The following is a 54,784-nucleotide window of genomic DNA, read 5'->3' as shown; positions in this document are numbered from 1 at the left end:
CCCTGATCGTGCCGGAAGTCAGCACCGCACCGGGCGGCATCACTCCGCGCATGCAGCGGCTGAACGTGGTCGGTGTGTTCAAGGTCGGCGCCGAGCTGGACGGCTCGATGGCGCTGATCCACATGGCGGATGCCGCGCAAATGCAGCACTGGCAACCGAATCAGGTGCAGAGCGTGCGTCTGGCGGTGAAGGATTTGTACGCGGCGCCTAAAGTGTCGAACGACATCGCCACCGCCCTCGGCGCGGGTTACAAGGCTGACGACTGGACCCACACCCAGGGCAGCCTGTTCAGCGCAATGAAAATGGAAAAAACCATGATCGGCCTGCTGTTGCTGATGATCGTCGCGGTGGCGGCGTTCAACATCATCGCAACCTTGATCATGGTGGTGAACGACAAAGGCGCGGACATCGCGATCCTGCGGACCATCGGCGCCACGCCACGTCAGATCATGGCGATTTTCATGGTGCAGGGCACGGTGATCGGGGTTGTCGGCACGTTGATCGGCGGCATTCTGGGTGTGATTGCGGCGTTGAACGTCAGTGAAATGGTGGGTTGGCTGGAACGCGTCAGCGGGCAGCATATCTTCAGTTCGGATGTGTATTTCGTCAGCAACTTGCCGTCCGAGTTGCAGGGCGGGGATGTGTTGTTGATCTGCTCCGCCGGGTTCATCTTGAGCTTTTTGGCGACGGTTTACCCGGCGTGGCGTGCGGCGAAGATCGAGCCGGCTCACGCGTTGCGGTATTCGTAACTCCTGATACCGCCTTCGCGAGCAAGCCCGCTCCCACATTAGATCTGAGTCAGCTCGATCAAATGTGGGAGCGGGCTTGCTCGCGAAGAGGCCGGCGCTGCCGGCCTCAATCCCCCTTCGGTAACTCAATCACAAACCTGGTCCACCCACTCTCCGATTTGCAACGAATCTGCCCGCCATGGGCACGGATGATCGACTGGGTGATCGCCAATCCCAATCCTGCATGTTCACTGCTGCCTTCCTGGCGCGCCGGGTCGGCCCGGTAGAAACGGTCGAACAAGCGCGGCAGCAGATCTTCCGAAATCCCGTCCCCGCTGTTCTCAACCGTCAGGCTCAAACCCTTGGGCTGATCGACAATCCGCAGCCGAACCTCGCCGTTGGCAGGCGTAAACCGCAATGCGTTATCCAGCAGGTTGGAAAGCGCCCGGCGCAACATGTTGCGGTCGCCCTCGATGTGCCCGCTGCCATCGCGGGTCAGCGTTACTTGCGCGTCCTCGGCCAGCGGCGCGAAGAACTCCAACAACAGATCTGCTTCCTCCGCCAACTCCAGAGGTTCGCGCTTGGGCATCAGCAAACCGTGGTCAGCCTTGGCCAGGTACAACATGTCATTGACCAGTTGCGCCATCCATTGCAGTTCTTCGAGGTTGCTGTGCAGCGCTTCGCGGTAATCCTCAAGCTCGCGCGGGCGGGTGAGGGTGACCTGGGTATGGGTCAGCAGGTTCGACAGTGGCGTGCGCAGTTCATGGGCAATGTCGGCGGAGAAGGCCGAGAGCCGTTGAAAAGAGTCGTCGAGACGTCCGAGCATTGCGTTGAAGTTGTGGGCCATTTCCGCAAGTTCTTGCGGCATGTTCTCTTCCGGCAACCGCGCATTCAGCGATTGCGCAGAAACGCCGCTGGCCACTGCACTCATGCGCCGCAACGGACGTAGACCGCTGCGTGCCGCCCAGGCCCCGAGCAGCGCGGTGGCCAGGGCCGAGAGGCCAACGGTCAGCCAGATCAGATGCTGCATGCGTTGCAGAAAGTGCTGGTGATGGGTGATGTCCAGCAGCAGGGTCAGTTGCGGTGAGTCGGGTTTGTCCAGGTACAACGGCGCATTCAGGACGCGATAGTCAGTGCCGTCGTCGTTCACGGTCGACAAGCCCGGTTTTTGCGGGAGTTCCTTGGGCAAATTCGAGGTGCTGTCGTACCAGCGCTGGCCATCACTGCCAGTAATACGCAGCGACAGATCGGCCTGTCGGCTCAGTTCATCCGCAAGCTTTGCCTTGCTTTCACTGGACTGAATGTCGTGTAGCGCCCGGCGCAAACCGATCAACTTGCCGTCCAGCAACTGCTGATCGAGTTCGATGAAGTGGGCTTCGCTGGCGCGGCTGAACAACACCCCGGCGAATAACGAAACCACCGCCGTGCAGGCCGCAAACAGCAGCGCAAGGCGATTACTCAAGGACAGTCGGCGCATCAGGCGTCGCGCTCTTCAAGGACGTAACCCATACCGCGCACGGTGTGGATCAGCTTGTTGGGGAATTCGTCGTCGATCTTCAGGCGCAGCCGTCGGATCGCCACTTCGATGACATTGGTGTCACTGTCGAAATTCATGTCCCACACCTGGGAAGCGATCAACGATTTGGGCAGCACTTCACCTTGCCGGCGCAGGAGCATTTCAAGCAGGGCGAATTCCTTGGCGGTCAGGTCGATGCGCTGGCCGCTGCGTTCGACCCGGCGGCGGATCAGGTCCAGACGCAGGTCGGCCAGTTGCAGGCAGGTCTCCTGAGGCGTGGTGCTGCCACGGCGCAACAGGCTGCGGACTCGGGCCAGCAGTTCGGAGAAGGCGAAAGGTTTGACCAAGTAGTCGTCGGCGCCGAGTTCCAGGCCGTGAACCCTGTCCTCCACCGCGTCTCGCGCCGTCAGAAACAGTACCGGCGTGTCGAGACCCGCACTGCGCACCGCTTGCAAGATTTGCCAGCCATCACGGCCGGGCAGCATCACATCGAGGATCAACAAGGCGTAATCGCCGGTCAGCGCCAATTGCTGGCCGGTACTGCCGTCGGCCACCAGTTCGGTATTGAAGCCAGCCTCGGTAAGGCCCTGGCGTAAATAATGGCCGGTTTTGGCCTGGTCTTCGACGATCAGCAGTTTCATGGGTAACTCTGGGTAAATGGAACGAAAGCTTTATACCGTGGGCGGCCGCAAGGCAGGCCAACCTGACAAAGTTGTAATCTGGCTGTCAGGTTGCGGGCAGGCGTGTCAGTTTAGAGTTTTCCACAGGCTGAACCTTATCTTGTTGGAGTACGACTATGTTTTTGCGCAATCGTCTGGTGTTGGCCGCGTGTTTGCTGGTACTGGGTTCGCCGGTATGGGCCTCGCCCGCGCAGACTTACGACTTCGGTCAACCGGCCGCGGCGGCCAAAGCCAGCCGCAGCGTGGAAGTGGTGATGGGCGATATGTCGTTCGATCCGAAGACCATCGAGGTCAAGGCTGGTGAGACCATTCGTTTTGTGTTGGTGAATAAAGGCCAGTTGCTGCACGAATTCAACCTCGGCGATGCGGCGATGCATGCCGCACACCAGCAGGAAATGTTGAAGATGCAGCAGAACGGAATGCTGACTCCTACAGCGATGAAGGAAATGGACCACGGTTCGATGTCCGGTATGGATCACGGCTCGGCGGATCACGGCATGAAGCACGACGACCCCAACAGTGTTTTGGTGCCGCCGGGCAAAACCGCCGAGCTGACCTGGACCTTCACCAAGGCGACCAACCTGGAATTTGCCTGCAATATCCCTGGCCACTATCAGGCTGGCATGGTCGGCAAACTGACAGTCAGTCAGTAAGCACTCAAAGGCGGACGCAAAGGCTGATAGAATCCGCTGATTCTTCAGTCAGGTTTCCGCCATGCATCCCGCAGCCGAACATTCGCCGCTGGGCAAATCCAGCGAATACATCGCCACCTACACGCCGTCCTTACTGTTCCCGATCCCGCGCACCGCGAAATGGGCCGAGTTGGGGCTGACAGCGGACACGCTGCCGTATAAAGGCGTGGACTTCTGGAACTGCTTCGAGCTGTCGTGGCTGTTGCCGTCGGGCAAGCCCGTGGTGGCGATCGGTGAATTCAGCATCCCGGCGGATTCGCCGAACATCATCGAATCCAAGTCGTTCAAGCTGTACCTCAATTCCCTGAACCAGACGCCGTTTGCCGACACTGCGAGCCTTGAAGCCGTGTTGGTGAAAGACCTGTCGGCGGCTGCCGGTAAACCGGTCGGCGTGCGGATTCGCAGCCTCAAGGACGTTGAGGCGGAAGGCGTCGTGGCGTTGCCGGGCGTTTGCATTGATGACCTGGACATCAGCGTCAGCAACTACGAACACCCGCGTCCGGAACTGCTGCGTTGCGATGATTCGCGCATTGTCGAAGAGAGCGTGCACAGCCATTTGCTCAAGTCCAATTGCCCGGTCACCAGCCAGCCGGATTGGGGCAGTGTGGCGGTCGAGTACCGTGGCGCGGCACTGGATCACGCGAGTTTGCTGGAGTACATCGTGAGCTTCCGTCAGCACTCGGACTTCCATGAGCAATGCGTGGAGCGGATCTTCCTCGACCTGCAGCGGTTGCTGAAACCGGAGAAATTGACGGTGTATGCGCGGTATGTGCGGCGTGGTGGGTTGGATATCAACCCGTATCGCAGTACTGAAACGGTCCAACTGCCGAACCACCGTCTGGTCCGCCAGTAAGATCAAGATCAAAAGATCGCTGAAAACGAAAAAGCCCCGCTATCACTGGCAGGGCTTTTTTGTATCTGGCGGGTTCAGATCCCGATGTTGCCCAGGGTCTGCACAATGTTGCGTAAGGTGCCGGCAATGGCCGGGTGTTCCAGTTCGAAGCGTTCGACAGCCAGGTTCACGCCATCGGCGAGGTTGGAGTCCTTGGTCTTGGTTTCCAGTTCAATCTCAAGTTCGATCTGTTGCATCAGCGCGTGCAGGTCATCGCGCTCGGCTTCGGACAGCGGCGGATTCTGTTCCAATTGCTCGCGCAGGGTATTGAGCTGTTCTTGCAGTTCGCGGGCAGGCATGGCGTTCTTCCTTTTATCGATAGGCACTGGCATAGACCGCAGCAGCACGCCAAAGGTCTATGGCTGGTCTTTAGATTAATCCACTCCCGGGCAACCTGCATGATCTCTGTCAGGGCTTTTCGCCCTTGAGTCGGCGCAGGCTGATGTCCGCCAGGCAGGTATCGAGTTCACCGAGGTGATCAATCACCGAATGTACCCCTAAACCAAACAGCTGCATCGTCGCCTTGCCCCGCAGGTGTTCGCGGTCCTTTTGGCTCAAGGCTTGCCATTCGTTCGGCGCCAGCCCGCACAGCGAACCGCAGGACGCCAAGCCAATGGTCCACAACCCGGCATTGAGCCCGGCCTGCAGCAATCGCGGTTCGCCGCTGACCAGCACGCAGCCGTCCAGTCGCTCGACATTCAGCGCCATTAACGCTTGCCAGCAGGCGTTTGGAGCCGGCCATGGATTGATTGTTGCTGGATGTTGCGAAGGTTTGATCCACGCTGGCAGGGCGGCAGCAAGGGCTTGGCTGAGGGCAGGGGAGAGTTCATCCAGCCAGGCGCAGGGGATTTTCTGACGCTGCAAGCTGTGCAGGCTATCCAGGGCACCGGGGGTGACCTCGGCGTGTTCGGCGCAGGGCGCGCCCGGCTGGCGCGTACGGGCGCCAAAATCCACCAGGCAACCACTGAGTCCGAACAGTACGGCAGTCAGGCTGAGTGCGGCGTCAGGCAAGGCTTCGGCATGCGACATATCAACGTCCCTGAAATAGCGACAAGACTATGGGAGGACGGTGACAGTTGAGTGACATTGATGTGAATTGCTCTCAGTCATTTTGCAACATCCGCAAGCCGACTCATGCGACGCTGACTAAACTCGCTTTTCCGTCTTATACTAGCCGTCTTAACGCTTGGGCCGCGCGCCCGCGCCAGTACAATCCAAGGAGTTTTTCTATGCGCTGGAGCAATCAACTCGCTCAGCTTTGTGTGTGTGCCAGCGTGTTGCTGGTTCCGTTTGCCGCTCAGGCAGCTTCGGAAGACGATCCTTGGGAAAGTGTCAACCGCCCGATTTACCAGTTCAACGACTTTGTCGACACCTACGCGCTGAAGCCGATTGCTCAGGGCTACGACTACGTGACGCCGCAATTCCTGGAAGATGGTATCCACAACATGTTCCGCAACGTCGGTGACGTGACCAATCTGTTCAACAACGTGTTGCAAGCCAAGCCACATGCTGCTGGCGTCGATACCGCACGTATCCTGCTCAATACCACCTTTGGTCTGGCAGGCTTCTTCGATGTAGGCACCAAAATGGGCCTGAACCGCAGCGACGAAGACTTCGGTCAGACCCTCGGTCATTGGGGCGTTGGCAGTGGTCCGTACGTGATGCTGCCATTGCTCGGCCCAAGCACCCTGCGAGACGCACCGTCCAAGATTGTCGATGGCTACACCGGCCCGTACCCGTACATCAACGATATTCCGGTGCGTAATTCGGTATTCGGCCTGAACATCGTCGACACCCGTGCCAGCTTGCTGTCGGCCGAGAAGCTGATCAACGGCGACAAGTACATCTTCATCCGCAACGCTTACCTGCAGAACCGCGAATTCAAAGTCAAAGACGGCCACGTCGTAGACGATTTTTGATTTAAAGCGGTAAAACGAAGAAGGCGGCCATTGGCCGCCTTCTTTCGTTGTGGATTGGTGGTTATTTCATTTTCAAGATTGTAAGCCCGAGTTTCTGACTTTCGCCGTCCTGTTCCTTCACCCACACCACTTCGGTGTCGGCTTCAAGGCCCTTGAGGGCGGTGTGATCGGAATCGATCCGTACGCTCAGCCGGTCCCCGACCTTGAACAAGCGTGGTGCCTCAACCTGCATGCCACTGCTGGAAAGGTCGATGCAGACGGCTGGCACCTCATCGCCTTCGTGAATCAGCGACACATCGGCATCGACCCGCATGCGGATGAAATCGCGCTTTTCGCTGTAGTCCCGATCGGTTTGACTCATGGGCTTCATCCTTCCATTGGGTTACGGTTTTGCCTGTTCTTATAACTCCCGGTGATTTGACAAGTAAAGACGTCAAGCGACCATCGGCGTGAGCTTGAAACGCCCCGCGGATGGGAGTACCGTCTGCGCCTTAGAAGGGCACCTTTGGTGGACCTGTGTGTAGGGCAAACGCTCGAAAACAGTGCAACAGAGAGGCTAGAAAGCGAATCCAGTAGTACGAGCCGGGATAAAACCCTTGCCTGCTACGCCAACCTAATTCTGGCGCCGTTTGCCCACATGCCAAAAACCAGTGCCACGCTGCTGATAATCGATGATGACGAAGTAGTGCGCGCGAGCCTCGCCGCCTATTTGGAAGACAGTGGTTTCAGTGTCCTGCAAGCCAGCAATGGCCAGCAGGGTCTTCAGGTATTCGAGCAAGACAAGCCCGACTTGGTCATCTGCGATCTGCGCATGCCGCAGATGGGCGGACTCGAACTCATTCGCCAGGTCACCGAGCTGTCGCCTCAAACCCCGGTTATCGTGGTATCGGGTGCCGGCGTGATGAACGATGCGGTCGAGGCCCTGCGCCTGGGCGCGGCGGACTACCTGATCAAGCCTCTCGAAGATCTGGCTGTGCTCGAGCACTCTGTGCGCCGGGCCCTGGATCGTGCGCGCCTGCTGCTGGAAAACCAGCGCTACCGCGACAAGCTCGAAAAGGCTAACCGCGAGCTCGAAGCCAGCCTGAACCTGCTCCAGGAAGACCAGAACGCCGGTCGCCAGGTGCAGATGAACATGCTGCCGGTCAGTCCCTGGACCATAGATGAGTTTCAGTTTGCTCACCAGATCATCCCGTCGCTGTACCTATCGGGTGATTTCGTCGACTACTTTCGGGTCGACGAACGTCGGGTAGCCTTCTACCTGGCGGACGTTTCCGGTCATGGCGCCTCTTCAGCCTTCGTTACTGTGCTGCTGAAATTCATGACCACGCGCTTGCTGTTCGAATCCAAGCGCAATGGCACATTGCCGGAATTCCAACCTTCAGAGGTCCTTGGTCATATCAACCGAGGCCTGATCAGTTGTAAGCTGGGTAAACACGTCACAATGGTCGGTGGTGTCATCGACGAGGAGACAGGTTTGTTGACCTATAGCATCGGCGGTCATTTGCCCTTGCCTGTGTTGTACACGCCAGACAGTGTTCGTTATCTGGAAGGGCGTGGTCTGCCGGTGGGCCTCTTTAACGAAGCCACCTACGAAGATCACGTGATGGAGTTGCCACCGACGTTCAGCTTGACGCTGATGTCTGATGGCATCCTGGACCTTTTGCCAGAACCTACACTCAAAGAGAAAGAAGCGGCGTTGCCCCAACGGGTCAAGGCTGCGGGCGGCACCCTGGATGGGCTGCGGCAGGTTTTTGGATTGGCCACGCTAGGGGAGATGCCGGATGATATCGCCCTATTGGTGTTGAGCAGGAATCTTTAATGAGTACCGGTAGAATCCAGTTCGCCGAGCAGGATGGCACCTTCGTCCTTAAGTTCGTCGGTGAAGTTCGCCTGACCCTGTGTTCGGCGTTGGATGCGACTATTGAGCGGATCTTCACGGCGTTGAACTTCAACGCGATCGTGATCGACCTGACCGAAACCCGCAGCATCGACAGCACCACGTTGGGCCTGTTGGCCAAACTGTCGATCCTGTCGCGGCAGAAGGTCGGCCTGCTGCCGACCGTCGTCACCACCCACGAAGACATCACCCGTCTGCTGCAGTCCATGGGCTTCGAGCAGGTGTTCAACATCGTTGACCGCCCTATCCCGTGCCCTGAGTGCTTGACCGACCTGCCAGACCAGGATCAGTCCGAAGAAATCGTACGGATCAAAGTGCTTGAAGCACACAAGATCCTCATGGGCCTCAACGACTCCAATCGTGAAGCGTTCCATGATCTGGTGAATGCTTTAGAGCGTCATTGATCCCCGGCCATCCGCTGGCCTGTGGCGAGGGAGCTTGCTCCCGCTGGGCTGCGAAGCGGTCTTAAAACCATTCACCTCGTTACGTCAGTCAAATCCCAGTTAGCCGGATTACGAATGCTGCGCAGTCGAGCGGGAGCAAGCTCCCTCGCCACAGGTCCTCATTTGCCTCAACGCCGCACAAACACCAGCGCATAAAAAAGGGCGAACCTGTGAGGGTTCGCCCTTTTTGCATTGCCTCGAACTAGATCACAGCTTGGCTTGCAGCAGCGCCTCAAGCTTCTCTTGATCCCGAGCAAACTGACGAATCCCCTCAGCCAGTTTCTCGGTCGCCATAGCGTCTTCGTTGGACAACCAACGGAACTGCGCTTCATTCAAGTTCAAACGCGCTTCCCCGGCATGCCCTGGCGCTAATTTGCGCTCCAGCTTGCCGTTATCCGCTGCCAGTTTCTCCAGCAGGTCCGGGCTGATGGTCAGGCGATCGCAACCGGCCAACTGCTCGATCTGATTCAGATTACGGAAGCTCGCGCCCATCACTACGGTTTTGTAGTCATTGGCCTTGTAGTAGTTGTAGATGCGCGTCACCGACTGCACACCCGGATCATCCGCGCCGGTGTAGTCGTTGCCGTTGGCCTTCTTGTACCAGTCGTAGATGCGACCCACGAACGGCGAAATCAGGAACACACCCGCATCAGCACACGCCGCAGCCTGAGCGAAGGAGAACAGCAGGGTCAGGTTGGTCTGAATGCCTTCCTTTTCCAGAATCTCGGCGGCACGGATGCCTTCCCAGGTGGAAGCGATCTTGATCAGTACGCGGTCGCGGCCGATGCCGGCTTTGTCGTACAGCTCGATCAGACGGTGCGCGCGCTTCAATACGGCGTCAGTGTCGAACGAAAGGCGCGCGTCCACTTCAGTGGAAATGCGGCCAGGGACCACTTTCAGAATTTCTTGACCTACCGCAACGCCAAAACGGTCGCTCGCCAGGCCCACATCGCCCTTGCAGTCGTGAACGCAAGCGTTCAGCAACTCGGCATAACCGGGAATGGCGGCCGCTTTGAGCAGCAGGGAAGGGTTGGTGGTAGCGTCCACGGGTTTTACGCGAGCGATTGCTTCGAAGTCGCCGGTGTCGGCAACGACGGTAGTGATTTGTTTGAGTTGTTCCAGCTTGGAAGTCATGGGCGTGCTCTGTCCTATGGGTCTGATGACATTACCCGAGCGCTGACAGCCACTCAAGGGCGTGTGTGCGTATCAATGGCCCCAGCGGCAACATCCGCGAAACGGGTGTTTGAATGGCGGGGCGCGGTATCGGTAAATACGATGCCAAATCAGACCACAGGTTCAACGCCGCTGACGGTTAGCGGGAATTAGACTTGCAAGTCGTAAAGGAGTAGACGCCGTAAGCCATGCGGGTTGGAAATCGTTTACCCGTTCGGCACCTGCGTGGGGGATCAGTAGTGCTTAGGGGATCAGCATATTCGAAAGGGGCTCTCCTATATTGCGCTCAGCATCTGTCGTCACGAACGCGCTTTCATCCATGAGCATCATCCATCGTCTCAATGCTTTTGTTTTGAAAGGATGGCGGAGCTGGCTTCAAAGTCTAGCTCCAGACGCTATCGCCAGTGCCAAGCGCTTCAAAATGTACCGGCCTTGCATGCAAGGTCGGTAATGACTTCAAACAGCTTCTTCAATTTCTTCCTGGGCTTCAAGTTCAAGCTGGTGTCGGGTCCATTGCTGCTCAATAACCGGATTTTCTCGGATTTGTTGCTCGATCCGGATGGTCTCGCGGTACTCGTGGGCTTCAGCAGTCATGGTCCATAGTGTTTCAACGCCCAGACTTTCCAGCTCAGTACGGATTTCGGCAAGCTCCAGACGGAAGAACTCTTTACGCGGGTTAACCTTGTTCATCTGGCGACGAAGGAAATGCCTATGCAAGGTCTTTTCGAGGCCCGGTGCATCATCGCTGAAAATCATTGCATGCACATCAAACTCAAACGGAACACTGGCGTCGCCTAGTTCGCGGATTCGATCTTTCGGTTCCAGGCGGCGAGTCATGCCGATCTTGAATACCTCTTCCCCGAACGATCCGACGTTGGAAATGACGTATACGTGACCTGCTCGCGTTTGCTGAGCCATGGAAAGTGCTCGCTGATTCTTCTCCTCGGCTACCTGAAGCTTATATTCCAGTTCTCGGAGTTTGGCTTCGTATTCGGCGCGTTGTGCATCATTGGCCGTAGCGACTTGTTGCAGCACTTTATCCATCGCTTTCTTGATGGTTTCTTCTTCCTTGGCTGCGTCTTTTATTGCACGTTCGAATTCTCGGCGAGCTTTTTCCTCTTCGCGAATTTGTTCGCGCAATTGGCGTTGTTCCTCGCGTTCCTGTTCTTTCAGCGCTCGAGTGGTGGCGGCCCATTTAAGCTCTTCGAGGCGAGATGCCAGGTATTCTTCGGTAATTCGGGCGTTTCTGAAGGCGGTGCCGTTGTGATTGACCATCGCAAATGCATCCCGGATTTCTTGCTCGAGTTTTCCGTGATTGTCAGCCTTGTTTCTTGAAAGGATCGAATCGACTTTGCCATTGAAAGCATCGATCACAAAGCGGATGGCCGTGCCTTTGCGGTTGGCTTCTGCATAATCGCAGGCAGCCGCTCTGCCAGCCTTGACCATGCCTCGACTCGCATCGCGTGCGGCTTTGAGTTTTTGTCCTGCTTCGGTAAATGAGAATTCCTCGGCGAGGTCATCGAGTAGGTTGTAGGTAGGAACGATGTAGGCATCGCCGTAACCTTCGATGATGTTCTTCATTGCTCGAGCGGTATCCGCAAATTCCTTCGCTCGGCTCATGGCGGTGTAAGCATCGCCAGCAATTTCTTCAGCACGTTTATTTGCTTGCTCAATGATTCTGTCGGCTGTCGCGCGAGCCTCTTCCAGATTTCGTTCGGATTGCGCAATTCTGGCCTTTGCAGCCTGATTCGCGTCCTGGCGCTCTCGGGAGGCATCCTGTTTAGCGTTAGCCAATTCGGCTTCTGCTTCCGCAATGAGTTTTTTCGCCCATCCTTCAGCGTCAATAATGTTTTGATACTTTGATAAAGCCGTGATTCGATTCAAGAGTTCGGTTTTTTCTTGGTTTTGACCAAAAATAACCTCGTCTCGCTGTCGAAGCTCTACTGTCAGCTTGGCTATAGTTCTTGCCGCTTTGAACCGAAAAATCAAAAGGGTAAGAATGCAAACAGCAGAAATGATGAGCAATAGCTCCATGTGATCCCTCACAGATGGTTCGATTGTGGTTGGGGTCGGACGCTATCCTTAAGCCATCACTCTGTCCACCTTCATTCTGATGCCATATTTTTCCATAGCGATTAGCGCGGCAGCTGACTGCCGCTTAACGCTACCACGGTCAAATTATTCAGCACTGTCTCAGCCATTTCGAGTCTGAATCGATTCAACGCTGAGGTGAAATGAACCTCTTCAAACATGTCGTCGCTGGCGATCAACGCCCCTCAAGCAACTCCGCCGCCTGATCCAGCAATGCCAAAGGCTCTTTAGCCTTGTGAATATCCACCGACAACAACTGCCGAAACTTGCGCGCCCCCGGAAAACCGGTGCCCAGCCCGAGCACATGCCGAGTGATATGGTGCATCGAACCGCCTGCATCGATGTGCGCGGCTATATAAGGTCGCAACTGCGCCAGTGCCTCGGCCCGGGTGATCACTGGCGCCGTACTGCCGAACAACTGCTGATCCACCTCAGCCATCACATAAGGATTGTGATACGCCTCACGGCCCAGCATCACGCCGTCAAACGTCTGCAAATGCTCGTGACAGGCCTCCAGCGTCTTGATCCCGCCGTTGAGAATAATCTCCAACTCCGGGAAATCCTTCTTCAACTGCGCCGCCACGTCATAGCGCAGCGGCGGAATGTCCCGATTCTCCTTCGGCGATAACCCCTCCAGAATCGCAATCCGCGCATGCACCGTAAAACTCGTGCACCCGGCATCCCGAACCGTGCCGACGAAATCACACAACTGCTCGTAACTGTCCCGCCCATTAATCCCGATCCGATGCTTCACCGTCACCGGAATCGACACCGCATCGCGCATCGCCTTCACACAATCGGCCACCAACTGCGGATGCGCCATCAACACCGCGCCAATCATGTTGTTCTGCACCCGATCACTCGGGCAGCCGACATTCAGGTTTACCTCGTCGTAGCCGTGGTCCTGAGCCATGCGTGCGCAAGCGGCCAGGTCGAGGGGGACGCTGCCGCCGAGTTGCAGGGCTAACGGGTGTTCGGCTTCGTTGTGGCGTAGGAAACGGTCGTGATCGCCGTTGAGCAGCGCGCCGGTGGTGACCATCTCGGTGTAGAGAAGAGCGTGTTTGGATAGTAGGCGTAGGAAGAAGCGGCAATGTCTATCGGTCCAATCCATCATCGGTGCGACGGAGAAGCGGCGGGAGAGCGGGGTGGGTGCGGCGGCGATTGGGGGCATTAGGGGTCTGAAGTGGGTAGGGCTGAAAGGCGGGAGTTTATCAGGATTGGGGTTGTGGGGCTCAAGCGAGTTTTGGGTGCTGAAGAACATGGCGTAAATAAATCTGTCCCGGTTTTTTGGATGGTTTTAGATGGATTGGGATATTCCGAGGGGCGCCAGTGTTTTAGGTCTCCGGGACAGGAACTCGGCACGACGTTATACCCATTTACACGGCTGGGGTGACCACTACTCAATGGCTTTGGCTGGAGAAGATTGTTGAGGTACCAGGTCGAAAGAGCAATGCATCCCGAATGAGTTGTCGGTGATCCTGAAGAAATTCGGATCGAATTTGAACGCCTGGTACCCGGTCAGTTGCCTGGCGTTCATTGCGTCGTAATCACATGGCTGCGTGGAAAATCTCCTCGATTTGCGCCTGTTCTGCGGGTCGAGGGTTAGTGAAGCCGCACGCGTCTTTCATGGCATTGGCCGCCAGTGTTGGAATGTCATCTGCCTTGACTCCCAATTCAGCCAAACCACTCGGAATGCCGACATCCGAAGACAATTTACGGATGGCGGCGATGGCCACCGCAGCGCCTTGTTCGTGGTCAAGATGTTGGGTATCAAGCCCCATCGCCTTTGCTACGTCGTTCAGGCGAGCCGGGCAAACGCTGGCGTTGAAGCTCTCGACGTGAGGCAGCAATATCGCGTTGCAGACACCGTGCGGCAGGTCATAGAACCCACCCAGTTGGTGTGCCATGGCGTGCACGTAGCCAAGGGAGGCATTGTTGAACGCCATCCCGGCCAAAAACTGTGCGTAGGCCATGTTTTCCCGCGCCTGCATGTTGCTGCCGTCGGTGACCGCGTTGCGCAGATTGGCAGAGATCAATTCCACGGCCTTGAGTGCGCAGGCATCGGTAATTGGCGTGGCCGCGGTTGAAACGTAGGCTTCGATGGCGTGTGTCAAGGCGTCCATGCCGGTGGCGGCGGTCAGGCCTTTAGGCATGCCGGCCATCAATGAGGGATCGTTAACCGACAACAGTGGTGTCACGTTACGGTCGACGATGGCCATTTTCACGTGGCGGGTTTCGTCGGTGATGATACAAAAGCGGGTCATCTCACTGGCTGTGCCCGCCGTGGTATTGATGGCAATCAGTGGCATTTGTGGCTTGGCAGATTGATCGACACCTTCGTAGTCACTGATATGTCCGCCATTGGTGGCGCACAAGGCAATGCCCTTGGCACAGTCATGGGGAGAGCCCCCACCCAGGGAAATGATGAAGTCTGCGCGGCTGAGCTTGAGTTGCTCCAGACCTTTTTCGACGTTGCCAACAGTCGGATTTGGCTTGGCACCATCGAATATGGTTGCGTTGATGTCCTGAGCTGAAAGCAGTTTGGCGACGTTGTCCGCGATCCCGGCTTTTGCCAGCCCGGCGTCGGTTACGATTAGTGCATGACGAAAGCCATATTTGCGAATAGCGTCCATGGCTTCATCAAGACTGCCTATGCCCATCATGTTTACGGATGGGATGAAGAACGTGCTGCTCATAATTAGCCCTCACTTTAGTGGTTACTGGCCTGGGCGACCGGTGGTGCACTTATCAATAGGGATTCATCCTAGGAGTGAAGGCGTGAGGGTTAAATAGTCCTTTAGGCCGGGCAGAGGGGGTCATTGGTTGTAATGGCTCGATAGGGTGCGACTCTGATCGAATTCTGTAGCGGACGGAGCGAGCAGTGAGTGCAAAGGTTGTGTGGCGTTTACAAACGCAGCACAGAAAATTCATTTTTTACTGCACATATCCACATCATTCTGAGTCTTCAGATCCGTCTCGATCCCCAACCGATATTTGCAGTAGTCAATAATCCACCTCCGTTGCTCTTCCGTCAGGCGTTCCACTTTTCGAATTTCGCCATCATTGGCGTGGATGTTGTAGAACTTGATTTGCAAAGTGGGGTGTTTCTTTATGAAGGGGATGGTTTCTACGTCTCCGTCTTCAAGGGCGTTGTAGTACCCGATGTTCAATATGCCTGACAAAATCAGCAGGGCAACAGCGATCAGTTTTTTCATCCTTGAGCCCATGTAGGGGTAGTTTCCGGCAAGGTAATTGCCCGTGCGGTCATACGTGTTTCAGAATTTCCTTCCAGATGTACCCATAGCTATACCGCAACCAAGCTACCTTCAATTTATCGACAGCACGACGAACCCGACTCGCCGCTCGGGCATTCAGCGCTTGGTCGATCTCACTCAGCAGCGAGTCATCCTCAAACCCCGTCCAGACAGGTGGAACGGGAGTTTCCAGGTTCCAGAAGCACACCGGTGCTACTTCTGAATACAGGATGTTTTCCACAATCTTTAAGTCGTAAGGCCGAATGCGCTCGGCGATGTAGGCATAGTCGACGTGGTTGTCTACAAACGCATCTGCCAACGCTATCCGTACGTTGGTTTTCTCTTCCGGGGTCAAGGCCGATGCTCCTCTGGTTCGCTTCCAGCATATCTATAGCACGAGTCATGAAACACGATTAGTCGGCCAACTCCGGACTCAACGTCCCCAACCAAGCCACCAACCCCGCAATCAATACTGCCCTTGAGTGTGTTCCTGACCCGCAGCTTGGACACAGGGAAGAGCACTTGACGGGGAGGCTAGCGAGCGCTGCCTTTCAGCAGGCTGAGGCGGGGATTACGGTTTTGTTAGTTTGCCGGGTTCAGGCATGGAGGAGGGCGAGCCAATGCGGTCGCCCATTTTTATGTGCGGTTACGGTTTGGAGACATCCGCCACCGTCGCACCACCGCAATTCACAATTGCTGACTTCGTCAGCCAGCGTTGATCCGGGTAATACGAAAACAACAACTGCCCATCCTTCATCGAATCGATCAGCCGATGCGCAATCGCCGGCCGCACCGCCGGGCATCCCAGGCTGCGACCGATCCGGCCATTGATACGCGCAAGTTTAGGGCTGACATACGGAGCGCCATGAATCACGATTGCCCGGTCAAACGCATTGTCGTTAAACCCGGGCTCCAATCCTTCCATTCGTAACGAATAGCCGTTGTGCCCCAGATAACTCGATTGAGTCCGATACAAGCCAAGGCTGGAGGCGTTGCTTTCATTCTGATTGGAGAACTCGCTGGCCATGTTTTCGCCGCTGTTGCGACCGTGTGCCACCAGTTCATGAAACAGCAACTTTCGCTTCTTTAAATCGAACACCCAGAGGCGTTGTTCGGTCGAAGGCAATGAGTAGTCGATAACGGCGAGTCGTTGAGCCGGGGCTGCACCTTTGGCAATGCGGCATTGCGTGGCACGTACGGCCAGGTTTATGACGTTGGCGTTAGCGCCAGGAGCCGCTTTGGCGAGGGCGGCGGCAAGAGAATCGGCGTACGCTGCTGGTATTGACGTTACCGCCAACAGCAGGGCCGAGCATAGAAAGCCAAAGCGGGTTAGCGCCATAGAGATGTCTCATCAAGTTATTTCGAGTTTAGCAGCGCTTTCGCCAAGTGCTTAATGCAGGAGATTAAGGATTATCCATGGGGCAACTTTCAAGGTTATTCGTCATAAGCCATGCCTTTATTATGGTCTTTCTGATCAGCGGCGGGGCGTTCGCTGAAACTTCGCCGATTGCGCCGGAAACTGCACCGATCAGCATGATCGAGGCGATACCCGACGACAACGTCGCCCAAGAGATTCACGCGGTGCTGGAACCGATGATCACGGCCTTCCCGCCGCTGATGACTCGCCCGCGGCATCAACGGATAGACGTTAATCGTGTGGTCCTGGATTTTTACACCCATCGTCAATTTCGGGCAGCCTGGACCAACCCGGATGATGTTGCCCAATTGTTGAAAAGCCTCAACGACACGCAGATCGATGGGCTGGAGCCTGCGGATTTCCGTATCGATGATTTGGCCATGGCTCAGGCGTCGATGCAGAACACGGCGCCAACGCCTGCACAGCAAGCTGCCTTCGACCTCGCGGCGACCCGCACTTACATCACCGCACTGCTGCAATTGCGCCGGGGCAAAGTCGATCCTTCTCGGTTGGACATGCATTGGAACTTTGACCTTGCCGGCGTCGACCCCCGGGCCGACGTGAATAACTTCTTCATCGCACTGGACACCCATGATGTCGCCCGCGCCTTCGCGCAGGCACCGCCGCAAGAGGCGGTGTATGGCGGTTTACGTGAGGCGTTGGCGCAGTTGCGCAAAGTCCGTGACAGAGGCGGCTGGCCGAAGGTTGCCGCCGGGCAGAAGCTTACGCCGGGGATGGACGATCCTGCCGTCGGGCAGTTGCGTGCCCGCTTGGTGGCAGGTGGTTATCTGGAACCGCAAAAAGGCAAACGCACCGATTACGATGGTGCTGTGATCGCGGCGGTGAAGAAGTATCAAACCGAGCAATACCTGGGGGCGGACGGCGTGGCCGGGGCGACGACCCTCGCCGCGTTGAACGTGCCGGTACAGGCGCGTATCGACCAGGTGCGGGTCAACATGGAGCGGGCGCGCTGGCTGCTTTATAAGCTGCAAGGTACGTTCGTGATTGTCGATATTGCTGGCTATAAGGTGGCGCTGTACCGCGACGGCCAGCCGATCTGGCGATCCCGAGTGCAGGTCGGCAAACCGTTTCGCAGCACGCCGATCTTTCAGGCCGAGATTACCTACGTCACGTTCAACCCCACCTGGACCGTGCCGCCGACGATTCTGAAAGAAGACGTCTTGCCGAAGATTTTGAGCAACCCCAACTACCTCAGCGCCAACCGTATTCGTCCGTATGATCGGGAAGGGAAGATGCTCGATCCGTCGACCATCGACTGGAGCAACCCGCGTGGCATCACCTTGCGCCAGGATGCAGGGCCGGAAAACTCATTGGGCCAGGTGGTCATCCGCTTCCCCAATGACTATGCGATTTACCTGCATGACACACCGCACCGTGATCTGTTTGCCAAGAATGTCCGCGCCACCAGTTCGGGCTGTATTCGAGTGGAGAATCCGTTGCAACTGGTGGAGTTGTTGTTCAACGATCCAGTGCGCTGGAACAGCGCCGGGATTCAAAAGCAACTGGCCAACGGGAAGACCGAGAACATCCGGCTGCCGGTGAAAGTGCCGGTGCTGTTGGCGTATTGGACGGTGGACATGGGCAACAATGGACGGGTGGCGTTTAAGCCGGACGTGTATGGCTACGATGATCCGGTATTGAAGGCGCTGAATTTTCCTGCGAAGTTGCCGGCGCTGGATTTGCAGGCGGCGAACGGGCAAGCCAAGCCATAAATCCCGAGCTGCCGAAGGCTGCGATCTTTTGATTTTGGTTTTTAAGATCAAGATCAAAAGATCGCAGCCTTCGGCAGCTCCTACGCGGGCGACGTCAACAGTTCCTTCAGGCTCCCTTTCTGAGCAACTGGCCGAGTGTTTCCAACTCACCTTTCTCCACATCCGACACCATCACAAACCGCATGTGATTCTCCTGCCAGGACACGACATTGAAGCCGCGAATAGATTGGGTTATCGGCGGTTTGTCGCTCTCAGTCGTCGGCAAGATGAAGACATTGATGATGTGCTTCGCCCGGCCATAACTCAGCGCTGCCGTGGTCTGGTGTTGCAGATAGTCCAGCCGCCCACCCAGCAATGGAAACCCCTGCGCCGAGTAGTCGAGCACCGGTGGCGAGAAATCGAGTTTGCCGGTGAACCAGGGCTTCACGGTGTGGCGGTCGGAAGACACCACATCGTTCAAATGCTCACCCATCAATGACCGCACATGGCTGGAGACGGCTTCGTCCATCAACGGTTGTTCGCTGCCAGGCGTTGCCACATAAAGCACCAGCGCCAAGGCCAGCGCCGCTGCTGAAAAGGCTGGCGCGAACCAATTTCGCCAGCGTTCGACGGTGCTGGTCCGTGGCACTACAGGAGCAAACACGCTGGCGGTCAATGACGCCGGTGCCGAGTAATACGGTGCATGCCGTTTCACACTGACCGTCAACAACCTCGCCTGATCATGCAACCGCGTGCACTCGGCACACTCGGCCAAATGCCCGGCTACTTTCGCAGTCGTTGTCGGATCCAGTTCCTTGTCCAGGTAGCCATGGATCAGCACCTGGCAAGCCGTGCAGTTGAGGTCAGTCATGGCTATGCAACTTCAATAGTTCAAGTTTGAGCATGGCGCGGGCGCGAGCCAGTCTCGACATGACAGTGCCGATGGGGATGTCGACCACCAGGGCGATGTCCTTGTAGGGCATGTCTTCGAGCTCCTTCAGAACAATGACCTCGCGAAAAATCGCTGGCAAAGCGCACAGGGCTTGCTGGACCAGTGCCGCGTTCTCCATATGAATGGCCAGCAGCTCCGGGGTCTGGCTGTGGCTCAACGCCGCGTCGTCTTCGGGGAGCTCATCGCCGATGGCGACCCAACGGTGGCCGGCGGAGGCTTTGAGCCAGGTGTAGCTTTCGTTACGCACGATGGTCAGGAACCAGGCCTTGGAATTGCCGTCGGCGAAGCGATGCAAGAACCTGAAAGCGCGCAGGGCACTTTCCTGCACGACATCGCGCGCGGCGCTGTCGTTGCCGGTGAGCCAGCGCGCGAGGTTGTAGGCGGCGTCCATGTGGGGCGCAAACAGTTCCTCAAATCGCTTCATAGTGGTTTCCGAACCGTCCTCCCCCCTTAACTGTATTGCGTGGCGATTTATTCCCGGAAAAAAACTTATTTTCCGACACGGAATAAAGACTCGCCTTGCTCGGTTGTATCTCCTGTCAGCTACATCACTGTAGTCCGCCAGCGAGGGCATACCGATGGACATTCACTCAAAATACGAACGGCGCACCGACGGTCCGCTCAACCCCGACCGCAGGACGCTGCTCAAGTGCTCCGCGTGGGCCGGCGCCGGCGTGATCTGGGCCTTGAGCGGCGGCATTCCGCGGGCCTTTGCGCTGGACGAGGCCGGCAACGCCTCCGACCCCAAAGCGCTGGCCGCGAGCACGTTCCACTTTGTGCAGATCAGCGACTCGCACATCGGCTTCAACAAAGAGGCGAACCCGGAACCGCTGAAAACCCTGCAGGTGGCCATAGACAAGGTCATTGCGCTGCCGAAACGGCCGTCGCTGATCCTGCACACCGGCGACATCACCCACCTGTCGAAACCGGAAGAGTTCGATACCGCCGCGCAACTGCTCAAGGGCTTGCCGTCCACGATTCACTACGTGCCGGGCGAGCACGACACCCTCGACGAGGGCGGCGGCAAGCTCTACCTCGAGCGCTACGGCAAGGGCACCAAGGGCAATGGCTGGTACAGCTTCGATGACCACGGCGTGCATTTCATCGCGCTGGTGAATGTCTTCAACTTCCAGGCCGGCCACGAAGCGACCCTCGGCGCCGATCAACTGGCGTGGCTGGCCGATGATTTGCGCGCCGTGTCCACCAGCACGCCCGTGGTGGTGTTTACCCATATTCCGTTGTGGACGATTTATCAGCCCTGGGGCTGGGGCACCGAGGACGGCGATCAGGCGATTGCCATGCTGCGCAAGTACGGTTCGGTGACGGTATTGAACGGGCATATTCATCAGGTTATCCAGAAGGTCGAGGGCAACATCACCTTCCACACCGCCCGCGGCACGGCTTATCCGCAGCCCGCACCAGGCACTGCGCCCGCACCGGGCCCGATGACGGTGGCGGCTGATCAATTGCGCAACTATCTGGGGATCACCGATGTGCGAGCGACACAGGGCGAGCACCCGCTGGCGCTGATCGATTCGACACTGGTTTAGGGGAGGGTTTTGAGATGAAAACGCGACTGTTGGCTGTGGTTTGCCTGATGCTGTCGATGCCGGTGTGGGCGGCGGAAGTGAAGGTCGATATCAAGGAATTCATGTTCGGCCCCAAGGATTTGACCGTAGCGGTGGGCACCAAAGTGACGTGGGTTAACGACGACCAGATCCCGCATACCGTGGCAGAAACCCACAAAGTGTTCCGCTCGGGAGCGCTGGACACCAATGACAGCTTTTCCTACGTGTTCAACACGCCGGGGGAGTTTGAGTATTTCTGTGTGCTGCACCCGCAGATGATCGGGAAGATTGTGGTCAGCCAATAAACGGGCGGCCCCGGGCTTTTTGATCAACACCGAATCACTGTGGGAGCGGGCTTGCTCGCGAAGGCGGCCTGTCAGTCGACATCATTGGTGAATGACAAACCGCTTTCGTGAGCAAGCCCACTCCCACAGTTGATTTCGTGTGGTCGACACTCAGCCTCGTGGGAGTGAGTCTGCTCGCGAAAGCAGCGTGGCAGTCGCCATCAATGTCGGATGTGAAGGCCTCTTCGTGAGCAAGCTCGCTCCCACAAGGGGAAGTGCAGGGGATCAGAGGTCCAGTCCCTCCTGTATCACCGACAGCAGATTCACTTCCGTCAGCGCCACTGCGTCCGGTTGTTGCCCGGATTGCTCGATCGACTGCAACCACCACTGCGTTTCGCCGTGTTCGTTTACAGTTCGCAGCAGGGGGATTTCTTTGCCTTTGAGGTGAATCTCGACACGCCCTGCGCCGTCAGCGGTGAAGCGCACGATCGGGACGAGGGTGATCTGGTGGTGATTGCCTTCGATCACCAGTTGGTCGATGGCGTAGGCGTAGGTCGCGCCGTCGGGGTGACGCTCGAAGACATGAGTGGGGTTTCGGCGGATGCTCAGGCCGGCCTCCAGCAGCGGCTTCAGCCAGGCTTCGATCTGGTGATACATTGCATAAACTTGGCTGGGCCAACTGTCGATCGCCTGATCGGTGCTGGTGCTCGCATCCGAGCTGGTTAGTCGGCTTTCTTTCAGTTTTGCGGCGAGCTCGTCTGCCTTACTCATTTCGGTTCCCTGTCGTGATGTAAGTGTGATCGTAGCCCTTTCAAGGTAATGCACGTTTTGCCCTGCGTCATGCGCTTGCAACACAAGCGTGACAAAAACCATCCGTTGGCCGTTCTTCGGTCAGGCATCAAATCTGTCACTGTCCCCAAGGAGTGGGTATATGAAGAAGCTTTACGCAGCCATCGCAATCCTTGCGATTACTTTCGGCAACATCGGCCTGAGTTCGGCTCGGCAATCACACCAAGGCAAAGCCCCGACCGAGTCGGTGGCGGGGGTGTTCGATTACTACTTGCTGACGCTGTCCTGGTCGCCGACGTTCTGCCTGACTCACAAAGACGACACGCAATGCTCCGGCAAAGGCTACGGCTTTGTGCTTCACGGCCTCTGGCCGCAATACGCCAAGGGTGGCTGGCCGGAGTCGTGCCCGCCGATGGTGGCGTTGTCGCCGGCCGAGCAGAAGCAGGGGCTGACGCTGTTCCCGACGCCCAAGTTGCTTGAGCATGAATGGTCCAAGCACGGCACTTGCAGTGGTCTCGGCGCCTCGGGTTATCTGGACGTGGCGGACAAGGCCGTCGGTGCGGTGAAAATCCCTGAGCAGTTGCAACCCTTCAGCACCACCACCCATTACTTCCAGGCCCAGGAAATCATCGACCTGTTCCGTCAAAGCAATCCCGGGATTGCCGCGAACGGTATCGCGGTGATCTGCAATGGCCCGCAGTTGTCGGAAGTGCGGGTATGCCTGGGCAAGGACCTGGGGTTTGGCGCGTGCGGGAAAGGTGTGAAGACCTCGTGTCGTGACGGCGATATTCGGGTGCCACCGTCGCGCTGAAATCGGTGAGTTAAAACGCAGAACTTGTGGGAGCGAGCTTGCTCGCGATAGCGGACGACCAGGCAACACACGTGTTGAATGTGAAACCGTCATCGCGAGCAGGCTCGCTCCCACAATTGATCTTCAGTGAGCACAGATTTTGTGCACGACACAGATCCAGTGTGGGAGTGAGCCTGCTCGCGAATGGGCATCCTCCAATTTCAGCCTGCTTGAAGCGGCAATCCCAGCGCCACCAAATCCTTGCGCAACTGCGCCGCGTCGAAGAACTGCACCGCGTGAAATCCTTCGCGCTGCGCCCCTTCAATGTTTGGCCGGTGATCATCAATGAACACCGCCCGAGTACTATCCACGTCGTAGCGTGACGCCAGCAACTGGAAGATCTCCGGTGAAGGCTTGATCACGCCCTCGACGCCCGACACCAGAATCCCCTCGAATCGCTGCAAAAACTCGAAACGCTCAAGGGCAATCGGGAAGGTTTCGGCGGACCAGTTGGTCAGCGCCAGCAGCCGAATGCCGTTGGCGTGCAGTTCATCAAGGATCGCTACGGTGTCTTCGATGGCGCCGCCGAGCATTTCTTCCCAGCGTTCGCGGTAGGCGCGGATCAGCGCTTCCTGGTCCGGATGCCGGGCGATGGCTTCCTCAATCGCTTCCTGCCAGGTCCGGCCCTGGTCTTGTTGTTCGTTCCAGGCGGTGTGGCAAACCTCTGCCAGGAAGGTTTCCATGGCCTCGACGTCATCTCCGAACAACTTTTTGTAAAGGTTTCTGGGGTTCCAGCGGATAAGTACATTACCGAGATCGAAAACGGCGGTATTGATGGTGGTTGGGTGAGGGTGGGCAGTCATGTTTTTTCCTCCTTGGGCAAACTTGTCGGGACAGGGTTTGAGGCCTGTGATCCTAGCAGAGATGGTTTTCCCATTGGCCCCTGACGCCCCCGTAGACTAAGCTCACAAAAAATAAGGGCTTTGGGCCTTTCGCCCACGCCGTGCCCTCCAGGAAGCACTTTTGCCGATCCCCATTCATGACTTGCACCACGCTCCTGGTGCCCTGAAACGCCTGCCTCTGCTCAAGGCTGCGGCGCTGTTTATTGCGGCGGTGTGCCTATGCCTGTGCGGCTTGCTGTACTTGCAACTGGAGCAGTCACGCCGTCATGACCTGGCCCTGGCGCAAATCGCATCATCTAACCTTACCCGGGCGATGGCGCAGCAGGCTGAAGACACGTTTACCAAGGCCGATCTGGTGCTGACCAGTCTTGTGGACTGGATTCAGGCAGATGGTTTCGATGGTGAACAAAAGCCGCGTTTGCAAAAAACCTTCGCCCGACGGGTGCAGGCGTTGCACCAGTTGCACGGGATTTTCCTGTTCGACAAACAAGGTCAGTGGGTCGTGACCTCGTTTCAGGATTTGCCCCGGGGCTCCGGTGTAATGGATCGCGAATACTTCAAATACCACCAGCAAAACGTCTCGTCCCTGGCGCACATCGGGCCGGCGATTCGCAGTCGCGAGAACGGCGAGTGGATCATTCCGGTGACCAAGCGCATCAACGACAAGGACGGCAACTTCGAGGGCGTGTTGCTGGCCGGCATCAAGATGTCGTACTTCGATCAGTTCTTCAAAAGCTTCAGCATTGATGACCACGGGGCAATGTTTTTGGCGCTCACGGACGGCACGTTACTGGCGCGCCGACCGTTTGTTGAAGCGCAAATCGGCACCTCGTTGGCCCAAGGGGCGATTTTCCAGAAGCATCTGCCCGTCGCCACCTCTGGCAACGCGATGATCAGCTCAGTGGTCGACGACACGGTTCGCTTGTATGGCTACCGACAGTTGGAGAGTTATCCGCTGGTGGTGTCGGCGGCATCCTCCAGGGACGCGATTCTCAAGGAGTGGTACGCCACCGCGTTTCAATCCAGCGTCATTGTGGCCTTGGTGGTATTGGGCGTGGGGCTGTTCGGCTGGGTGTTCATTCATCAAGTGCGCGACGGGGGGCGGATAGAAGCTGACCTGCGCAAGGCCCAGGAAGCGCTGGAACTGATCGCGACCCATGACAGCCTGACCGGCCTGGCAAACCGGCGTCTGTTCGAACGGGCGCTGGAGATCGAATTCGGCCGTGGCGCCCGACAGGGAAGCCCGCTGAGCCTGGTGATGCTCGATATCGATTTCTTCAAGCGTTACAACGATACCTACGGCCACGTGGCCGGAGATCACTGCCTGGCCGAAGTGGCGCGAGCGCTCAAGAGTTGCTGCCATCGCAAGGCTGATCTGGCGGTGCGCTACGGTGGCGAAGAGTTCGCGGCGTTGCTGCCCGACACCGACATTCACGGTGCGATGGCGATTGCCGAGCAGATCCGCCGCAGCGTCATGGACAAGAACATCACCCACAGCGGCTCACCCACCGGTTACGTGACGGTCAGCCTGGGTTGCTATTCGTTTGTGCCGACTGGGCGCGACAGTATCGAAGTATTCATCCAACGGGCGGACGCTGCTTTGTATCAGGCCAAGCACTCGGGACGAAACCGATCAGCGGTATTGTCGATGGAGGGCGGCGTCGAGGCGTTGATGCGTTCGGACCGGTGAATCAATCAATCGGCTGATAGCGCCCAAGGGGCGTGCCTGACCCAATCATGTGTTTACAGCAGTCGACAGACCATGACTGATGTCATGGCCTGCGTTGATGCGTTCAACTGCCTTTACCGTTCCCGGCAGCGCTGGTTCCGCCGTCAGCAGGCTCCGTTCCGCCAGTGGTGCCGGCTCCCGAACCGCTGGCGCCACCGTTACTGCCAGTGGCCGGGCTGTCATTGTCCGACGTGTTACCGCCGGTGGGGGAGCTCGGGGTGTTGGTTTTATTGGGCGACGTTGTCGCGCTGCTGCTAGCGCCTGACGAGGTGCCACTGGAATCGTTGGATGCCGCGAACGTGGTTACGGACGCTGCTGACAGCACTCCGGCCAGCAACAACGCGGTGATTTTGGTATTCATCATGGTTCGTCTCCAGAAATGAGGCATTACATGATGTTGGTGTGACTCGCGGTCCGGTTTGTGCCGTTTGCGTGACGAGTGGTAGGCCCGACCGTCAACGGAACGCTGCACGTAAAAGGCAGATCGCCTCTTCTACGGTCGTGCGTCGTGCGTCGTGCGGTTGGCGCTGGTGGCGTAAGTGTCGAGGAACACTTGAGTGGCGAGGCCGCTGATGCACAAGGCGTCAGCGGGTTGGCCCAAGCGATAGTGGAGGGGCATGGTGACGATTTCCTTTTCGTTCCAGGATTTAAGCATTGGCAAATTTCCACTGTGGGGGCGGGCTTGCTCGCGAAAGCGTCGGCACATCCAGCATTGCTGTAACTGACACACCGCTTTCGCGAGCAAGCCCGCTCCCACAGTAGATCGTGTGTTAACGGGGCTCGTATTCAGCCAGTTTCTTTTCCAGATTCTGCCTAACCAGTGGCCACTCATCATCAATGATGCTGAACCGCACCGAGTTGCGTTTGCGTCCGTCCGGCATGATCCGCTCGTGGCGCACGATGCCTTCCTGTTGTGCGCCCAGCCTGAGGATCGCGTTGCGGGATTTCTGGTTGTTTTCGTCGGTGGTGAATTGCACCCGAACGCAATCGAGCACTTCGAAGGCATGGCGCAGCATCAGGTACTTGGCTTCGGTGTTGACGAAGGTTTTCTGCCAACTGGCGCCGATCCAGCTACTGCCGATTTCGAGCTTGCGGTTGAGCCGGTCGACTTTCCAGAAGCGTGTCGAGCCGATGACCTTGCCCGTGTCCTTGAGCACAATGACGAACGGCAGGACGCTGCCGGCGTCGCGTCCGTCGAGGGCTTTTTTGAGGTAGCTGTCGACGGTGGTCGAGGAGGGCACGATGGTGACTGTCAGGTTCCACAGTTCGCCATCTGCGGCGGCGCGCACCAGCGCTTCGGCATCGGTGTATTGAAGCGGGCGCAGGATGATTCGGTTGCCTTCCAGGAGTGTTTCCATGAGGTCGATGTTCTCGGCAGATCGGGCAGGGCGCTGGGCACTTATTACGCCGTACATTGCTTCGTCGGCGCAACCACCTGAACGGGTCGATGTCACACACTAGGCACCTCGCTACCCGGAGCTTTGGTCGATGAAAAATTTGCGAATCGCGACGTTCAACGTCAACGGCTTGCGTGCGCGGTTGCCAAGCCTGCTGGCCTGGCTGACGCGAGAACAACCCGACATCGTCTGCTTGCAAGAGCTCAAATCAGTCGACAGTGCTTTCCCCGCCGCGGAGCTGGAAGCGGCCGGGTACGGTGCGATCTGGCACGGCCAGTCCTCGTGGAATGGCGTGGCGATCCTGGCCCGGGATGCGCAGCCGCTGGAGAGTCGGCGCGGCCTGCCGGGAGACGAAAGCGACACCCAGAGTCGCTACCTCGAAGCGGCGGTTCACGGGGTGCTGGTGGGGTGCCTGTACTTGCCCAATGGCAACCCGCAGCCGGGGCCGAAGTTCGATTACAAACTGGCGTGGTTCGAACGCCTGATCAGTTATGCACAGGCGCTTCAGGGCAGCGAGCATCCGGTGGTGCTGGCCGGCGACTACAACGTGGTGCCCACTGACCTGGACATCTACAACACACGCTCCTGGCTCAAGGACGCGCTGCTGCAACCCGAGAGTCGCGAGTGTTATCAGCGACTGCTGGATCAGGGCTGGACCGATTCCCTGCGTCATCTTTATCCCGAGGATCGTCTCTATACGTTCTGGGATTACTTCCGTCAGCACTGGCAGACAAACTCCGGCTTGCGCATTGATCATCTGCTGCTCAACCCGGCGCTGAGTCCGTACCTGCAAGAGGCTGGCGTCGATGCCTGGGTGCGCAACGAGCCCCATGCCAGCGACCACGCGCCGACGTGGATTCGGCTGGGGGCGCGCAAGCGGCGTTGATTTTTTGTGGACGGCGATTGGCGAAATCAATTGTCGGACAAAGTGCTTTATCCCTTATATATGGCGCCCATCGGCGGAGTGATCCGCGGCACCGTGCATAAGGACCGAGCAATGAGTGAGCCACGCCTGACGTATCTGAACCTATATTTGCAACGCTTGGGTTTCAGCGCTACCCCTGCGCCAACCCTGGAAACCCTGCGTCAACTTCAACTGCGCCACACCGGTGCTTTCCCGTTCGAGAACCTCACCACGTTATCGGGCGAGCCGGTACTGATCGATTTGCCTTCGGTCGAGCAAAAAGTCCTGCATCAGGGGCGCGGTGGTTACTGCTACGAACTGAACAGCTTGTTCCTGGCCTTGCTGCAGGACTTGGGTTTTAACGTTCGCGGTATCAGCGGTCGCGTAGTACTCGGCCAGCCCGAAGGCACGTGGACGGCGCGCACCCACCGCTTGAGCCTGGTGACCCTGGACGGCGTACGCTACATCAGCGACGTCGGCTTCGGCGGCATGGTGCCCACCGCGCCGCTGATGCTCGACACCCTCGACGAACAGCTCACGCCCCACGAGACGTATCGCATCGAACAGCATGAGGACGGCTACACGCTGCGCGCCAACGTTGCCGGTGAGTGGCGGGCGATGTACGTCTTCGACCTGCAACGCCAGGAAGGCATCGATTACACCCTCGGCAACTGGTACGTCTCGACCCATCCAGATTCGCCGTTTAATAAGCGTTTGATGGTGTCGCTCACCGGGGAGGGGTGGCGGCGGACATTGAGCGACGGCAGTTTCACCATTCACCGGATTGGCAGCGAGAGCGAACGGCGTGAGGTGAGGGATGTGGATGAGGTGATCGGGGTGCTGGAAAGTGAGTTTGGGATTCGGGTGCCGCCGAATGTTCATCTGAGGCAGGTGATCGAGCGTTTGATTGAGCCTAAAGAGCAGGTTTGACTGATCAGGCGGAAGGCAGGCCTATCCGGTTTGCCTTCCTTGTTCAGGTCGTCGCAGGCCAAATTGTTGCTTGGGCCACTTTTTAACGAATGTCGCGCCTCCACAGCCCGTTGTTAACATTCAAGCGCCTGCAAGCGAGCCCCAGTCGTGGATAGATCCAAGGAATGCCAAATCGGCGAATGGTGAAATAAAACCGGTAGTCGGCCAAGCCGTCGATGGTGGCGTAGAAGTTTGCTGCGTCCAGCCAGATCACCTCCTCGAGCCAGAACGAGCTGTACATTTGGTAGATAGTACGTTCGCTCAACACCGTTTTGAGGTCCTGGCTGACCAGTACAAAACAAACGGCCTCTTCGTAGGGGCAGTCGAAGTCAGTCACCAGCAGATAACCGGCTGCGGTTTCGTACTGGCGCAATAGATTGAAGCCGGAGATCGCCAACGAAGATGCGCAGCCATCGATAATGACGGGGTTTTTCTCCGGCCAGTTTTCATAGGGGCCGTGATGCTGTACCAGTGCGAATCGCTCAATCGCTTTCATAGTCGTAACTCAGCGCCGGTTACTGACTATGGCCGAACATCCGGCGCCATCACCCGATGGATTTCGCTTAGGGCCTCTGCGAGTTTTTTCTCGAGGCTTTTCAGGTTGGTGGTCGTTACGCCTTTTTTTAGATGGGCTGCGTTTGCGCCACTGTATTGATCGGCCTTCGCGACGTGCCCCTTCTCGCTGAGCAAGGCCTGTCGCAACGTGTTGTTGATCACTGTCTGATAACCAAACCCCTCGTTCTCCGCGAGGGAGCGAGCCGCTTCGATCACGGCATCATCGAGCATGATGGTAATGCGTGTTTTTCCTTTGCTGGAGGCAGCCGCCCCGCGCTTGGCGTTACTGAAGTCGTACTCGTCTTTCATGGTCATGCCTCCTTGTACTGACGGCGCTCGTTTTTGGTGGCGATGCGCGCGGAAATAATTCGAACGAAATTCGGGTCGCGCCAAGTGTAGGCAACCACCAGCAAACGACCTTTCGCATCCTGCCCCAGGATGATCCAGCGCTGCTCATCGTGATCGCAGTCCGGCAGCGTCAGGGCTCTCTCGTCATCGAATACCGACTCGGTATCCGCAAGGCTGACGCCTCGATGCTTGAGTTTGTTGGCCGCGTTCTTTGCCTTGTCGTACTGAATTTCGAATGGCTTAATTATGCATACTTTATATGTATAAAAAAGAGGGCATCCGTGCCGGCGGTCGCCATGAAGACAAAAGACTAGCGGGAGAAGGGATGTGTGCTGTGCTGGATGTATTGCAAGGTTTTTGGTGCGTCAGGCGCACCGCGCATTGATCAAAATGGATAGATGTCCATAATCTGACTGATGAGTTGTATACAACTCTATAGACATTTGTCCTGAGTCTTGCATACAGTGTGCGCATAACAAAAACCAGGGAACCCCCCAACCATGAAAACGCCCCATGTTTCACACCAACGGCCTGAGGATGAAAACCTTGGGATCGGCGCGAATATGGCTTACGGCCTGCAACACGTTCTGACCATGTACGGCGGCATCGTTGCGGTGCCATTGATCATTGGCCAGGCCGCCGGGCTCTCGCCGGCGGACATCGGTTTGTTGATTGCTGCATCTTTGTTTGCGGGGGGCTTGGCGACGTTGCTGCAGACCCTCGGGTTACCGTTTTTCGGTTGTCAGTTGCCGCTGGTTCAGGGCGTGTCGTTCTCCGGCGTCGCGACCATGGTGGCGATTGTCAGCAGTGGCGGGGAGGGTGGTTTTCAGTCGATTCTCGGGGCGGTCGTTGCCGCGTCGTTGATCGGTTTACTGATCACGCCGGTGTTCTCGCGAATTACCAAGTTCTTCCCGCCGCTGGTCACCGGCATCGTCATCACCACCATCGGCCTGACGCTGATGCCGGTGGCCGCCCGCTGGGCCATGGGCGGCAACAGTCATGCGCCGGACTTCGGCAGCATGGCAAATATCGGTCTGGCGGCGGTGACACTGGTGCTGGTATTGCTGCTGAGTAAAATCGGTAGCGCGACCATCTCCCGATTGTCGATCCTGTTGGCCATGGTCATCGGCACCGTGATCGCCGTATTTCTCGGCATGGCTGACTTCTCGTCCGTCGCCCAAGGCCCGATGTTTGGCTTTCCGGCGCCGTTCCACTTCGGCATGCCGACCTTCCACTTTGCCGCGATCCTGTCGATGTGCATCGTGATCATGGTGACCCTGGTTGAAACCTCCGCCGACATCCTCGCCGTGGGCGAAATCATCGGCACCAAGGTTGACTCCAAACGTCTGGGCAATGGCCTGCGCGCCGACATGTTGTCGAGCATGATCGCGCCGATCTTCGGTTCCTTCACCCAGAGTGCGTTCGCCCAGAACGTTGGCCTGGTGGCGGTGACCGGCATCAAGAGCCGCTTCGTGGTGGCCACTGGCGGTGTGTTCCTGGTGATCCTCGGCCTGTTGCCGTTCATGGGCCGGGTCATCGCCGCCGTGCCGACCTCGGTACTCGGCGGCGCCGGTATCGTGTTGTTCGGCACCGTGGCCGCCAGCGGCATTCGTACGCTGTCCAAGGTCGACTACCGCAACAACGTCAACCTGATCATCGTCGCCACCTCAATCGGCTTCGGCATGATCCCCATCGCCGCACCGAACTTCTACGATCACTTCCCGAGCTGGTTTGCGACGATCTTCCATTCGGGCATCAGTTCGTCGGCGATCATGGCCATTGTGCTGAACCTGACCTTCAACCACTTCACCACCGGCAACTCGGATCAGCAGTCGGTGTTCGCGGCCGGCACCGAACGTGTCCTGCGCTACCAGGATCTGGCGGCGTTGCGCGAGGGGGATTACTTCAGCGAAGGCAAGCTGCATGACTGCGACGGCAAGGAGATTCCGGTGGTGGAAGCCGCCCATGAGTCGAGCGAGCATCGAGCGGTTCATGCAAAAAGCAGTGAACATGTCTGACAGCCACTGGCTGTAACCGGAAGGGCAGAGCGGATCGAATCCTCTCTGCCCTTTTTGCATGGCGCCGCCGCGATTGCCGGAACTTCACTACGCTAATGCTTCGGGAGTGCATTGTTTTCTCAACCTGAGCGAATGAACCCATGAACCGAATATGGCTGAGCCTGATCCTCGGCGTGGCGTTGGTCCTGATGATTCCGGCCGTCATGGGGATTATGAACTGGTCGTTAAGCGATGCGACGGCGGTGATTTTAGTACTCGCGGTGCCAGCCACGGTGATGGCGTTGTGGGCGCCGGGGAAGGGCAAGGCGCAGTGCAAAGTATTGGAAGTCTGGATGTCCGCTGATGCTGAGCAGCTTGGAGTGACCAATGCGTTGTGGTCATTTTCCGTCAATGCCCGGGTCACCAATACCGGGGAGAGGGATGAGCTGTTGGAGGATGTGCTGCTTGAAGTGAGCAAAGGCCGAGAGCTACTTCATACCGCCAAGGCTATTTTCGGTGCCGGGCCGGTCGGCTTGCGGGAAGGAACGATACTGCCTTATGCGATGGCGCCGGGCGTGAGCATCGAAGCGCGCGGGGTGTGTCACCTGAGCATGAAGCCAGTGGAGATGGACCGTTTGGCGGCCGACCTGCAACCGCCCTGGACGGTGACCTGCACGTTTGTTTTTTCTCGCAGCCGCAAGAAGCTTGTCCGGTTAACCGTCGACAATCCGCACTGGCCCTGAAACGTCGCTCACAAAAAAGCCCCTGGATCTTTCGATCCAGGGGCTTTTCGGTACTTCTGTCTGGCTCCACGACCTGGACTCGAACCAGGGACCCAGTGATTAACAGTCACTTGCTCTACCAACTGAGCTATCGCGGAATGGCGTGTATGTTACTGATTCAAAAAGAGAAGTCAAGCGCCCATTGGTAACTTGACCGATTCAATGGCACGAACGGTGGTTTATCGGCCATTGGCGGTTACCAGAACCGTAGCAGAGGTCTACCATAGCCGCCCGGAAGTGTTTACACGCGCTGCCGGCCATTCGCCGAAAAGGTAAGCGCCATGAACCATCCCGCATTCTTCACAGCACCTCGACTTAATGAGGTGTTCGCATGAGCATCGCTCAGATCAGCCTGCCCAAAGGGGTTGGCCCGCACGCCGAGAAACTGTTCGACGCCATCACTCAGGCCAGCACCGCCGACGAATTGAACCGCGCCGGTGGCAAGGCTGAAGGGTTCGTCCTTGGCCTGGAAAGCACCAAGGCCATCAAAAGCCAGGTCGCTGAGTCGCTTTACGTGGCCTATGACGACGCCGCCAGCCAGCGCGCGACCGAACTGGCCTAACCGCCGAAGGTGAAGGTGCCGAGCATCAGCTTGGCATACAGCATCGTTGCGCCCAATTGCACCAGCCATAAGGCCAGGCCGCCGAGAAACACACCGGCAGCCACTTGCAGCACCAGGCTGTTACCGCGTTTGGCCGGGGTGGTGCGGGGCACGAAGTGGTCCAGTTCGTCCCGGTCAGCGCGTAGGTCATCGTTTTTCATGTGGGTTCTCGTAGAATTCCAGGGTGTACACAAAACCTGTGGGAGCGGGTTTGTGTGGCGAGGGGGCTTGCCCCCGTTCGGCTGCGAAGCAGTCGTAAACCATGGCATGCGGAGTACCTGATACTCCACTGTTGCAGGTTTTGGGGCCGCTTCGCGACCCAACGGGGGCAAGCCCCCTCACCACACAAGCTCGCTCCCACATTTGATCTGTGTGCAGTTTAGAGCGCTCGGTCGCCGGGTTGAGAATTTTCTGACACAAATAAAAAACGGGAAGCCCAAGGGCTTCCCGTTTTTCGTACCGCGTGAGACTCAGATCACCGCAACGATGGACTTCGTCACCACGTCGATATTGTTCTGGTTCAGCGCGGCCACGCAGATGCGGCCGGTGTCCAGAGCGTAGATGCCGAACTCGTTGCGCAGGCGGGTGACTTGCTCAACCGTCAGGCCGGAGTAGGAAAACATGCCGCGTTGACGACCGACAAAGCTGAAATCGCGCTGCGGAGCTTGCTTCGCCAGTTGCTCAACCATCTGGATGCGCATGCCGCGAATCCGCAGGCGCATTTCGGCCAGTTCCTCTTCCCACTGCGCGCGCAGTTCCGGGCTGTTCAGCACAGCGGCGACGATGCTTGCACCGTGGGTCGGCGGGTTGGAGTAGTTGGTGCGGATCACGCGTTTGACTTGCGACAGCACGCGCGCGCTTTCTTCTTTCGATTCGCTGACGATCGACAGGGCGCCAACGCGCTCGCCGTACAGCGAGAACGATTTGGAGAACGAGCTGGACACGAAGAAGGTCAGGCCCGACTCAGCGAACAGGCGCACAGCGGCGGCGTCTTCGTGGATGCCATCGCCAAAGCCCTGGTAGGCCATGTCGAGGAACGGCACGTGACCTTTGGCTTTCACCACGTCCAGAACGTTGTTCCAGTCGGCGGGGCTCAGGTCAACGCCGGTCGGGTTGTGGCAGCAAGCGTGCAACACAATGATCGAGCCGGACGGCAGGGCGTTCAGGTCTTCGAGCAGGCCGGTACGGTTAACGTCATGGGTCGCGGCGTCGTAGTAGCGGTAGTTCTGCACCGGGAAACCGGCGGTTTCGAACAGCGCGCGGTGGTTTTCCCAGCTCGGGTCGCTGATTGCCACAACGGCGTTCGGCAGCAGTTGTTTGAGGAAGTCGGCACCGATTTTCAGTGCGCCCGTGCCGCCAACGGCTTGGGTGGTGATGACACGGCCGGCAGCGATCAGTGGCGAGTCATTGCCAAACAGCAGTTTCTGCACAGCCTGGTCGTAGGCCGCGATGCCGTCGATTGGCAAGTAGCCACGGGAAGCGTGTTGAGCGGCGCGAATCGTCTCGGCTTCGACAACGGCGCGCAGGAGTGGAATTCGCCCCTCCTCGTTGCAATAAACACCGACCCCCAAGTTGACCTTGTCGGTTCGGGAATCGGCGTTGAATGCTTCGTTGAGGCCCAGGATTGGATCGCGTGGTGCCATTTCGACAGCGGAGAACAGGCTCATTTTTGCGGCGGCTCTGAATGGAGTGTGGAGGGACGTGTCGCGCTCCAGCCGAATGCACTAGAGCGGTGCACAAACGGGGAGCTAGTATAGAGGCCATCTGCGATTGCTGGCGACAGACGATTCGGCTTTTTGGTTAAGTTTTTTCGATTATTTTTCGACCGTTAGTCGAATGGCATCGTCAAAGACTTCGAGGGATGTAGGACGTTTGCCTTGAAAGCGAGGGCAATCGGCTCCACATTGAGCACAATCCAGTTTTTTCCTCGGGCGACGTGAGTCGTTTGCGGCCTTTCTCGCTCCTGTCGGTTTGACCGGGCTGGCGCGAAACCCTGCTCCGAGAACCCAGAGGTACTTCATGTCTGAATTCCAGCTAGTCACCCGCTTCGAGCCTGCCGGCGATCAGCCGGAAGCCATCCGCCTGATGGTCGAGGGCATCGAGGCCGGGCTGGCGCACCAGACGTTGCTCGGTGTGACCGGCTCGGGCAAGACCTTCAGCATCGCCAACGTGATCGCCCAGGTGCAGCGGCCGACCCTGGTGCTGGCGCCGAACAAAACCCTGGCCGCGCAGTTGTACGGCGAGTTCAAGGCGTTCTTCCCGAACAACGCCGTCGAGTACTTCGTTTCCTACTACGACTACTACCAGCCCGAAGCCTACGTGCCGTCGTCGGACACCTTCATCGAGAAGGATGCCTCGATCAACGACCACATCGAGCAAATGCGGCTCTCGGCGACCAAAGCGCTGTTGGAGCGCAAGGACGCGATCATCGTCACCACGGTGTCGTGCATCTACGGTCTGGGCAGCCCGGAAACCTATCTGAAAATGGTGTTGCACGTGGATCGTGGCGATAAGCTCGATCAGCGTGCGTTGCTGCGTCGTCTGGCGGACCTGCAATACACCCGCAATGACATGGATTTCGCCCGGGCGACCTTCCGGGTGCGCGGTGATGTGATCGACATCCACCCGGCGGAATCCGACTTTGAAGCGATCCGCATTGAGTTGTTCGACGATGAAGTCGAAAAGATTTCCGCCTTCGACCCGTTGACCGGCGAAGTCACCCGCCAGTTGCCGCGTTTCACCTTCTACCCGAAAAGCCACTACGTGACGCCACGGGAAACCCTGCTCGGCGCCATCGAAGGGATCAAGGTCGAGCTTCAAGAGCGTCTGGACTACCTGCGCAGCAACAACAAATTGGTGGAGGCTCAGCGCCTCGAGCAGCGCACCCGTTTTGACCTGGAGATGATTCTCGAGCTGGGTTACTGCAACGGCATCGAAAACTACTCGCGCTACCTGTCGGGCCGTGCCTCCGGCGAGGCGCCGCCGACCTTGTTCGACTACCTGCCGGCCGACGCCTTGCTGGTGATCGACGAATCTCACGTCAGCGTGCCGCAGGTCGGCGCCATGTATAAGGGCGACCGCTCCCGTAAAGAGACACTGGTGGAATATGGTTTCCGCCTGCCGTCAGCGCTGGATAACCGGCCGATGCGTTTCGATGAATTCGAAAACATCAGCCCGCAGACGATTTTCGTCTCGGCGACGCCGGGTAACTACGAGGCCGAACATGCCGGTCGCGTGGTCGAGCAACTAGTGCGCCCGACGGGTCTGGTGGACCCGCAAATCGAAATCCGTCCGGCGCTGACCCAGGTCGACGATTTGCTCTCGGAAATCGGCAAGCGCGTGGCTCTGGAAGAGCGGGTGCTGGTCACCACGCTGACCAAGCGCATGTCCGAAGACTTGACCGATTACCTGGCCGACCACGGCGTGCGAGTGCGCTACCTGCACTCGGACATCGACACCGTCGAACGGGTCGAAATCATCCGCGACTTGCGCCTTGGCACCTTCGACGTGCTGGTCGGGATCAACTTGCTGCGTGAAGGCCTGGACATGCCGGAAGTGTCGCTGGTGGCGATTCTCGATGCCGACAAGGAAGGCTTCCTGCGTTCCGAGCGCTCGCTGATCCAGACCATTGGCCGGGCGGCGCGCAACCTCAATGGTCGGGCGATTCTGTACGCCGACCGGATTACCGGTTCGATGGAACGGGCAATCGGCGAGACCGAGCGCCGACGCGACAAGCAAATTGCCTTCAACCTCGCCAACGGCATCACGCCCAAAGGCGTGTTCAAGGACGTCGCCGACATCATGGAAGGCGCCGTCGTACCAGGCTCGCGCAGCAAGAAGCGCAAAGGCATGGCCAAGGCTGCTGAGGAAAGCGCCAAGTACGAAGCGGAATTGCGTTCGCCGGGCGAGATCGCCAAGCGCATCAAGGCGCTGGAAGAGAAGATGTACCAGCTCGCCCGCGATCTGGAATTCGAAGCGGCGGCGCAGATGCGCGACGAGATTGGCAAGCTGCGGGATCGGTTGATCGCCGTCTGATATTTGCGACGTTAGTTATGGCCTCTTCGCGGGCAAGCCTCGCTCCTACAGGATCACATTGAACCCTGTAGGAGCGAGGCTTGCCCGCGAAGGCGTTCGAAAGAACACCTCAACAATATGCTAGTGCGCCTCACCAGCCTTCAACCCCGCCGGCAACGCCTTGGTCAGCAACACCGCAAGCATGCTGATCCCCAGCGCAATCCCGACAAAGTGAAACGCATCGTTGTAGGCCATGATCGACGCTTGCTGGTGCACGATTTCGCTCATCTTGCCCAGCGCCGCCGTGTCGCTGCCAAACCGGTCTGCCATCGATGCCATACGCTCGGCGACCTGCGGGTTGCTCGGCACAATCGACTCGCGCAAATAATCAAAGTAGGTCTTGGTCCGCGCATCCAGCAAGGTCGCGAGGAGGGCGATGCCAATCGCGCCGCCGAGGTTACGCAGGATGTTGAACAGGCTCGACGCCGACCCCGCGTCCTGGGGCAGGATGTACGCCGTGGCGATCAACGAGATGGTCACCATGATCAGCGGCTGGCCCAGTGCGCGGATGATCTGGATCTGATTGAACTGCGGCCCGGCAAAGTCCGGGTTCAGCACGCCTGATGAAAAACTCGCCAGCCCGAACAGCCCGAAACCGAGCGTGCACAGCCACTTCGGCGAGATGAACTTCATCAGCTTCGGTACCAGCGGAATCAGGAACAACTGCGGCACGCCCATCCACATGATCACTTCGCCGATCTGCAGGGCGTTGTAGTTCTGGATCTGCGCCAGGTACAGCGGCAATAGATAAATCGAGCCGTACAACCCGACCCCCATTCCCAGGCTGGAAATACTCGATAAACCAAAGTTGCGATTGCCCAGGATGCGCAGGTTGATCAGCGGGTTGGGCTTGGAAAATTGCACGATGACAAAGGTGATCAGGCTGAACAGCGCGATGCTGCCCAGAGTCACGATCAGGCTCGATTCCAGCCAGTCCTTGCGGTGGCCTTCCTCCAGAAATACCTGCAAACAGCCCAGCCCGACGCCGAGGGTGAGGATGCCCATATAGTCGGTGCTTTTAAGCAGTTCCCAGTGGGATTCCTTCTTCTCCAGGCCATACATCAGGCCGGCGATCATGATCAGGCCTGGTGGGATGTTGATGTAGAAGATGTACTGCCAGCCCCAGTTTTCCGTCAGCCAGCCACCGATAGTCGGGCCGATGGAGGGCGCAAAAGTGGCGGTCATGGCAAACATCGCCATGCCTTTGGCGCGGTGGTGTTCCGGGAGTTTGATCAGCGTCAGGGTGAACGCCAGCGGGATCAGCGCGCCGCCGGTGAAGCCCTGCAAGGCGCGGAACACGATCATGCTCTCCAGGCTCCAGGCCATCGAGCAAAGCAAGGAAGCGCCGAGAAATCCGAGCGACACCCACACCGCCAACCGTCGCGCCGAGAGCAACTGCACCAGCCATGCGGTCAGCGGGATCATGATGATTTCCGCCACCAGGTAGGAGGTGGAAATCCACGAGCCTTCCTCCAGGGTCGCCGACAGCGCGCCTTGAATGTCCTTGAGCGATGAGTTGGTGATCTGGATGTCGAGCACGGCCATGAAGGCGCCGAGCATCACGCTCATCACCGCAATCCAGTCCCGCCGGGTCGGCTCGCCGGCCGGGCGGAGCAGTTGATCACCGGCCATCGTCAGGGGCGTCTTTGATGTTCACTTTGACGGTGACCGACATGCCCGGGCGGATCTTGCCGTGCAGCGGGTTGTCCGCGGCGAAGGTCAATTTGACCGGAATTCGTTGTACGACTTTGGTGAAGTTGCCCGTGGCATTGTCCGGCGGCAACAAGCTGAACTGTGCGCCAGAAGCGGCGAACAGGCTGTCGACCCGCGCCTGGATCGGCGTATCGCCGTAGGCATCGAAGGTCAGCTCGGCTTTTTGGCCGGGCTGCATATGGCCGATCTGGGTTTCCTTGAAGTTGGCCTGAATCCAGATGTCCTGATCCGGGACGATCGACAGCAAATAAGCGCCAGCCTGCACATATTGGCCATTGCGTGCGGCGCGCTGGCCGATCAAGCCGCTGATCGGTGCGTGGATTTCGCTGCGGGTCAGGTTCAGTTGCGATTGGGCCAGGTCGGTTTTGGCGTTGGCGATCATCGCATCGAGGCGTTTGATCTCGGCGCTCAGGGCGTTGACCTGCTGGCGCTGACTTTGCGCGTCGGCCTGGGCCTTGGTCACTTGCGAGCGGGCGATGTGGTTGTCGGCGGAGAGGGTGGTCACCCGTTCTTCCGAAACATAGCCGGGTTTGCGCAGGGTCTGGGCGCGGGACAGGTCGATTTGCGAGCGACCAAGGCTGGCCTGGCTGGAAGCGACTTGCGCATCGCTGGCGGCAATCAGGCTGGCTTGCTGGGTCAGTTTGCTCTGGGCTTGCACGCGCTCGGCTTCGCGCATGGCGAGGGCGGCGTTGGCGCGGTCGACGGCGAGGTGGAAGTCATCGCCTTCGAGTTTGACCAGCAACTGGCCCTTTTCGACGTGCTGGTTGTCCTGCACTAATACTTCATCGATGCGTGCGCCCAACTGACTGGAGACACGGGTGATCTCGCCCTGGACATAGGCATTGTCGGTGCTTTCATAAAAGCGTCCCTTGAGAAACCAATGCGCAAAGAAGCCACCAGCAATCAGCAGGACAATCAACAGAAAAATAAACAGGCGACGCTTGAGTTGGGCAGGCATGGGGCAAACTGTAGTCGAGAAGTGTAAGGAAAGTTATCAGCAGGCGAATCTGGCATACAGCCGATAAACGGTAAATGCCATTGGCTGATATTCGGCCATTCACCGCGGCATACGGGCGTTGTAGACGCAACCTTGGCTTAAATGCCCTGCTGACTGGAGCCGGGCGGGTATCGCCTGTTACCATTCGCCCTTTGTTTGATCTTCATTTCGAGACTTGCCATGACCACCGTCCGCACGCGCATCGCGCCATCGCCTACCGGGGACCCCCACGTAGGTACCGCTTACATCGCATTGTTCAACTACTGCTTTGCCAAGCAGCATGGCGGTGAGTTCATCCTGCGGATCGAAGACACCGACCAATTGCGTTCGACCCGCGAGTCCGAACAGCAGATCTTCGACGCCCTGCGCTGGTTGGGTATCGACTGGAGCGAAGGCCCGGACGTCGGCGGCCCACACGGTCCATACCGTCAGAGCGAGCGCGGCGAGATCTATCAGAAGTACTGCCAGCAACTGGTTGAAATGGGCCACGCCTTCCCGTGCTTCTGCACCGCCGAAGAACTGGACCAAATGCGCGCCGAGCAAATGGCCCGTGGCGAAACCCCGCGTTACGACGGCCGTGCACTGTTGTTGTCGGCGGAAGAAGTCGCCCGTCGCCTGGCCGCCGGCGAGCCGCATGTGATCCGCATGAAAGTGCCGAGCGAAGGCGTTTGCGTGGTGCCGGACATGCTCCGTGGCGACGTCGAGATCCCGTGGGATCGCATGGACATGCAAGTGCTGATGAAGACCGACGGCCTGCCGACGTACTTCCTGGCCAACGTGGTCGACGACCACTTGATGGGCATCACCCACGTGCTGCGCGGCGAAGAATGGCTGCCCTCGGCGCCGAAACTGATCTTGCTGTACGAGTACTTCGGCTGGGAACAACCGGAACTGTGCTACATGCCGCTGCTGCGTAACCCGGACAAGAGCAAGCTGTCCAAACGCAAGAACCCGACCTCGGTGACGTTCTACGAGCGCATGGGCTTCATGCCGGAAGCGATGCTCAACTACCTGGGTCGCATGGGCTGGTCGATGCCGGACGAGCGCGAGAAGTTCTCGCTGCAGGAAATGGTCGACAACTTTGACCTGAGCCGCGTCTCGCTCGGCGGCCCGATCTTCGACGTCGAGAAACTGTCGTGGCTGAACGGCCAGTGGCTGCGGGACTTGCCGGTGGAAGAATTTGCCAGCCGCTTGCAGACCTGGGCGCTGAACCCGGAATACATGATGAAGATCGCACCGCACGTGCAGGGCCGGGTTGAAACCTTCAGCCAGGTTGCGCCGTTGGCCGGGTTCTTCTTCGCGGGTGGCGTGAACCCGGACGCCAAGCTGTTCGAATCCAAGAAGCTCTCGGGCGATCAGGTTCGTCAGTTGATGCAATTGATTCTGTGGAAGCTCGAAAGCCTGCGTCAGTGGGAAAAGGACAGCATCACCGCGACGATTCAAGCGGTGGTCGAGTCCCTGGAGCTGAAGCTGCGTGACGCCATGCCACTGATGTTCGCTGCGATTACTGGCCAGGCCAGTTCGGTGTCGGTGCTTGATGCGATGGAAATCCTCGGCCCGGACCTGACGCGTTTCCGTCTGCGCCAGGCCATCGACTTGCTCGGTGGCGTGTCGAAGAAGGAAAACAAGGAGTGGGAAAAACTGCTGGGCAATATCGCCTCGTAGGAGCTGCCGAAGGCTGCGATCTTTTGATCTTCTTCTTCGGCACTTCGCAAAAGATCGCAGGCTTCGCCAGGTTCCATGGGCCTGCGTTCTTTCCCAAGGCCCCGGTTTTTCGGGGGAAGGGCGGTAAGTGATTGTTATGTCGGCAAAAAACTTTGAAATATTTTAAAAATAAGTTTGACAGGCTTTCGATGCGCCATTAAGATTCGCCCCGTCCTCAGCGATGAGGGGCTATAGCTCAGCTGGGAGAGCGCTTGCATGGCATGCAAGAGGTCAACGGTTCGATCCCGTTTAGCTCCACCAATTTACACTTCAAGGTCTGGCCACACCGGCTTTGAAGCGATCAACACTCAGTGTTGATCTGTTGTATAGAAGGGTTTGCGTCCCCTTCGTCTAGTGGCCTAGGACACCGCCCTTTCACGGCGGTAACAGGGGTTCGAGTCCCCTAGGGGACGCCAGTTTTACAGAAGTAGTGTCGCAAGATGCCGCTCCGCCGCCAGGCGATAAATCGGGGCTATAGCTCAGCTGGGAGAGCGCTTGCATGGCATGCAAGAGGTCAACGGTTCGATCCCGTTTAGCTCCACCAATTTTACAGTTCAAGGTCTGGCCACACCGGCCTTGAATCGATCAGCACTCAGCGCTGGTCAGTTGTATAGAAGGTTTGTGTCCCCTTCGTCTAGTGGCCTAGGACACCGCCCTTTCACGGCGGTAACAGGGGTTCGAGTCCCCTAGGGGACGCCACGATTACCCGCTTTGCGGGATTTATAAGGGTCATTCAATTATTGAATGGCCCTTTTGTTTGTCTGGCGTTTGGCCAATTCTCCTTTTTCTTCAAAACTGTTCTTCAGACCAGCGGTCACACCCATGACTTGCGCAAAATTATTATGCGAATAATATTCTAGTCGTAATATTCGGAGGCAACGATGAACGATAAAAAAGCTCAAACCCGCGAACGCATCCTCAAGGCTGCCAGCGCTGCGCTGATCCAGCGTGGCCCGGCCGAGCCGAGTGTGGGCGAAGTGATGGGTGCGGCCGGTCTGACGGTCGGCGGCTTCTACGCGCACTTTGAAAGCAAGGACGCGCTGATGCTGGAAGCGTTCAAGCAACTGCTCGGCCAGCGCCGAGGCTTGATCGCCGACATGGACGCCGAGTTGACCGGCGAAGAGCGTCGCGCCTTGGTCGCTGCGTTCTACCTGTCGCGTAAACACCGCGATTCCACCGAGCACGCGTGCCCGATCCCGGCTTCAGTCGGTGAGCTGGGACGTCTGCCGGATGAGTTCCGTGTGGCGTTGAATGAACACGTGGAAATGATGGTCGCGCAGTTGGCGGCCAGCCCGGAAGACACCGATAAAGCCCTGGCTGACATGGCCTTGATGGTCGGTGGTTTGGCTCTGGCGCGGGCGCTGGGGCCAGGTGAGTTGTCCGATCGACTGCTGCGCGCCGCCAAATCAGCGGTGCTATGACCTGAAGGCAAAAGCCTGAGGAGTGGAGCGATGAGCACGTTAAAGTGGGTTCGTGGCGTTAATGGCACCTTAGGCTGGTTCGCACCAAAACTGGTCGCAAGCAAAATGCGACTGGCGTTCATGACACCGCGCACATTTGCGCCCCGTGACTGGGAGTTGCCGCTGCTGGCGAAATCCGAGCGGATCACCTTGCGGTTCGGCCTCTCGGCTTTGCGCTGGGGGCAGGGCCCGGCGGTCTTGTTGATGCACGGTTGGGAAGGGCGGCCCACCCAATTCGCCAGCCTGATCACCGCGCTTGTGGAAGCTGGCTACACCGTGGTGGCGCTGGACGGTCCGGCCCACGGTCGCTCCCCAGGTCGCGAAGCCAATGTGGTGCTGTTCGCCCGGGCCATGCTCGAAGCGGCCGCTGAGTTGCCGCCTCTGCAAGCGGTCATCGGCCACTCCATGGGCGGCGCCAGTGCGATGCTCGCGGTGCAATTGGGTTTGCGCACCGAGACCCTGGTGACGATTGCCGCTCCGGCACGGATTCTAGGTGTATTGCGTGGTTTCGCCCGCTATGTACGACTACCACCGAAAGCCCGCTCGGCGTTCATTCGCCAAGTCGAGAAAGACGTCGGCATGCGCGCCGCCACCCTGGATGTCGCGCACTATCAACTCGATATGCCGGGGTTGATCGTCCACGCCGAAGACGATTGCTTTGTGTCCGCCAAGGAAGCCCAACTGATCCACGAAGCCTGGTTCGACAGTCGCCTGTTGCGCCTGGAGGAGGGTGGTCATCAGCGCGTGCTGGCGGACCCTCGGGTGATTGATGGGGTGCTATCACTGCTGGCCGGCCGCAGCCTTCAGGCGCGGCAATTGGCCTGAGCATCCGTTACACTCCCCCGGTCGAATTTATCTGACCGGGAGTGGGGCATGGGCTGGGATCGGGCAACGCCATTTATCATTGATCTGGAAGTCGGCGCCGAGGACATCGACGGGCTGGGCCACGCGAACAACGCGGTGTACGTGACCTGGCTCGAACGCTGTGCCTGGCGCCACTCGCAACGGCTTGGCCTGGACCTGGTCGAGTACCGTCGGCTGGATCGGGCGATGGCCGTGGTGCGCCACGAGATCGATTATCTCGCCGCAGCTTATGAAGGCGACGAGTTGCAATTGGCGACCTGGATCGTCGATTGGGACCAGCGCCTGAAAATGACCCGCCACTTCCAGTTGAAGCGCCCAAGCGACAACACCACGCTGCTGCGTGCCCAAACCACCTTCGTCTGCATCGAACTGTCCACCGGTAAGCCCAAGCGCATGCCTGTGGAATTTATCGAAGGCTACGGCCCGGCGTTGCAAGTCCTGACCTGAGCCAATCCCTGTAGATACCGTCTTGAATCTCACCGAGCAAGCGCAAATTCAGGGTCATATGGCTGGCCCGATTTGAGCACTGCGTAAACGTAATGCAGCAGCTTGCGCATGGCAGCACAGATGATCTGCTTGGGGGCCTTGCCGTTGGCCTTCAGGCGATCTTTCATGGCGATTATTGCTTTGTTGTGTTGCAACGCGACCAAGCCCGGCATGTATAGGCCTGCGCGCAAGCGCGCTGAGCCGATCTTCGAGATCGGGCTGCGGCCCTTGAGGAGCCCTGATTCCTGGAGTTCTGGATTCAGGCCAGCAGCCGCGACAAGTTTTCGAGGGTCGTCGTACTTGCGCAGGTCGCCCAGCTCAGCCAGCAACCGCTCAAGCGTTTTCTCGCCAATGCCGTCGATGGTCACGACCAAGTCGCGCATCTGGCGCATGTCGGGGTCGTCATCGATATGTTTTTTGATCGCCTTGTGGGTTTCAACGATTTCTTTTTCGATGTGGCCAATCACCGAGTTGATCGACTCTTTGACCTTTTCGTCGGACACGTCCAGACGATTACGCTCCATTTGCTCCATCTCTTGAAGGTCATCCAGGCGACGAACCATGGCCTTCAGTTGGCGGAACTTCAGCGGTTCCGGAGCCCAAAGCTTGAGCTTTTCATTTTTTTCTTTAGCGAAGTCGGCGATCAGCTTGGCATCACTCTTGTCGGTTTTGATCCGACGTAACTCGCTGCCCGCATACGCGTGAGTCGTGGCCGGATTCACCACGCAGACCCGATAACCCTTGTTGTAGACGAACTCGGCGAGCTCCAGATGATAGACACTGGTCGCTTCCATCACGATCAGGGTCGAAGGCTCGGCCTGCTTCTGCAACCAAACTTCAAACTCTTTGAAACCCTTGGAATTGTTAGCCAGTTTGGCCTTGGTTTTATGCTTGCCATTTGGCAGATGTGTAGCGATATCAAAGGTGTTTTTAGCGACATCGACGCCGACGAAACTGGACATAACACTCTCCCAATCAGATCAATTGCGATCATCACTGCACTCTGTCCGACCTTGCGAATGCGGGCTCTAGCCAGAGGCGGGCCCAAGATACCGTTCGAACTATACGAGTGAGTGCGGAGGGTTGGAGCACGATCTACGTCACAGGCAAAAAGCCTAAGGAGCTGCACGGCTTCCAGGTCCCTCCCTCGATGATCAGTCGAGAACTATCGCTCCTGACGGAGCAATAGTCGAGATACAAGGAGCTGCCGAAGGCTGCGATCTTTTGATCTTGACCTTCGTCGCAAAGTCAAAAGATCGCAGCCTTCGGCAGCTCCTACCCGGGCTAAACCTGTAAACTGCCGCACGTTTTTCGTTGAGTGTGTTTTCCATGCAAATTGCTTTGGCGCCCATGGAGGGGTTGGTCGACAACATCCTGCGGGACGTGCTCACCCGCGTCGGCGGTATCGATTGGTGTGTAACCGAATTCATTCGGATCAACGATCAACTGCTCACGCCGGCCTATTACCACAAGTTCGGTCCTGAACTGCTGAGCGGTGCGCGAACCGCGTCCGGTGTGCCATTGCGTGTGCAATTGCTTGGCTCCGACCCGGTGTGCCTGGCGGAAAACGCGGCGCTGGCCTGCGAGCTGGGCTCGGAAGTCATCGACCTGAACTTCGGCTGTCCGGCCAAGACCGTCAACAAGTCCCGTGGCGGTGCAGTGCTGCTCAAAGAACCCGAGCTGCTCAACCAAATTGTCGAACACGTCCGTCGTGCCGTGCCCGCACACATCCCGGTCACCGCCAAGATGCGCCTCGGCTTCGATAGCCCGGATGGCGCGCTGGTCTGCGCCACGGCCCTGGCCGAGGGTGGCGCGGCGCACATCGTGGTGCATGCGCGGACCAAGACCGATGGCTACAAACCGCCGGCCCACTGGGAGTGGATTCCACGGGTACAGGACGTGGTCAAGGTGCCGGTGTTCGCCAATGGCGACATCTGGAGCGTCGAAGACTGGCGTCGTTGCCGCGAAATCAGCGGTGTCGAAGACATCATGCTCGGTCGTGGCCTGGTGTCGCGCCCGGACTTGGCCCGGCAAATCGCCGCCGCGCGAGCCGGCGAAGAAGTGGTCGAGATGACCTGGGCCGAGCTACTGCCACTGATCCAGGACTTTTGGCTGCAAGCCAAGGCACAAATGACTCCGCGCCAATCGCCGGGTCGCTTGAAGCAATGGCTGGCAATGTTGACCCGCAACTATCCCGAAGCAGTGGAGCTGTTCACCGTGCTGCGGCGTGAGACCGAACTGGATCATGTCTCGCGTTTGCTGGGTTTGAAAGTCGCGCAAGCGGCCTGAAAAAATCTGCCGATCACATTGATGTACAAGCCTGCCCTGTAGGAGCTGCCGAAGGCTGCGATCTTTTGATCTTCGCGTCGGTCATTGCACTGCAAAACCAAGATCAAAAGATCGCAGCCTTCGGCAGTTCCTACACGGTCTGTGTTACTTCAGGAGTTTTTGAAACGCCTCCACCGGCAACGGTCGACTGTGCAGGAAGCCCTGATACAAATGGCAACCCAATCCCTGCAAAAACTCAAGTTGCTCCGGTGTTTCAACCCCTTCGGCAATCACCTCCAATTCCAGGCTGCGGGCCATGGCGACGATGGCGCGGATGATTTCGGCGTCGTTGGGGTCGGTGGTGGCGTCGCGGACGAATGACTGGTCGATTTTCAGCGTGTCCACCGGCAGGCGCTTGAGGTAAGTCAACGAGGAATAACCGGTGCCGAAGTCGTCCATGGCAAAGCTCACACCGAGTTTTTTCAGGCGACGCATTTTGCTGATGGTGTCTTCCAGGTTCTGGATGACGATGCCTTCGGTGATTTCCAGTTTTAGCAACGAGCAGGGCAGGCCATGGTTGCTGAGACTGCGTTCGATACGTTCGACAAAGTCGTTCTGACGGAATTGCCGCGGGCTGATGTTCACGCACAGGCTGAAGTTGAACGGGTCGATCAGGCCCTTGGCGATCAATTGCTTGAAGGCATCGCAGGCTTCGTCGAGGATCCAGGTGCCGACCTCCAGAATCAGCCCGCTGTCCTCAAGCACCTTGATGAACTCAGTAGGCGATTGCGCGCCCAGTTCCGGGTGGTTCCAGCGCACCAGGGCTTCGGCGCCGATGATGCGGTTGTCCTGAGCGTCGACTTGCGGTTGGTAATGCACGCTGAACTCGCCCCGGGACAGCGCCAGGCGCAGGTCGGTTTCCATGCGCAACCGTTCGCTGGCGGCCTTCTGCATGGTGTTGTGGTACATCTGCGTGGTGTTGCGCCCGGAATCCTTGGCCCGGTAAAGGGCAATGTCGGCGCGCTTGAGCAGGTCAGTTGGGGTCGAGCCGTGGTCGGGAATCAGTGCGATGCCGATGCTCGGCGTGACTTGCAGGCGCTGGCCGTCGAGGAACATCGGTTCCGAGAGCAATTCGCGCAAAGTGTCTGCCAGTTCCCGAACCTGCTCGCTGACTTCGCTGCGCGAACCTTCCAGACCGCTGAGCAACACCACGAACTCGTCACCGCCCAGCCTTGCGACGGTGTCTTCCATGCGCACGCTGGCTTCGAGCCGCGCGGTAATGATCTTCAGCACTGTATCGCCCACCGGGTGACCGAGGGAGTCGTTGATGTGCTTGAAGTGGTCGAGGTCTAGAAACAGCAACGCGCCACGCAGGTTGTGACGTTTGAGCAACGCGATCTGCTGGCTCAGCCGATCCATCAGCAGCGCGCGGTTGGGTAGGTTGGTCAACGGGTCGTGGTAGGCCAGGTGGCGGATCTGCGCTTCGGCGTTTTTTAACAGGCTGACGTCCCGGGCGGTCAGCAGCAGGCAGGCGGTTTCGTTGAGGGTGATCGGTTCGACCGAGACCTCGACGGTCAGCAGATCGCCTCCTTTGTTACGCCCGAGCATCTCCTGGTGGTGCACGCGGCCCTTGATCTGCAACTCGGCCAGCAGCGCCGAACGTTGTTTCTCTTCAGCCCAAATACCCACCTGATACACGGTTTTGCCCAGCACTTCATCGGCGCGATAACCGGTCAGGCGACAGAAACCGTCGTTGACCTCCAGATAGCGCCCGGTATCGCGTTCGGTGATAGTGATGGCGTCGGGGCTGGAGTGGAACGCTTTGGCGAATTTCTCTTCGCTGGCCTTCAGTGCCGCTTCCGAGCGCTGTTGCTGGGTGATGTCGCGCAGGGTGGTAACGATGCACGGGTGGTCGTCGACGCTGATCTGCCGGCTGGAAATCACACAGGTCAGGGACTGCCCGCTCTTGTGCTGGACCTGAATCGCGACGTTGTTCAGGCCTTGTTCGCGAATCACCTGCTCGATCCGTTGCAGGCTTTTCGACGAAGCGTCCCACAGGCCGATCTCATCGGCGCTGTGGCCAATCACGTCGGCGGCGGTCCAGCCGAAGGTCTGGGTGAAGGCGGAGTTGATTTCGATAAATTGTCCGCTTTCCTGGCGCGTCACACAGATCGGGTCCGGGCTGACCTGGAACAGGGTGGCGAATTTCTCCTCCGAGGCCACCAACTGCTGCTCGCGCTCGACCTGATCAGTGATGTCCAGCAAGGTGCCGGCCATGCGCAACGGCAGGCCGTTTTCATCGCGGTAGAGTCGGGCACGGCTTTCCAGGTAGCGCGAGCTGCCGTCGGGTAATTGCACGCGATAGGTCAGTTGATAATTGCCCGCCGGGCCTTCGCGCAGACTGCGGTAGGCGTTGCGCATGCTGTCGCGCTCTTCGCCGGGCACGCCTTCGAAAAATTCATCGAAGGCTTCATGAAAGGGTTTGGCTTCCAGCCCGTGCAGCTGCGCCGCCCGGGCCGAGCCGTAGAGCATGCCGCTGGGAATGTGCCAGTCCCAGGTACCGAGTTGCGCCGAATCCAGAGCCAGGTCGAGGCGCTCCTGGCTGTCCTTGAGCGCATGTTCGGCGGCTTTGCGTTCTGTGGTGTCGAGGAAGGTGCTCAGCAAATAAGGCTGGCCTTCGAGCTCGACCTTTTGCGCACTGAGGATGCCGTCGTGGACCTGGCCATTGCTGGCGCGAAACTGCACTTCCATGCTGATCAGTTCGCCCTTGGCCTTGGTGGCCTTGACCAGAGCGGCCCGTTGCTCGGGATGGACCCAGAGGCCCAGTTCCAGGGTGGTGCGGCCAATAGCACTTTGTACCGGCCAGCCGAACAGGCTTTCAAAATACTGGTTGGCCTCGCTGATCAAGCCGTCTTCCTGGCGGGTCAACAGCACCATGTTCGGACACAGGTGAAACAACGTGGCGAAGCGCTTTTCCGAGCTGCTCAGGGCTTGTTCCCGTTGCCGCTGGTGAGTGATTTCACGGATCACCCCGATCATCCGCGGCCGGCCGTGCTTGTCCGGCAGCAGGCTGCCATTGATCTCGAGCCAGTGCAGGCTGCCGTCGGGCCAGCGGATGCGGTGGTGCATCGCCTGTTCCAGCGGGGCGCCGGCGATGACTGAGTTGAATGCGCGAATGGTTTTAGCCCGGTCCTCCGGTGGCAACAGGTCGAGGTATTCGAGGTCTGCCGGCATGGGTTGCTTGGGATCGAAGCCGAACAGCGCCTGCGTGCCCCGTGACCAACTGATCTGCCCGCGTTCGATGTCCCAATACCAGGCACCCAGATGCGCACCATTGAGCGCGGCCAACAACTGCGGGGCGCTTTCCCAACTCTGCTCCGAGCGCTGCGGGTCAATGGCCTGAATACGCGGCATCGGTGGAATACGGTCAACAGATTTGGGCATTGGCAACAGGCCTTGGGCTGAATGGGGCGTTAGGCACGGGGTTTTACAGCTCTATAGGAGTAGCACAAGTTAGCCGTGGGTCCCTGGCAGATCTATTTGTGCATCCAGCAGGGCCATAAAGGCGCGTGCCGCATTCGAAAGCGTCCTTTCGGTGTGCAGGATATAGCCTAGCTGGCGAGTGAGCTGTATGCCCGGCAAAGGAATGCGCGCCACCTGATCGTCGAGCATGGTGCGTGGCAAAACGCTCCAGGCCAGGCCAATCGAGACCATCATTTTGATGGTTTCCAGATAATTCGTGCTCATGGCGATGTTCGGCGTCAGGCCCTGGGCCTCGAACAAGCGCTGGACGATGTGGTGGGTAAACGTGTTGCCGCCGGGGAACACCGCCGGGTGCAGGGCGATGTCGGCCAGGCTGACGGGGCCATTGCTGATCAGCGAGTGCTCCGGGGCGACCACGAAATCCAGTGGGTCGTCCCACACCGGCATGGCCTTGACCAGTGCATGGGGCTCCGGCGCCAGGGTGATGACCGCCAGTTCGGCACGGCCATGGAGGATTTCTTCGTAGGCCACTTCCGAATCGAGGAACTGAATATCCAGCGCCACCAGTGGGTAACGGCGGGTGAACTCCCTTAATAACGGTGGCAAACGGTGCAGACCGATGTGGTGACTGGTGGCCAGTGTCAGGCGACCGCTCACTTCACCGGTCAGGTTGGTCAAGGCGCGGCGGGTGTCGTCCAGCACGTTGAGAATCTGATAGGCGCGCGGCAGCAGGGCGCGTCCGGCCTCGGTCAGGCCGACTTCACGGCCCAGGCGATCAAACAGGCGCACCTTTAATTGCTGCTCCAGGCCGGCGATGCGCTTGCTGATGGCGGGTTGCGTCAGGTGCAGGCGCTCGCCGGCACCAGAGAAACTCCCGGTCTCGGCAATCGCGATAAAAGCGTTGAGGTTGGCCAGATCCATTGTGGTATTCCAGTTGGTTATCCAAAGCATAAAAAATATGAATTTGAGTTATTTAATGTAACCCCCTAGGATCGACCTCACAAGCCAAGGGGTTATTGAATTGCTCAAAACCCACGGCATAGAGACAAGCTGATGAGGACCGTCTGATGGCCGGCAAAACGCTTTACGACAAGCTTTGGGATTCCCATGAAGTGAAACGGCGCGACGATGGGTCGTCGCTGATCTATATCGACCGCCACATCATCCATGAAGTGACTTCGCCCCAAGCTTTCGAAGGCCTGCGTCTGGCCGGGCGCAAGCCTTGGCGCGTCGATTCGATCATCGCCACCCCGGACCACAACGTGCCAACCACCCCGGATCGCAAGGGCGGCATCGAAGCGATTACCGACCAGGTCTCGCGTTTGCAGGTTCAGACCCTCGATGATTACTGCGACGAATATGGCATCACCGAATTCAAAATGAATGACGTGCGTCAAGGCATCGTTCACGTGATCGGCCCGGAGCAGGGTGCGACCTTGCCGGGCATGACCGTGGTCTGCGGCGACTCGCACACCTCGACTCACGGCGCGTTTGGCGCCTTGGCTCACGGCATCGGCACTTCCGAGGTTGAACACGTGTTCGCCACGCAGTGCCTGGTCGCCAAGAAAATGAAGAACATGCTGGTCTCGGTCGAGGGCAAATTGCCGTTCGGCGTGACCGCCAAGGACATCGTCCTGGCGGTGATCGGCAAGATTGGCACTGCTGGCGGTAACGGCCATGCCATCGAGTTCGCCGGCAGCGCGATTCGCGACTTGTCCGTCGAAGGCCGCATGACCATCTGCAACATGTCCATCGAGGCCGGCGCTCGTGTTGGTCTGGTAGCCGCTGACGAAAAAACCGTGGAATACGTCAAGGGCCGTCCATTCGCCCCGAAAGGCGCGGAATGGGACATGGCCGTCGAAGCCTGGAAAGACCTGGTCTCCGACGCTGACGCGGTGTTCGACACCGTGGTTGAACTCGACGCCGCTCAGATCAAGCCGCAAGTCAGCTGGGGTACTTCGCCCGAGATGGTCTTGGCCGTTGATCAGAACGTGCCGGACCCGGCGAAGGAAATGGACCTGGTCAAACGCGGTTCCATCGAACGCGCCTTGAAATACATGGGTTTGAGCGCCAATCAGGCGATCACCGATATTCAGCTGGATCGCGTGTTCATCGGTTCCTGCACCAACTCGCGGATCGAAGACCTGCGCGCTGCGGCAGTAATCGCCAAGGGCCGCAAAGTAGCGTCGACCATCAAGCAAGCCATCGTGGTGCCGGGCTCGGGTCTGGTGAAGGCGCAAGCCGAGGCTGAAGGCCTGGACAAGATTTTCCTCGAAGCCGGTTTCGAGTGGCGTGAACCGGGTTGCTCGATGTGCCTGGCGATGAACCCGGACCGTTTGGAATCGGGCGAGCATTGCGCGTCGACCTCCAACCGCAACTTCGAAGGGCGTCAGGGCGCCGGTGGCCGTACGCACCTGGTCAGCCCGGCCATGGCCGCGGCGGCTGCCGTCAACGGTCGTTTCATCGACGTTCGCGAACTGATCTGAGGAACCGCACATGAGAGCTTTTACCCAACACACCGGTTTGGTCGCGCCATTGGACCGAGCCAACGTCGACACCGACCAGATCATTCCGAAGCAGTTTCTGAAGTCGATCAAACGCACCGGTTTTGGCCCGAACCTGTTTGACGAGTGGCGCTACCTGGACGTGGGCTATGCCTACCAGGACAACTCCAAGCGTCCGCTGAACAAGGATTTCGTGCTCAACGCCGAGCGTTATCAAGGCGCCAGCGTGTTGCTGGCCCGCGAGAACTTCGGTTGCGGCTCCAGCCGTGAACACGCGCCGTGGGCGCTTGAAGAGTACGGTTTTCGCAGCATCATCGCGCCGAGCTACGCCGACATTTTCTACAACAACAGCTTCAAGAACGGCTTGCTGCCGATCATCTTGAGCGACGCTGAAGTCGATGAACTGTTCCAGCAAGTTGAAGCGAATCCTGGTTACGAGTTGACGGTCGATCTGCAAGCCCAGACCGTGACCCGGCCTGACGGCAAGACCTACAGCTTCGAACTGGATGAGTTCCGTAAGCATTGCCTGGTCAATGGTCTCGACGATATTGGTCTGACATTGATGGATCACGAGGCGATTGCGTCGTTTGAAAGCAAACACCGGGCGAGCCAGCCGTGGTTGTTTCGCGACGTTTGATTGATCCGGGATTGATGTAGACAGGGCGGGCCTCTTCTCGAGCAAGCCCGCTCCCACAGTGGTTTTGTGATCGACGAAAAACCACTGTGGGAGCGGGCTTGCTCGCGAAGACGGCAGCCCAAACACCACAAGGCTTAACCCCAAAAGGAAGTCCCCATGACCAGTACCGCCCAGCACAGCCAAGTCGTACAAAAGCAATTCGGTGAACAGGCCTCGGCCTATCTGAGCAGCGCCGTTCACGCTCAAGGCACCGAGTTCGCACTGCTACAGGCTGAACTGGCCGGGCAGGGCAATGCCCGCGTGCTGGACTTGGGTTGCGGCGCCGGTCATGTGAGTTTCCATGTGGCGTCGCTGGTGAAAGAGGTGGTGGCCTACGACCTGTCGCAGCAAATGCTCGACGTGGTCGCCGCCGCCGCGATTGATCGTGGTTTCAGCAATGTCACCACCGTTAACGGCGCCGCCGAGCGCCTGCCGTTCGCCGATGGCGAGTTCGATTTCGTCTTCAGCCGTTATTCGGCGCATCATTGGAGCGATCTCGGCGTGGCCCTGCGCGAAGTGCGCCGGGTGCTGAAACCAGGCGGCGTGGCGGCGTTTGTCGACGTGTTGTCGCCGGGCAGTCCGTTGTTCGACACCTACCTGCAAAGCGTCGAAGTGCTGCGCGACACCAGCCATGTGCGCGATTATTCGGCGGGCGAGTGGTTGCGCCAGGTCAGCGAGGCGGGGTTGCATACCCGTAGCACCACGCGTCAGCGGCTGCGTCTGGAGTACACCTCCTGGGTCGAGCGCATGCGCACACCCGAAGTGATGCGCGCCGCGATCCTCGAGTTGCAGAAGTCGATGGGCAACGAAGTGCGCGAGTATTTTGAGATTGAGGCCGATGGTTCGTTCAGTACAGATGTACTGGTGCTGATGGCTGAACGATAAGCTCTGAACGATAGCGGCTGAACGAATTTTTCCGGGTGCGCCCACGGGCGCACCGACTGATGACATGAGGAAAGCATGAGCAAGCAGATTCTGATTCTCCCAGGTGACGGTATTGGCCCGGAAATCATGGCCGAAGCGGTCAAGGTGCTGGAGCTGGCAAGCGACAAGTACAGCCTGGGCTTCGAACTGAGCCACGACGTGATCGGCGGCGCAGCGATCGACAAGCACGGCGTGCCGCTGGCTGATGAAACCCTGGCTCGCGCCCGTGCTGCCGACGCCGTACTGCTGGGCGCCGTGGGCGGCCCGAAATGGGACACCATCGAGCGTGACATCCGCCCTGAGCGCGGCCTGCTGAAGATTCGTGCGCAGCTGGGCCTGTTTGGCAACCTGCGTCCGGCGATCCTGTACCCGCAACTGGCCGAAGCGTCGAGCCTGAAGCCTGAGATCGTTGCTGGCCTGGACATCCTGATCGTCCGTGAACTGACCGGCGGCATCTACTTCGGCGCGCCACGTGGCGTGCGTGTACTGGAAAACGGCGAGCGCCAGGCCTACGACACCCTGCCGTACAGCGAAAGCGAAATCCGCCGCATCGCCCGTGTCGGTTTCGACATGGCCATGGTCCGTGGCAAAAAGCTCTGCTCGGTGGACAAGGCCAACGTGCTGGCGTCCAGCCAGCTGTGGCGTGAAGT

55 protein-coding genes and 5 tRNA genes (2 of these 60 running past the window's edge) are annotated in these 54,784 nt (G+C 58.4%); 30 read left to right on the top strand and 30 right to left on the bottom strand.

All coding sequences use genetic code 11. The features are described from left to right. Nucleotides 1–749, top strand: the 3' portion of a protein-coding gene (locus AC1MEW_RS27125) for a lipoprotein-releasing ABC transporter permease subunit (RefSeq protein WP_201204948.1). Its footprint begins 496 nt before the window's first position; the window shows 749 of its 1,245 coding nt (coding positions 497–1,245); the start codon falls outside the window, past its left edge; the stop codon is at nt 747–749. 106 nt (nt 750–855) lie between these two features. On the opposite strand, the gene AC1MEW_RS27120 is transcribed toward AC1MEW_RS27125, so the two are convergent. Together AC1MEW_RS27120 and AC1MEW_RS27115 are read right to left on the bottom strand one after the other, a co-directional pair. Further along, nucleotides 856–2,205: a heavy metal sensor histidine kinase gene (locus tag AC1MEW_RS27120; RefSeq protein ID WP_480424286.1), complete on the bottom strand. Its 1,350-nt coding sequence runs from the start codon at nt 2,203–2,205 to the stop codon at nt 856–858. Next, complete coding sequence (locus AC1MEW_RS27115) at nt 2,205–2,885, bottom strand: heavy metal response regulator transcription factor (RefSeq protein ID WP_480424284.1); 681 nt, start codon at nt 2,883–2,885, stop codon at nt 2,205–2,207. Before AC1MEW_RS27115 ends, AC1MEW_RS27120 begins: the two co-directional genes overlap by 1 nt. A gap of 155 nt (nt 2,886–3,040) precedes the next feature. Between AC1MEW_RS27115 and copI the strand changes: the two genes are divergently transcribed. Together copI and queF are read left to right on the top strand one after the other, a co-directional pair. Further along, nucleotides 3,041–3,577, top strand: coding sequence for a copper-resistant cuproprotein CopI (gene copI / locus AC1MEW_RS27110; protein ID WP_480424283.1), 537 nt, complete (start codon nt 3,041–3,043; stop codon nt 3,575–3,577). Nucleotides 3,578–3,638: 61 nt separating this feature from the next. Next, the gene (queF, locus tag AC1MEW_RS27105; RefSeq protein WP_480424282.1) at nt 3,639–4,469 is read left to right on the top strand and encodes an NADPH-dependent 7-cyano-7-deazaguanine reductase QueF; all 831 of its coding nucleotides are present in this window, start codon (nt 3,639–3,641) and stop codon (nt 4,467–4,469) included. A 74-nt stretch (nt 4,470–4,543) separates the two neighbouring features. Here the strand turns inward: queF and AC1MEW_RS27100 are convergent, their stop codons facing one another. Both AC1MEW_RS27100 and pcrP read right to left on the bottom strand, forming a co-directional pair. Beyond that, on the bottom strand, nt 4,544–4,807 hold the full coding sequence (locus AC1MEW_RS27100) for a DUF4404 family protein (protein WP_201204938.1): 264 nt from the start codon (nt 4,805–4,807) through the stop codon (nt 4,544–4,546). 109 nt (nt 4,808–4,916) lie between these two features. Beyond that, nucleotides 4,917–5,537, bottom strand: a complete 621-nt coding sequence (gene pcrP / locus AC1MEW_RS27095) for an HAD superfamily inactivated hydrolase PcrP (RefSeq protein ID WP_201204936.1) — start codon at nt 5,535–5,537, stop codon at nt 4,917–4,919. 200 nt (nt 5,538–5,737) lie between these two features. Between pcrP and AC1MEW_RS27090 the strand changes: the two genes are divergently transcribed. Continuing rightward, nucleotides 5,738–6,427, top strand: coding sequence for an MlaA family lipoprotein (locus AC1MEW_RS27090; protein ID WP_201204933.1), 690 nt, complete (start codon nt 5,738–5,740; stop codon nt 6,425–6,427). A gap of 61 nt (nt 6,428–6,488) precedes the next feature. Here AC1MEW_RS27090 and AC1MEW_RS27085 read toward each other — a convergent pair whose 3' ends face one another. Continuing rightward, complete coding sequence (locus AC1MEW_RS27085; protein WP_201192765.1) at nt 6,489–6,788, bottom strand: PilZ domain-containing protein; 300 nt, start codon at nt 6,786–6,788, stop codon at nt 6,489–6,491. 276 nt (nt 6,789–7,064) lie between these two features. On the opposite strand from AC1MEW_RS27085, the gene rssB reads away from it, so the two are divergent. Next, the gene (rssB, locus tag AC1MEW_RS27080) at nt 7,065–8,246 is read left to right on the top strand and encodes a two-component system response regulator RssB (RefSeq protein ID WP_201192762.1); all 1,182 of its coding nucleotides are present in this window, start codon (nt 7,065–7,067) and stop codon (nt 8,244–8,246) included. Then, complete coding sequence (gene rssC, locus AC1MEW_RS27075; protein ID WP_123403442.1) at nt 8,246–8,728, top strand: anti-sigma factor antagonist RssC; 483 nt, start codon at nt 8,246–8,248, stop codon at nt 8,726–8,728. The genes rssB and rssC overlap by 1 nt, the downstream gene beginning before the upstream one ends. Nucleotides 8,729–8,974: 246 nt before the next feature. Here the strand turns inward: rssC and tal are convergent, their stop codons facing one another. The 7 genes from tal to AC1MEW_RS27040 form a co-directional block, all read right to left on the bottom strand. Further along, nucleotides 8,975–9,901 (bottom strand): transaldolase, encoded by a 927-nt coding sequence (tal, locus tag AC1MEW_RS27070; RefSeq protein WP_169370732.1) that lies wholly within the window; start codon nt 9,899–9,901, stop codon nt 8,975–8,977. Nucleotides 9,902–10,396: 495 nt separating this feature from the next. Beyond that, on the bottom strand, nt 10,397–11,974 hold the full coding sequence (locus AC1MEW_RS27065) for an SNIPE associated domain-containing protein (protein ID WP_201257043.1): 1,578 nt from the start codon (nt 11,972–11,974) through the stop codon (nt 10,397–10,399). 232 nt (nt 11,975–12,206) lie between these two features. Beyond that, nucleotides 12,207–13,202, bottom strand: a complete 996-nt coding sequence (gene dusA / locus AC1MEW_RS27060) for a tRNA dihydrouridine(20/20a) synthase DusA (protein WP_480424279.1) — start codon at nt 13,200–13,202, stop codon at nt 12,207–12,209. A 376-nt stretch (nt 13,203–13,578) separates the two neighbouring features. Then, nucleotides 13,579–14,727 carry an L-threonine dehydrogenase gene (yiaY, locus tag AC1MEW_RS27055; RefSeq protein ID WP_322267885.1) on the bottom strand — a complete coding sequence of 383 codons (1,149 nt, stop codon included), beginning with the start codon at nt 14,725–14,727 and terminating at the stop codon, nt 13,579–13,581. Nucleotides 14,728–14,958: 231 nt separating this feature from the next. Continuing rightward, nucleotides 14,959–15,246 (bottom strand): hypothetical protein, encoded by a 288-nt coding sequence (locus AC1MEW_RS27050; protein WP_201255273.1) that lies wholly within the window; start codon nt 15,244–15,246, stop codon nt 14,959–14,961. A 49-nt stretch (nt 15,247–15,295) separates the two neighbouring features. Then, complete coding sequence (locus AC1MEW_RS27045) at nt 15,296–15,640, bottom strand: DUF7079 family protein (protein ID WP_201255272.1); 345 nt, start codon at nt 15,638–15,640, stop codon at nt 15,296–15,298. A 291-nt stretch (nt 15,641–15,931) separates the two neighbouring features. Further along, nucleotides 15,932–16,624 (bottom strand): murein L,D-transpeptidase catalytic domain family protein, encoded by a 693-nt coding sequence (locus tag AC1MEW_RS27040; RefSeq protein WP_201255271.1) that lies wholly within the window; start codon nt 16,622–16,624, stop codon nt 15,932–15,934. Between the two features lie 77 nt (nt 16,625–16,701). Here AC1MEW_RS27040 and AC1MEW_RS27035 point away from each other — a divergent pair, with 77 nt between their 5' ends. Then, the gene (locus tag AC1MEW_RS27035) at nt 16,702–18,435 is read left to right on the top strand and encodes a L,D-transpeptidase family protein (protein ID WP_323570562.1); all 1,734 of its coding nucleotides are present in this window, start codon (nt 16,702–16,704) and stop codon (nt 18,433–18,435) included. 106 nt (nt 18,436–18,541) lie between these two features. Here the strand turns inward: AC1MEW_RS27035 and AC1MEW_RS27030 are convergent, their stop codons facing one another. Together AC1MEW_RS27030 and AC1MEW_RS27025 are read right to left on the bottom strand one after the other, a co-directional pair. Next, on the bottom strand, nt 18,542–19,285 hold the full coding sequence (locus AC1MEW_RS27030; RefSeq protein WP_201255269.1) for an anti-sigma factor family protein: 744 nt from the start codon (nt 19,283–19,285) through the stop codon (nt 18,542–18,544). Continuing rightward, nucleotides 19,278–19,790: a sigma-70 family RNA polymerase sigma factor gene (locus AC1MEW_RS27025; protein ID WP_201204290.1), complete on the bottom strand. Its 513-nt coding sequence runs from the start codon at nt 19,788–19,790 to the stop codon at nt 19,278–19,280. Before AC1MEW_RS27025 ends, AC1MEW_RS27030 begins: the two co-directional genes overlap by 8 nt. A gap of 154 nt (nt 19,791–19,944) precedes the next feature. Between AC1MEW_RS27025 and AC1MEW_RS27020 the strand changes: the two genes are divergently transcribed. Then, nucleotides 19,945–20,916: a metallophosphoesterase family protein gene (locus tag AC1MEW_RS27020; protein WP_201204289.1), complete on the top strand. Its 972-nt coding sequence runs from the start codon at nt 19,945–19,947 to the stop codon at nt 20,914–20,916. A gap of 14 nt (nt 20,917–20,930) precedes the next feature. Beyond that, nucleotides 20,931–21,239, top strand: a complete 309-nt coding sequence (locus AC1MEW_RS27015; protein ID WP_201192649.1) for a cupredoxin domain-containing protein — start codon at nt 20,931–20,933, stop codon at nt 21,237–21,239. Between the two features lie 264 nt (nt 21,240–21,503). On the opposite strand, the gene AC1MEW_RS27010 is transcribed toward AC1MEW_RS27015, so the two are convergent. Further along, on the bottom strand, nt 21,504–21,989 hold the full coding sequence (locus AC1MEW_RS27010; protein ID WP_480424275.1) for a hypothetical protein: 486 nt from the start codon (nt 21,987–21,989) through the stop codon (nt 21,504–21,506). A 160-nt stretch (nt 21,990–22,149) separates the two neighbouring features. Here AC1MEW_RS27010 and AC1MEW_RS27005 point away from each other — a divergent pair, with 160 nt between their 5' ends. After that, nucleotides 22,150–22,818 carry a ribonuclease T2 family protein gene (locus tag AC1MEW_RS27005; RefSeq protein ID WP_201255266.1) on the top strand — a complete coding sequence of 223 codons (669 nt, stop codon included), beginning with the start codon at nt 22,150–22,152 and terminating at the stop codon, nt 22,816–22,818. Between the two features lie 200 nt (nt 22,819–23,018). Here the strand turns inward: AC1MEW_RS27005 and AC1MEW_RS27000 are convergent, their stop codons facing one another. Further along, nucleotides 23,019–23,660: an HAD family hydrolase gene (locus tag AC1MEW_RS27000; RefSeq protein ID WP_201255265.1), complete on the bottom strand. Its 642-nt coding sequence runs from the start codon at nt 23,658–23,660 to the stop codon at nt 23,019–23,021. A 160-nt stretch (nt 23,661–23,820) separates the two neighbouring features. Between AC1MEW_RS27000 and AC1MEW_RS26995 the strand changes: the two genes are divergently transcribed. After that, nucleotides 23,821–25,389 carry a sensor domain-containing diguanylate cyclase gene (locus tag AC1MEW_RS26995; protein WP_323570553.1) on the top strand — a complete coding sequence of 523 codons (1,569 nt, stop codon included), beginning with the start codon at nt 23,821–23,823 and terminating at the stop codon, nt 25,387–25,389. 103 nt (nt 25,390–25,492) lie between these two features. Here AC1MEW_RS26995 and AC1MEW_RS26990 read toward each other — a convergent pair whose 3' ends face one another. The 3 genes from AC1MEW_RS26990 to AC1MEW_RS26980 all read right to left on the bottom strand — a co-directional run bounded on the left by AC1MEW_RS26990 (nt 25,493) and on the right by AC1MEW_RS26980 (nt 26,786). Continuing rightward, on the bottom strand, nt 25,493–25,792 hold the full coding sequence (locus tag AC1MEW_RS26990) for a hypothetical protein (protein ID WP_322267891.1): 300 nt from the start codon (nt 25,790–25,792) through the stop codon (nt 25,493–25,495). Between the two features lie 129 nt (nt 25,793–25,921). Further along, nucleotides 25,922–26,083 carry a hypothetical protein gene (locus tag AC1MEW_RS26985; RefSeq protein WP_480424272.1) on the bottom strand — a complete coding sequence of 54 codons (162 nt, stop codon included), beginning with the start codon at nt 26,081–26,083 and terminating at the stop codon, nt 25,922–25,924. Nucleotides 26,084–26,198: 115 nt separating this feature from the next. Beyond that, complete coding sequence (locus AC1MEW_RS26980; protein WP_480424270.1) at nt 26,199–26,786, bottom strand: GNAT family N-acetyltransferase; 588 nt, start codon at nt 26,784–26,786, stop codon at nt 26,199–26,201. A 130-nt stretch (nt 26,787–26,916) separates the two neighbouring features. Between AC1MEW_RS26980 and AC1MEW_RS26975 the strand changes: the two genes are divergently transcribed. Further along, nucleotides 26,917–27,711, top strand: a complete 795-nt coding sequence (locus tag AC1MEW_RS26975) for an exodeoxyribonuclease III (protein ID WP_201202247.1) — start codon at nt 26,917–26,919, stop codon at nt 27,709–27,711. A gap of 111 nt (nt 27,712–27,822) precedes the next feature. Next, nucleotides 27,823–28,659 (top strand): arylamine N-acetyltransferase family protein, encoded by an 837-nt coding sequence (locus AC1MEW_RS26970; protein ID WP_480424267.1) that lies wholly within the window; start codon nt 27,823–27,825, stop codon nt 28,657–28,659. 82 nt (nt 28,660–28,741) lie between these two features. Here the strand turns inward: AC1MEW_RS26970 and AC1MEW_RS26965 are convergent, their stop codons facing one another. From AC1MEW_RS26965 to AC1MEW_RS26955, 3 genes are read right to left on the bottom strand one after another with little or no spacing between them, the layout of a single operon-like run. Then, entirely contained in the window at nt 28,742–29,194 is a 453-nt protein-coding gene (locus AC1MEW_RS26965) for a hypothetical protein (protein ID WP_322267895.1), read from the bottom strand. 26 nt (nt 29,195–29,220) lie between these two features. Further along, nucleotides 29,221–29,562, bottom strand: coding sequence for a BrnA antitoxin family protein (locus AC1MEW_RS26960; RefSeq protein ID WP_480424265.1), 342 nt, complete (start codon nt 29,560–29,562; stop codon nt 29,221–29,223). A 2-nt stretch (nt 29,563–29,564) separates the two neighbouring features. Then, on the bottom strand, nt 29,565–29,846 hold the full coding sequence (locus AC1MEW_RS26955; protein ID WP_201202250.1) for a BrnT family toxin: 282 nt from the start codon (nt 29,844–29,846) through the stop codon (nt 29,565–29,567). Between the two features lie 255 nt (nt 29,847–30,101). Between AC1MEW_RS26955 and AC1MEW_RS26950 the strand changes: the two genes are divergently transcribed. Both AC1MEW_RS26950 and AC1MEW_RS26945 read left to right on the top strand, forming a co-directional pair. Then, on the top strand, nt 30,102–31,619 hold the full coding sequence (locus tag AC1MEW_RS26950) for a nucleobase:cation symporter-2 family protein (RefSeq protein WP_323570551.1): 1,518 nt from the start codon (nt 30,102–30,104) through the stop codon (nt 31,617–31,619). 140 nt (nt 31,620–31,759) lie between these two features. Then, the gene (locus AC1MEW_RS26945; protein WP_480424263.1) at nt 31,760–32,341 is read left to right on the top strand and encodes a hypothetical protein; all 582 of its coding nucleotides are present in this window, start codon (nt 31,760–31,762) and stop codon (nt 32,339–32,341) included. A gap of 61 nt (nt 32,342–32,402) precedes the next feature. On the opposite strand, the gene AC1MEW_RS26940 is transcribed toward AC1MEW_RS26945, so the two are convergent. Then, nucleotides 32,403–32,478, bottom strand: a tRNA-Asn gene (locus tag AC1MEW_RS26940). 233 nt (nt 32,479–32,711) lie between these two features. Between AC1MEW_RS26940 and AC1MEW_RS26935 the strand changes: the two genes are divergently transcribed. Further along, the gene (locus tag AC1MEW_RS26935) at nt 32,712–32,942 is read left to right on the top strand and encodes a hypothetical protein (protein ID WP_008007186.1); all 231 of its coding nucleotides are present in this window, start codon (nt 32,712–32,714) and stop codon (nt 32,940–32,942) included. On the opposite strand, the gene AC1MEW_RS26930 is transcribed toward AC1MEW_RS26935, so the two are convergent. Beyond that, entirely contained in the window at nt 32,939–33,142 is a 204-nt protein-coding gene (locus AC1MEW_RS26930) for a hypothetical protein (RefSeq protein WP_201202254.1), read from the bottom strand. The two genes, AC1MEW_RS26935 and AC1MEW_RS26930, sit on opposite strands and share 4 nt — an antisense overlap. Nucleotides 33,143–33,451: 309 nt before the next feature. Then, nucleotides 33,452–34,648 carry an amino acid aminotransferase gene (locus tag AC1MEW_RS26925; RefSeq protein WP_201202256.1) on the bottom strand — a complete coding sequence of 399 codons (1,197 nt, stop codon included), beginning with the start codon at nt 34,646–34,648 and terminating at the stop codon, nt 33,452–33,454. Nucleotides 34,649–35,000: 352 nt separating this feature from the next. Here AC1MEW_RS26925 and uvrB point away from each other — a divergent pair, with 352 nt between their 5' ends. Continuing rightward, nucleotides 35,001–37,016, top strand: a complete 2,016-nt coding sequence (uvrB, locus tag AC1MEW_RS26920) for an excinuclease ABC subunit UvrB (protein ID WP_201202258.1) — start codon at nt 35,001–35,003, stop codon at nt 37,014–37,016. A gap of 120 nt (nt 37,017–37,136) precedes the next feature. Here the strand turns inward: uvrB and AC1MEW_RS26915 are convergent, their stop codons facing one another. Together AC1MEW_RS26915 and AC1MEW_RS26910 are read right to left on the bottom strand one after the other, a co-directional pair. After that, nucleotides 37,137–38,687 carry an MDR family MFS transporter gene (locus tag AC1MEW_RS26915; RefSeq protein ID WP_207202562.1) on the bottom strand — a complete coding sequence of 517 codons (1,551 nt, stop codon included), beginning with the start codon at nt 38,685–38,687 and terminating at the stop codon, nt 37,137–37,139. After that, nucleotides 38,677–39,726 carry an HlyD family secretion protein gene (locus AC1MEW_RS26910; RefSeq protein ID WP_480424260.1) on the bottom strand — a complete coding sequence of 350 codons (1,050 nt, stop codon included), beginning with the start codon at nt 39,724–39,726 and terminating at the stop codon, nt 38,677–38,679. The genes AC1MEW_RS26915 and AC1MEW_RS26910 overlap by 11 nt, the downstream gene beginning before the upstream one ends. 219 nt (nt 39,727–39,945) lie before the next feature. Here AC1MEW_RS26910 and gltX point away from each other — a divergent pair, with 219 nt between their 5' ends. From gltX to AC1MEW_RS26870, 8 genes are all read left to right on the top strand, one after another. After that, nucleotides 39,946–41,430, top strand: coding sequence for a glutamate--tRNA ligase (gene gltX, locus AC1MEW_RS26905; protein ID WP_201202262.1), 1,485 nt, complete (start codon nt 39,946–39,948; stop codon nt 41,428–41,430). 224 nt (nt 41,431–41,654) lie between these two features. After that, nucleotides 41,655–41,730 (top strand) — tRNA-Ala (locus AC1MEW_RS26900). 79 nt (nt 41,731–41,809) lie between these two features. Further along, a tRNA-Glu gene (locus tag AC1MEW_RS26895) sits at nt 41,810–41,885 on the top strand. A gap of 52 nt (nt 41,886–41,937) precedes the next feature. Then, a tRNA-Ala gene (locus AC1MEW_RS26890) sits at nt 41,938–42,013 on the top strand. Between the two features lie 79 nt (nt 42,014–42,092). Then, nucleotides 42,093–42,168, top strand: a tRNA-Glu gene (locus AC1MEW_RS26885). Nucleotides 42,169–42,350: 182 nt separating this feature from the next. Beyond that, entirely contained in the window at nt 42,351–42,890 is a 540-nt protein-coding gene (locus AC1MEW_RS26880; protein WP_201202264.1) for a TetR/AcrR family transcriptional regulator, read from the top strand. Nucleotides 42,891–42,920: 30 nt separating this feature from the next. Then, nucleotides 42,921–43,754 (top strand): alpha/beta fold hydrolase, encoded by an 834-nt coding sequence (locus tag AC1MEW_RS26875; RefSeq protein ID WP_201202266.1) that lies wholly within the window; start codon nt 42,921–42,923, stop codon nt 43,752–43,754. A 48-nt stretch (nt 43,755–43,802) separates the two neighbouring features. Further along, the gene (locus AC1MEW_RS26870; protein ID WP_201202268.1) at nt 43,803–44,240 is read left to right on the top strand and encodes an acyl-CoA thioesterase; all 438 of its coding nucleotides are present in this window, start codon (nt 43,803–43,805) and stop codon (nt 44,238–44,240) included. A gap of 29 nt (nt 44,241–44,269) precedes the next feature. Here the strand turns inward: AC1MEW_RS26870 and AC1MEW_RS26865 are convergent, their stop codons facing one another. Further along, complete coding sequence (locus AC1MEW_RS26865; protein WP_480423023.1) at nt 44,270–45,241, bottom strand: IS110 family RNA-guided transposase; 972 nt, start codon at nt 45,239–45,241, stop codon at nt 44,270–44,272. A gap of 367 nt (nt 45,242–45,608) precedes the next feature. Here AC1MEW_RS26865 and AC1MEW_RS26860 point away from each other — a divergent pair, with 367 nt between their 5' ends. Next, nucleotides 45,609–46,568, top strand: a complete 960-nt coding sequence (locus tag AC1MEW_RS26860) for a tRNA dihydrouridine synthase (RefSeq protein ID WP_322267899.1) — start codon at nt 45,609–45,611, stop codon at nt 46,566–46,568. Nucleotides 46,569–46,712: 144 nt separating this feature from the next. Here AC1MEW_RS26860 and AC1MEW_RS26855 read toward each other — a convergent pair whose 3' ends face one another. Together AC1MEW_RS26855 and AC1MEW_RS26850 are read right to left on the bottom strand one after the other, a co-directional pair. Further along, nucleotides 46,713–49,991: a sensor domain-containing protein gene (locus tag AC1MEW_RS26855; RefSeq protein ID WP_201255493.1), complete on the bottom strand. Its 3,279-nt coding sequence runs from the start codon at nt 49,989–49,991 to the stop codon at nt 46,713–46,715. A 69-nt stretch (nt 49,992–50,060) separates the two neighbouring features. Beyond that, entirely contained in the window at nt 50,061–50,951 is an 891-nt protein-coding gene (locus AC1MEW_RS26850; RefSeq protein ID WP_201202278.1) for a LysR family transcriptional regulator, read from the bottom strand. 146 nt (nt 50,952–51,097) lie between these two features. On the opposite strand from AC1MEW_RS26850, the gene leuC reads away from it, so the two are divergent. From leuC to leuB, 4 genes are all read left to right on the top strand, one after another. After that, the gene (leuC, locus tag AC1MEW_RS26845; protein ID WP_201202279.1) at nt 51,098–52,516 is read left to right on the top strand and encodes a 3-isopropylmalate dehydratase large subunit; all 1,419 of its coding nucleotides are present in this window, start codon (nt 51,098–51,100) and stop codon (nt 52,514–52,516) included. A gap of 10 nt (nt 52,517–52,526) precedes the next feature. Then, nucleotides 52,527–53,171 (top strand): 3-isopropylmalate dehydratase small subunit, encoded by a 645-nt coding sequence (gene leuD, locus AC1MEW_RS26840; RefSeq protein ID WP_201202280.1) that lies wholly within the window; start codon nt 52,527–52,529, stop codon nt 53,169–53,171. A 156-nt stretch (nt 53,172–53,327) separates the two neighbouring features. Continuing rightward, a complete protein-coding gene (locus tag AC1MEW_RS26835; RefSeq protein WP_201202281.1) occupies nt 53,328–54,095 on the top strand; it encodes a class I SAM-dependent methyltransferase in 768 nt (255 codons plus the stop codon). Between the two features lie 75 nt (nt 54,096–54,170). Further along, nucleotides 54,171–54,784, top strand: the 5' portion of a protein-coding gene (gene leuB / locus AC1MEW_RS26830) for a 3-isopropylmalate dehydrogenase (RefSeq protein ID WP_322267900.1). It continues 469 nt past the right edge of the window; 614 of the gene's 1,083 nt are visible here — the first part of the coding sequence; its start codon is at nt 54,171–54,173; the stop codon falls past the right edge of the window.

The sequence above is a fragment of the Pseudomonas sp. ASL4 genome (assembly GCF_056680395.1).
Note: the sequence above shows the minus strand (reverse complement) of the source record. Positions and strands in the feature narration are given on the sequence as shown.

Coding starts and splice junctions, on each gene's coding strand:
- tal (WP_169370732.1), bottom strand. CDS start 9,901: ATGACTTCCAAGCTGGAACAACTCAAACAAATCACTACCGTCGTTGCC.
- AC1MEW_RS26950 (WP_323570551.1), top strand. CDS start 30,102: ATGAAAACGCCCCATGTTTCACACCAACGGCCTGAGGATGAAAACCTT.
- AC1MEW_RS26960 (WP_480424265.1), bottom strand. CDS start 29,562: ATGAAAGACGAGTACGACTTCAGTAACGCCAAGCGCGGGGCGGCTGCC.
- AC1MEW_RS26910 (WP_480424260.1), bottom strand. CDS start 39,726: ATGCCTGCCCAACTCAAGCGTCGCCTGTTTATTTTTCTGTTGATTGTC.
- dusA (WP_480424279.1), bottom strand. CDS start 13,202: ATGCCCCCAATCGCCGCCGCACCCACCCCGCTCTCCCGCCGCTTCTCC.
- AC1MEW_RS26915 (WP_207202562.1), bottom strand. CDS start 38,687: ATGGCCGGTGATCAACTGCTCCGCCCGGCCGGCGAGCCGACCCGGCGG.
- AC1MEW_RS26945 (WP_480424263.1), top strand. CDS start 31,760: ATGAACCGAATATGGCTGAGCCTGATCCTCGGCGTGGCGTTGGTCCTG.
- yiaY (WP_322267885.1), bottom strand. CDS start 14,727: ATGAGCAGCACGTTCTTCATCCCATCCGTAAACATGATGGGCATAGGC.
- AC1MEW_RS27030 (WP_201255269.1), bottom strand. CDS start 19,285: ATGACTGACCTCAACTGCACGGCTTGCCAGGTGCTGATCCATGGCTAC.
- rssC (WP_123403442.1), top strand. CDS start 8,246: ATGAGTACCGGTAGAATCCAGTTCGCCGAGCAGGATGGCACCTTCGTC.
- uvrB (WP_201202258.1), top strand. CDS start 35,001: ATGTCTGAATTCCAGCTAGTCACCCGCTTCGAGCCTGCCGGCGATCAG.
- AC1MEW_RS27040 (WP_201255271.1), bottom strand. CDS start 16,624: ATGGCGCTAACCCGCTTTGGCTTTCTATGCTCGGCCCTGCTGTTGGCG.
- AC1MEW_RS26870 (WP_201202268.1), top strand. CDS start 43,803: ATGGGCTGGGATCGGGCAACGCCATTTATCATTGATCTGGAAGTCGGC.
- AC1MEW_RS27025 (WP_201204290.1), bottom strand. CDS start 19,790: ATGAAGCGATTTGAGGAACTGTTTGCGCCCCACATGGACGCCGCCTAC.
- AC1MEW_RS26875 (WP_201202266.1), top strand. CDS start 42,921: ATGAGCACGTTAAAGTGGGTTCGTGGCGTTAATGGCACCTTAGGCTGG.
- AC1MEW_RS27065 (WP_201257043.1), bottom strand. CDS start 11,974: ATGGAGCTATTGCTCATCATTTCTGCTGTTTGCATTCTTACCCTTTTG.
- AC1MEW_RS27085 (WP_201192765.1), bottom strand. CDS start 6,788: ATGAGTCAAACCGATCGGGACTACAGCGAAAAGCGCGATTTCATCCGC.
- AC1MEW_RS26985 (WP_480424272.1), bottom strand. CDS start 26,083: ATGCTTAAATCCTGGAACGAAAAGGAAATCGTCACCATGCCCCTCCAC.
- AC1MEW_RS27035 (WP_323570562.1), top strand. CDS start 16,702: ATGGGGCAACTTTCAAGGTTATTCGTCATAAGCCATGCCTTTATTATG.
- AC1MEW_RS26965 (WP_322267895.1), bottom strand. CDS start 29,194: ATGAAAGCGATTGAGCGATTCGCACTGGTACAGCATCACGGCCCCTAT.
- AC1MEW_RS26970 (WP_480424267.1), top strand. CDS start 27,823: ATGAGTGAGCCACGCCTGACGTATCTGAACCTATATTTGCAACGCTTG.
- AC1MEW_RS27005 (WP_201255266.1), top strand. CDS start 22,150: ATGAAGAAGCTTTACGCAGCCATCGCAATCCTTGCGATTACTTTCGGC.
- AC1MEW_RS26880 (WP_201202264.1), top strand. CDS start 42,351: ATGAACGATAAAAAAGCTCAAACCCGCGAACGCATCCTCAAGGCTGCC.
- copI (WP_480424283.1), top strand. CDS start 3,041: ATGTTTTTGCGCAATCGTCTGGTGTTGGCCGCGTGTTTGCTGGTACTG.
- AC1MEW_RS27000 (WP_201255265.1), bottom strand. CDS start 23,660: ATGACTGCCCACCCTCACCCAACCACCATCAATACCGCCGTTTTCGAT.
- queF (WP_480424282.1), top strand. CDS start 3,639: ATGCATCCCGCAGCCGAACATTCGCCGCTGGGCAAATCCAGCGAATAC.
- AC1MEW_RS26855 (WP_201255493.1), bottom strand. CDS start 49,991: ATGCCCAAATCTGTTGACCGTATTCCACCGATGCCGCGTATTCAGGCC.
- leuD (WP_201202280.1), top strand. CDS start 52,527: ATGAGAGCTTTTACCCAACACACCGGTTTGGTCGCGCCATTGGACCGA.
- AC1MEW_RS26990 (WP_322267891.1), bottom strand. CDS start 25,792: ATGATGAATACCAAAATCACCGCGTTGTTGCTGGCCGGAGTGCTGTCA.
- AC1MEW_RS27015 (WP_201192649.1), top strand. CDS start 20,931: ATGAAAACGCGACTGTTGGCTGTGGTTTGCCTGATGCTGTCGATGCCG.
- AC1MEW_RS27100 (WP_201204938.1), bottom strand. CDS start 4,807: ATGCCTGCCCGCGAACTGCAAGAACAGCTCAATACCCTGCGCGAGCAA.
- AC1MEW_RS27120 (WP_480424286.1), bottom strand. CDS start 2,205: ATGCGCCGACTGTCCTTGAGTAATCGCCTTGCGCTGCTGTTTGCGGCC.
- AC1MEW_RS27020 (WP_201204289.1), top strand. CDS start 19,945: ATGGACATTCACTCAAAATACGAACGGCGCACCGACGGTCCGCTCAAC.
- AC1MEW_RS26975 (WP_201202247.1), top strand. CDS start 26,917: ATGAAAAATTTGCGAATCGCGACGTTCAACGTCAACGGCTTGCGTGCG.
- AC1MEW_RS26925 (WP_201202256.1), bottom strand. CDS start 34,648: ATGAGCCTGTTCTCCGCTGTCGAAATGGCACCACGCGATCCAATCCTG.
- AC1MEW_RS27010 (WP_480424275.1), bottom strand. CDS start 21,989: ATGAGTAAGGCAGACGAGCTCGCCGCAAAACTGAAAGAAAGCCGACTA.
- AC1MEW_RS27115 (WP_480424284.1), bottom strand. CDS start 2,885: ATGAAACTGCTGATCGTCGAAGACCAGGCCAAAACCGGCCATTATTTA.
- AC1MEW_RS27090 (WP_201204933.1), top strand. CDS start 5,738: ATGCGCTGGAGCAATCAACTCGCTCAGCTTTGTGTGTGTGCCAGCGTG.
- rssB (WP_201192762.1), top strand. CDS start 7,065: ATGCCAAAAACCAGTGCCACGCTGCTGATAATCGATGATGACGAAGTA.
- AC1MEW_RS26930 (WP_201202254.1), bottom strand. CDS start 33,142: ATGAAAAACGATGACCTACGCGCTGACCGGGACGAACTGGACCACTTC.
- AC1MEW_RS26865 (WP_480423023.1), bottom strand. CDS start 45,241: ATGTCCAGTTTCGTCGGCGTCGATGTCGCTAAAAACACCTTTGATATC.
- AC1MEW_RS26980 (WP_480424270.1), bottom strand. CDS start 26,786: ATGGAAACACTCCTGGAAGGCAACCGAATCATCCTGCGCCCGCTTCAA.
- AC1MEW_RS26935 (WP_008007186.1), top strand. CDS start 32,712: ATGAGCATCGCTCAGATCAGCCTGCCCAAAGGGGTTGGCCCGCACGCC.
- AC1MEW_RS26850 (WP_201202278.1), bottom strand. CDS start 50,951: ATGGATCTGGCCAACCTCAACGCTTTTATCGCGATTGCCGAGACCGGG.
- AC1MEW_RS26860 (WP_322267899.1), top strand. CDS start 45,609: ATGCAAATTGCTTTGGCGCCCATGGAGGGGTTGGTCGACAACATCCTG.
- gltX (WP_201202262.1), top strand. CDS start 39,946: ATGACCACCGTCCGCACGCGCATCGCGCCATCGCCTACCGGGGACCCC.
- pcrP (WP_201204936.1), bottom strand. CDS start 5,537: ATGTCGCATGCCGAAGCCTTGCCTGACGCCGCACTCAGCCTGACTGCC.
- AC1MEW_RS26835 (WP_201202281.1), top strand. CDS start 53,328: ATGACCAGTACCGCCCAGCACAGCCAAGTCGTACAAAAGCAATTCGGT.
- AC1MEW_RS27050 (WP_201255273.1), bottom strand. CDS start 15,246: ATGAAAAAACTGATCGCTGTTGCCCTGCTGATTTTGTCAGGCATATTG.
- leuC (WP_201202279.1), top strand. CDS start 51,098: ATGGCCGGCAAAACGCTTTACGACAAGCTTTGGGATTCCCATGAAGTG.